The organism is Ignavibacteriales bacterium, assembly GCA_026390815.1.
Taxonomy (GTDB): domain Bacteria; phylum Bacteroidota; class Ignavibacteria; order Ignavibacteriales; family SURF-24; genus JAPLFH01.
The window spans coordinates 57672-115342 of record JAPLFH010000032.1 but is presented as its reverse complement, the minus strand read 5'-3'; the positions used below and the strand labels follow the sequence as shown (position 1 = coordinate 115342).

At 35.9% G+C, this 57671-nt stretch carries 34 protein-coding genes (2 of these 34 cut by a window edge); 13 read left to right on the top strand and 21 right to left on the bottom strand.

What is annotated here, in order from left to right; all coding sequences use genetic code 11:
- Together NTX22_09910 and NTX22_09905 are read left to right on the top strand one after the other, a co-directional pair.
- A protein-coding gene (locus tag NTX22_09910; protein ID MCX6150828.1) for a T9SS type A sorting domain-containing protein crosses the window boundary here: on the top strand, positions 1 to 246 show its end. The gene continues 645 nt to the left of window position 1, outside the view; only the last 246 of its 891 coding nucleotides appear in the window; the start codon falls outside the window, past its left edge; its stop codon occupies positions 244 to 246.
- A 27-nt stretch (positions 247 to 273) separates the two neighbouring features.
- Positions 274 to 2445 (top strand): T9SS type A sorting domain-containing protein, encoded by a 2172-nt coding sequence (locus NTX22_09905; GenBank protein ID MCX6150827.1) that lies wholly within the window; start codon positions 274 to 276, stop codon positions 2443 to 2445.
- 70 nt (positions 2446 to 2515) lie between these two features.
- Here NTX22_09905 and NTX22_09900 read toward each other — a convergent pair whose 3' ends face one another.
- The 4 genes from NTX22_09900 to NTX22_09885 form a co-directional block, all read right to left on the bottom strand.
- Positions 2516 to 4501, bottom strand: a complete 1986-nt coding sequence (locus tag NTX22_09900) for a DUF4954 family protein (GenBank protein MCX6150826.1) — start codon at positions 4499 to 4501, stop codon at positions 2516 to 2518.
- Positions 4502 to 4640: 139 nt separating this feature from the next.
- Positions 4641 to 5450, bottom strand: a complete 810-nt coding sequence (nagB, locus tag NTX22_09895) for a glucosamine-6-phosphate deaminase (GenBank protein MCX6150825.1) — start codon at positions 5448 to 5450, stop codon at positions 4641 to 4643.
- 81 nt (positions 5451 to 5531) lie between these two features.
- Positions 5532 to 7664 carry an acetate--CoA ligase family protein gene (locus tag NTX22_09890; protein MCX6150824.1) on the bottom strand — a complete coding sequence of 711 codons (2133 nt, stop codon included), beginning with the start codon at positions 7662 to 7664 and terminating at the stop codon, positions 5532 to 5534.
- A 2-nt stretch (positions 7665 to 7666) separates the two neighbouring features.
- A complete protein-coding gene (locus NTX22_09885; GenBank protein MCX6150823.1) occupies positions 7667 to 7918 on the bottom strand; it encodes a phosphopantetheine-binding protein in 252 nt (83 codons plus the stop codon).
- Between the two features lie 240 nt (positions 7919 to 8158).
- Here NTX22_09885 and NTX22_09880 point away from each other — a divergent pair, with 240 nt between their 5' ends.
- Positions 8159 to 10648 carry a CotH kinase family protein gene (locus NTX22_09880; GenBank protein ID MCX6150822.1) on the top strand — a complete coding sequence of 830 codons (2490 nt, stop codon included), beginning with the start codon at positions 8159 to 8161 and terminating at the stop codon, positions 10646 to 10648.
- A gap of 72 nt (positions 10649 to 10720) precedes the next feature.
- Here the strand turns inward: NTX22_09880 and NTX22_09875 are convergent, their stop codons facing one another.
- Complete coding sequence (locus NTX22_09875; GenBank protein MCX6150821.1) at positions 10721 to 11050, bottom strand: YbjQ family protein; 330 nt, start codon at positions 11048 to 11050, stop codon at positions 10721 to 10723.
- A 199-nt stretch (positions 11051 to 11249) separates the two neighbouring features.
- Here NTX22_09875 and NTX22_09870 point away from each other — a divergent pair, with 199 nt between their 5' ends.
- Together NTX22_09870 and NTX22_09865 are read left to right on the top strand one after the other, a co-directional pair.
- Positions 11250 to 11930, top strand: a complete 681-nt coding sequence (locus NTX22_09870; protein MCX6150820.1) for a hypothetical protein — start codon at positions 11250 to 11252, stop codon at positions 11928 to 11930.
- Entirely contained in the window at positions 11917 to 13692 is a 1776-nt protein-coding gene (locus tag NTX22_09865) for a hypothetical protein (protein ID MCX6150819.1), read from the top strand. Before NTX22_09870 ends, NTX22_09865 begins: the two co-directional genes overlap by 14 nt.
- Positions 13693 to 13989: 297 nt before the next feature.
- On the opposite strand, the gene pstB (NTX22_09860) is transcribed toward NTX22_09865, so the two are convergent.
- Genes pstB (NTX22_09860) through NTX22_09840 form a run of 5 tightly spaced genes read right to left on the bottom strand, consistent with a single transcriptional unit; the run spans position 13990 to position 18050 of the window.
- A complete protein-coding gene (gene pstB / locus NTX22_09860; GenBank protein ID MCX6150818.1) occupies positions 13990 to 14763 on the bottom strand; it encodes a phosphate ABC transporter ATP-binding protein PstB in 774 nt (257 codons plus the stop codon).
- Between the two features lie 2 nt (positions 14764 to 14765).
- Complete coding sequence (pstB, locus tag NTX22_09855) at positions 14766 to 15521, bottom strand: phosphate ABC transporter ATP-binding protein PstB (protein ID MCX6150817.1); 756 nt, start codon at positions 15519 to 15521, stop codon at positions 14766 to 14768.
- 16 nt (positions 15522 to 15537) lie between these two features.
- Positions 15538 to 16374: a phosphate ABC transporter permease PstA gene (pstA, locus tag NTX22_09850; protein MCX6150816.1), complete on the bottom strand. Its 837-nt coding sequence runs from the start codon at positions 16372 to 16374 to the stop codon at positions 15538 to 15540.
- Positions 16371 to 17228: a phosphate ABC transporter permease subunit PstC gene (gene pstC / locus NTX22_09845; GenBank protein MCX6150815.1), complete on the bottom strand. Its 858-nt coding sequence runs from the start codon at positions 17226 to 17228 to the stop codon at positions 16371 to 16373. Before pstC ends, pstA begins: the two co-directional genes overlap by 4 nt.
- Positions 17229 to 17255: 27 nt before the next feature.
- A complete protein-coding gene (locus tag NTX22_09840) occupies positions 17256 to 18050 on the bottom strand; it encodes a phosphate ABC transporter substrate-binding protein (GenBank protein ID MCX6150814.1) in 795 nt (264 codons plus the stop codon).
- Positions 18051 to 18445: 395 nt separating this feature from the next.
- Here NTX22_09840 and NTX22_09835 point away from each other — a divergent pair, with 395 nt between their 5' ends.
- The 7 genes from NTX22_09835 (at position 18446) to alaS (ending at position 33490) form a co-directional block, all read left to right on the top strand.
- Positions 18446 to 20893, top strand: coding sequence for a family 20 glycosylhydrolase (locus tag NTX22_09835; protein MCX6150813.1), 2448 nt, complete (start codon positions 18446 to 18448; stop codon positions 20891 to 20893).
- 247 nt (positions 20894 to 21140) lie between these two features.
- Entirely contained in the window at positions 21141 to 22067 is a 927-nt protein-coding gene (locus NTX22_09830) for a hypothetical protein (GenBank protein ID MCX6150812.1), read from the top strand.
- Positions 22068 to 22345: 278 nt separating this feature from the next.
- A complete protein-coding gene (locus NTX22_09825) occupies positions 22346 to 23335 on the top strand; it encodes a hypothetical protein (protein MCX6150811.1) in 990 nt (329 codons plus the stop codon).
- Between the two features lie 120 nt (positions 23336 to 23455).
- Complete coding sequence (locus NTX22_09820; protein ID MCX6150810.1) at positions 23456 to 29104, top strand: aminotransferase class I/II-fold pyridoxal phosphate-dependent enzyme; 5649 nt, start codon at positions 23456 to 23458, stop codon at positions 29102 to 29104.
- Positions 29105 to 29210: 106 nt separating this feature from the next.
- Entirely contained in the window at positions 29211 to 29981 is a 771-nt protein-coding gene (locus NTX22_09815) for an SDR family oxidoreductase (GenBank protein ID MCX6150809.1), read from the top strand.
- 103 nt (positions 29982 to 30084) lie between these two features.
- Entirely contained in the window at positions 30085 to 30666 is a 582-nt protein-coding gene (locus NTX22_09810; GenBank protein ID MCX6150808.1) for a GrpB family protein, read from the top strand.
- Positions 30667 to 30904: 238 nt separating this feature from the next.
- Positions 30905 to 33490 carry an alanine--tRNA ligase gene (gene alaS / locus NTX22_09805; protein ID MCX6150807.1) on the top strand — a complete coding sequence of 862 codons (2586 nt, stop codon included), beginning with the start codon at positions 30905 to 30907 and terminating at the stop codon, positions 33488 to 33490.
- A 92-nt stretch (positions 33491 to 33582) separates the two neighbouring features.
- Here the strand turns inward: alaS and NTX22_09800 are convergent, their stop codons facing one another.
- From NTX22_09800 to NTX22_09785, 4 genes are all read right to left on the bottom strand, one after another.
- On the bottom strand, positions 33583 to 38199 hold the full coding sequence (locus NTX22_09800; GenBank protein ID MCX6150806.1) for a hypothetical protein: 4617 nt from the start codon (positions 38197 to 38199) through the stop codon (positions 33583 to 33585).
- An 840-nt stretch (positions 38200 to 39039) separates the two neighbouring features.
- Positions 39040 to 40077 (bottom strand): DUF3089 domain-containing protein, encoded by a 1038-nt coding sequence (locus NTX22_09795; protein MCX6150805.1) that lies wholly within the window; start codon positions 40075 to 40077, stop codon positions 39040 to 39042.
- A gap of 646 nt (positions 40078 to 40723) precedes the next feature.
- Entirely contained in the window at positions 40724 to 43762 is a 3039-nt protein-coding gene (locus NTX22_09790; GenBank protein MCX6150804.1) for an N-6 DNA methylase, read from the bottom strand.
- 127 nt (positions 43763 to 43889) lie between these two features.
- Positions 43890 to 44090, bottom strand: a complete 201-nt coding sequence (locus tag NTX22_09785) for a hypothetical protein (protein ID MCX6150803.1) — start codon at positions 44088 to 44090, stop codon at positions 43890 to 43892.
- A gap of 100 nt (positions 44091 to 44190) precedes the next feature.
- Between NTX22_09785 and NTX22_09780 the strand changes: the two genes are divergently transcribed.
- Positions 44191 to 44715: an outer membrane beta-barrel protein gene (locus NTX22_09780; GenBank protein MCX6150802.1), complete on the top strand. Its 525-nt coding sequence runs from the start codon at positions 44191 to 44193 to the stop codon at positions 44713 to 44715.
- A gap of 144 nt (positions 44716 to 44859) precedes the next feature.
- On the opposite strand, the gene NTX22_09775 is transcribed toward NTX22_09780, so the two are convergent.
- The 7 genes from NTX22_09775 to NTX22_09745 all read right to left on the bottom strand — a co-directional run.
- The gene (locus tag NTX22_09775) at positions 44860 to 45027 is read right to left on the bottom strand and encodes a T9SS type A sorting domain-containing protein (GenBank protein ID MCX6150801.1); all 168 of its coding nucleotides are present in this window, start codon (positions 45025 to 45027) and stop codon (positions 44860 to 44862) included.
- A gap of 106 nt (positions 45028 to 45133) precedes the next feature.
- Positions 45134 to 45673 (bottom strand): hypothetical protein, encoded by a 540-nt coding sequence (locus NTX22_09770; protein ID MCX6150800.1) that lies wholly within the window; start codon positions 45671 to 45673, stop codon positions 45134 to 45136.
- A gap of 137 nt (positions 45674 to 45810) precedes the next feature.
- Positions 45811 to 46398 (bottom strand): hypothetical protein, encoded by a 588-nt coding sequence (locus NTX22_09765; GenBank protein ID MCX6150799.1) that lies wholly within the window; start codon positions 46396 to 46398, stop codon positions 45811 to 45813.
- Between the two features lie 700 nt (positions 46399 to 47098).
- Positions 47099 to 47953 carry a T9SS type A sorting domain-containing protein gene (locus tag NTX22_09760; protein ID MCX6150798.1) on the bottom strand — a complete coding sequence of 285 codons (855 nt, stop codon included), beginning with the start codon at positions 47951 to 47953 and terminating at the stop codon, positions 47099 to 47101.
- Between the two features lie 170 nt (positions 47954 to 48123).
- Positions 48124 to 50628 carry a M4 family metallopeptidase gene (locus tag NTX22_09755; protein MCX6150797.1) on the bottom strand — a complete coding sequence of 835 codons (2505 nt, stop codon included), beginning with the start codon at positions 50626 to 50628 and terminating at the stop codon, positions 48124 to 48126.
- A gap of 12 nt (positions 50629 to 50640) precedes the next feature.
- Positions 50641 to 51105: a hypothetical protein gene (locus NTX22_09750; protein ID MCX6150796.1), complete on the bottom strand. Its 465-nt coding sequence runs from the start codon at positions 51103 to 51105 to the stop codon at positions 50641 to 50643.
- Between the two features lie 268 nt (positions 51106 to 51373).
- A protein-coding gene (locus tag NTX22_09745; GenBank protein MCX6150795.1) for a YCF48-related protein crosses the window boundary here: on the bottom strand, positions 51374 to 57671 show its 3' portion. 2312 nt of this gene lie beyond the right edge of the window; the window shows 6298 of its 8610 coding nt (coding positions 2313-8610); its start codon lies beyond the right edge, outside the window — the gene reads right to left on this strand; the stop codon is at positions 51374 to 51376.

Sequence of the window (57671 nt, the reverse complement as noted above, 5' to 3'; positions counted from 1 at the left end):
CAGAATTTTCCCAATCCTTTTAACCCATCAACAACTATTAAGTATTCAATTAGTAAGCCTGAAAAAATAAACATAAAAATTTATTCTCCAATAGGTGAAGAAATATCAATATTAGTTGATGAATATCAGAATTCAGGTGTTCACGAAATAAAATTTAATGCGAATAATATGCCGAGCGGTATTTATATATACAGAATTACCGCTGGCAGTTATTCTTCAAGTAAAAAAATGATCCTTCTTAAATAACTATAAATAAAACACGGAGATATTTTAATGAAAAAGATTCTTATTCCTATTTTTATTCTTTTCTTGTTAATTAACAGTTTTGCCAGCATTGGCGGTGAAAAAGAAATTCCTAATGCTCCTTATGGTGTAACAACAACCTGGAGCGGACAAATGGGAGGTTATTTATTACCTTCAGAGGGTACAATAAAAGCCTTATTTATTTTTGCACAATTTAAAGATGATATGTATGATACTACAAATGTTGGATGGACTAAAGGACAAGGACCGGCTAATATGAATGGTTGGGTAGATCAAACCTGGAGCAGTACACCAACACAAGGTTCCATGACACATTACTTTAATGAAATGTCTTTTAATAAACTAAAATTTATTGGAAAAACTGTTTCTGTAATAACACCGCAGAACAGGAGCTGGTATTTAGCTAATAACAAAAAAAGATTTGATATTCATAAGGAAATAATTCAGCAATTAGACGCAGATCCAACCTGGGATTTTGCACAATTTGATAATTGGGATTTCGATTCTACATGGAAACATATTAATAGCCCGGATGGAATTGTTGACATGGTGTTTATAATTTGGAGAAATATTGCTCATGAATGGCCTACAGTACCTACAGATTCTGTTAAAATTATTATGGATAAATTAGAATTGAATCGTTATGGTGATTTAGGTTATGGTGGTGACATATCGGTAGATGGTGGAGCTAGAACAATTAAAACAGGTTTTTGGCCAAATGTTCCAGCTAAAACACCAGGGGGATCAGGTGCAACTATGACGGATTGGTTTAATGCAGATATGTTCCGTTTTAGCATCCATGAATTTGCTCATTATTTACTGGGAGGAAATGAATATCATAATGGTCATGCATTCTGGGCAATGCTTTCAGGTTATGAAATAAGATCCTATATGGCAAATTCATATGAAAGATACAGGCTTGGATGGTGTAATCTTACACCAGTTACAAGTTCAACACAAACAATTACAAACGCTACACTACCCGATTTTATTACTACAGGTATAGGTTACAAGATAGAAATAAATGCAGCCACTAACCAATATTTCTACATCGAAAACCATCAAAGAAATTCTTATTGGGATAACTGTTCAAGCGATCAAAATGAAAAAGGTTTATATATAATTAGACAGGATAGAGCATCTTCTTCTAATGGTAATACACCAAATTGGATGTGGCTTGTACCAGCAAATGGAAGATACGATTGGACTGTTAATAAATTGACCTTAGCTAGTTTTTATCCTGACTCTTTACCAGTTTATAAAAAAGGATTAGCTAATAGAGCTAATGGTTATTCTGAAACTGATATGATACCTTTTAGTTTACGCGGATATTATGAGCCAAATGAAATGTTTTTTATAGAAGATCCAAATACTGGGGGGACCATTGATTACCTTGCACGTATTGGGCATGGACAAGATGCATTTAAAATTGGTTACAATGAAGTTTTCTCACCGTGGAGTAGTCCAACTTCAAAAAAAGCAGACGGGACTCAGACCGGAATTGGTTTTAAAATTAATACTTTAATCAGCGGAACGTACTCAATAGATATTTATGTTAATACTGCGGTTAATGCTTCCCCATCAAAACCAATTAATCCTAAGTTAAGCAGTTCGTCTGGCTTGAATGGTCCTGTAAAAATCTCATGGACGCCAAATGAATCTGGTGAAAGTATTTCACTATATGAAGTTTCCAGAAAAGTACCAAGTATAAGTTCAAATTGGGTTGTACTTGGCACAACTACAAATTCATATTATATTGACAATGCATATATTTACGCCCCTGGTGGCGGTGATTTTACACCTAACTATCGTGTAAGAGTAAAAGATACACAGAATCTTTACTCATTATACAGTGATGTAGTAACTGTAAGAGCAGAGGGCGCCAATAAGGAAACAGCTAGCAATGAGGAAAAGCCCTCTTCATTTTCGTTAAATCAAAATTATCCAAATCCTTTCAATCCAACCACGATAATAAGTTACCAGACGCCCAAAGCAGGCAGAGTAACCTTAAAGATTTATGATGTGTTAGGCAAAGTAGTTGCGACTCTTGTTAATGAACATAAAGAAGAAGGAAAATATATTGCTGAGTTTAACGGTAGTAATCTTACAAGTGGCATTTATTTCTACGAGCTTAGAACAAATGAATTTGTAACAATGAAGAAGATGCTTCTCGTAAAATAATATCCTGATGAAGCAGGCTGAAGCACGGTTTCAGCCTGCTATTTTTTCCAAGGTGCCAAAAGACGTAACACTAGTTCAATTCTTCAATCATCTTAATTAAGCTTGCGGCTTTTTCTTCATTAGATTTATTTTCAGAAGCTAATTGTTTTACGAATTTGTTTCCTTCATAAGTACCGCGGACTGCTTCAAAATCTTTGTCTTTTTCTTCATCAGTTCCATCAATACCAAACCCAATTTTTGATAATGCATCAAATTCCCGCTGTGCATCCTTAGCGATCATGTTGTTCAACTTAATTGAATTGTCTTTCCAATCGCTTATGATTTGCACAAAATGTTTTTGTGTCATTTCATTCAACTTAATTCCAAGCCGGGCTTCGATTAACTTCAATCCCCAATTCCATTCAGCTTCATTATAATTGTTGAAAATTAATTTTAGCCGGCTCTGTAACTCATCAACATTTATTACTTTTGCATCTGCAATTTCCGCAAGAAGATTTTGAATAACCGTTGAAGGTGCAAGCAATCCGGAAACATCCACCCAATCAGAAATATTTTCTGTTACATTTTCTGACAGCTTTAATTTCAATTCTTCAATCTTCAAGACCGGGGCAACACCATTCAATTTTGCCATCAGGCACTTGCCCATAAAAATCTTAATTCCCATTTCGTAATATTTAGTGCTGGTTCTAAGCATTAACCGGTTAATGTGCAATCCGCCATAAGAAACATACTCTTGCTCCTTTGAAGCCTTTTCATATAACTCTTGAAGGATCTTATTTGCTTTTACCATCTTTCCAACGGTGAACGGGCTGAATAAATCGAAATGAATCAAGTCGAGTTTTTCAGAATCTTTTCGTCTATCTCTCGCAGGCCATTTTTCGCTGTCGCGTTTCGTCCCAACAGTAAGCAGATTCATTGCAGGAGTTAGAACTGTTTTTCCATTTTCCTCGTTGATGTATGAGAATGGAAAATTTGTGCAATCAAAATTTGTGTAATGCTTTCCGATTACAGCGGAGAAAGCGCCGACCCTGCTTTCCCAAAGCATATAACTGAATGAACCAGTTTTAGAACCGCGTTCAAGTATTCCCTGATGCAATGGTCCAAGTTTGTACATATGGTTACTTTGATTTGTCCCGCTTCCCGCATTAAAGAAAGAAAACAATCCGGCAATCATTAATGTTGATTTGTGATGTGTAACAGTATAAGGACCAGCAAACAATGCCACGGCTTCACCATGGAATCCTTCGCAGTTGGCAAAGAAGGCTGAGTTTTCCGCCGAGTATTGTTTCCCCAAAGTAACGCCCTGTCCAACAAAACATTTATCCAGCATTACAAAGCTGTCTATTTTTGTTCCGGTGTGAATGATGAAATCCTTTGCCAGTACACCAGTTCCAACAGAAGTTGGTGCTTCTGCTTTGCTTACAATCGTACCATTCTCTAATTTGTTTGCGCCGGTTAAAGATGCAAATGCTCCAACATTTACATTCGTAATTGAAACGCAGTTATTAATTTTGCAGCCTTCCTTAAGAATTCCTTTTGTGGAAGTTTTACCAGCAACAAATTCTTCAATCATCCTTTCAAGATTTTCAACAAGTTTCTTATCATGTCTGTAAAGAACCATAAGGTAGGCAATTTGTGATGACAGCGATTCATAGATTTTTAATCCGCGCCCGCCGCCTTCGTTAAGAATTTCTAATTCAACCCCATTGCCAAAACTACTTTTGCCGGTAACAACTAATGTTTGAACATTTTCAACAACGACATTCTTTTCTATTTCATAGTTTGCCAGTGTGCAAATGTTGGAAAGATAAACATCATCTCCGATTGTGCAGTTATGAACAGAACAGTTATAAATTCCGGAAAGTTTTTCTAAACCACTGGCGAATGAAATTGTCTTTTGGAATTCTCCTAAAAAATTTTCTCCGCTAAAGTTTACGTTCCGTATTCTTTCCGGAAGAAATTTTTCTTTAACCTGAATTTTTGTCCATTCTGTTGCAGAGCAACCTTGATTTGTTAGTGTTTTGATTTCTGATTCGGTAAGATTTCTGAAGTTCATAAATTTATCCTGCTATTGGTTCTGAATTAAAAAATAAAATTCGGAATGAACTGCGTTGGAAGTTCAATTGGATCCAACTGATTCTCGCCACAGTTCATTGGAAGTAATATTTTATTTACAATTAATATTAAAGTTTAGCTTACAATTCCGGCAAATTTTCAATTGCTTCTTTTTCAATCTCCTTAAAATATTTTACTGTTCCCACCTTCAATTCGTATGTAGCTTCTTCATCGCAAACAATAATTCCTTTTTTATGAAGCTGAAGTGCCGAGATATTCCACATATGATTAACACCTTCTTCCACAGCTTTCTGAAGCGCCCTGGTTTTTGAATGACCACCAGCAACCACAAGAACTTCTTCCGCATCCATTACTGTTCCTATCCCAACTGTTAAAGCAAGCTTAGGAACTTTAGAAATATCATTCTTAAAAAATTGAGAGTTGGCAAGGATGTTTTCATAAGTAAGTGTTTTAATCCTGGTTCTTGAAGAAAGCGATGAACCAGGTTCGTTAAAGGCAATGTGTCCATCCGGTCCAATGCCACAAAAGAAAAGATTAATTCCGCCTGAAGAAATAATTTTTTCTTCGTATTCAGAACATTCTTTCTCAAGATCGGAAGCATTGCCATTTAGCATATTAATATTCTCGCGCGGAATATCGATATGATTAAACAAATTTGAATACATCATGTAATGGTAACTCCCGGGATTATCTTCAGGGCATTTAACGTACTCATCCATATTAAATGTAATTACATTTTGGAAAGATATTTTTCCTTCTTCATGCAGATTTACAATCTGTTGGAAAGTGCCAAGAGGCGAGGTTCCGGAAGGAAGCCCAAGCACAAATGGTTTTTCAGGAGTAGGATTAAAATCACTGATTCTCTTTGCAATATAATATGCAGTCCATTTGCTAAGTGCCTGGTAGTTATCGTGAATTATAATTCTCATAAAAAATCTCCTTAACTAATTTTAAAATTTAAATAGACTAAGGTGACCAATACATCTAATAACAATTTTATTAGTCTATAATTACAGCATAATCTTTGTGTCTGCTACATAACAACCGCTTCCCTTGTTTAGGACAAGCAAAGGATTTATATCCAGCTCTTTAATCTGCGGGCATTCTGCTGCAAGCTGTGAAAGTCTTTGAATGCAAATTTCGATGGCTTCAATGTCTTTCTCAACCCTTCCTCTGGCGCCTGCTAATAGTGGATACGATTTAATCTGGCGAACCATATCAGCTATAGAATCTTTGAAAACTGGTGCGATTCGAAAACTAACATCTTTAAATACTTCAACAAAAATTCCACCAAGTCCAAACATAATTACAGGACCAAAAGCCGGGTCTCTTTTAAGCCCAAGAATAACTTCCTCGCCGTTCCTTATCATCTTCTGAACGAAAATACCTTTAATAATTGCATTTGGTTTAACATTCGAAACATTTTCCTTTATGAAGCGGAAAGCATTCTCGGCATCTTCATTGCCAATTATATTTAATCTGACTCCACCTATATCAAACTTGTGGACAACATCATCAGAAATAATTTTCATTACTACGGGGTAGCCAATTTTTTCTGCAATTGCAACTGCTTCTTCCGCACTTTGCGCTAATCCACCGGGAATTAAAGGAAAGTTATATGCCTTAAGCACTTCCTCTGCTTCCGCTTCCGGAAGATAGTTTCTGCCGGCTTTAATGGCTTCATCCAAAATTGAATGAGCTTTTACTTTATCAACATCGCTAAAATTTACAATCTCCATATGCTCTTTTTTTAGTTCTGTTTTAAAACGATAGGTGCGGGCAAAAGCTCTGCACATATTTTCAGGAAGCTGGTAATGCGGAATATTTCTTCTTTGAAGTATATCGATTCCAACCGCTACATCAACTTCGCCCATAAAGGAAGTTAGTATTGGTTTATTGGATTGTCCGGCAATGTTTGCAATTTCTTCCGCAATTGTCTTGATATCAGTCATAGATTGTGGAGTTAGAATAACCATAACTCCATCCACATTTGGATCTTTTAAAGATGCTGTTAAAGCAACATTGTACCGATCTGCACGAGCATCACCGATGACATCAACTGGATTTTTAATGTTTGCAGTTTTAGGAAGACTTAACTTAAAAGTTCTTGTTGTTTCATCTGAAAATTTTGAAAGTTTCAATCCTTCCTTAATTGCCATATCTGTAGTTAGAACTCCGGGTCCGCCAGCGTTAGTAATAATTGCTATTCGGTTTCCTTGCGGTAATGGTTGATATGCAAATGCAATTGCTGTGTTAAACATTTCCTCAATATCAGTACAGCGGATTATGCCAGCCTGGGAAAAAGCGGCATCGCAGGCTTCATCACTTCCTGCAAGTGAACCGGTATGTGAAGCTGCCGCAGAAGCACCTTCAGTGGTTCTTCCTGATTTTAGGGCAAGAACCGGTTTGCCGGTTTCCGTAATAATTTCCCTCGCAACATCCATTAAAGCTGCTGCATCACTTACTTCTTCAAGGTAAAGAAGAATAACTTTTGTTTGCGGATCATCTTTTAAGTAATAAAGTAAATCGATCTCGTTTATATCTGCTTTGTTGCCAAAGCTAACAAATTTGGAAAAACCAATATGCTTTGCTCTTGCGTAATCGAGTACAGCAGTACATAACGCACCACTTTGAGAAATGAAGGCAATATTACCTTCTTCCGGCATTTGCCGTGCAAAGGAGGCGTTCATCTTACATTTTGGATCGGTGTTTATTACTCCAAGACAGTTAGGACCGATAAATGAAATTCCATATTTATCGGCAATTGCTTGTATTTGCTTTTCGCGTACTAATCCTGCGCTGCCTACCTCCTTAAATCCAGCAGAAATAATTATCATCGATTTGATACCTTTCTGCCCGCACTGCTCCATTGCCATGTGGCAAACCGAGCTTGGAAATACAAGCACTCCAAGATCGACCGGATCCTCAATATCAACCACGTATTTGTATGCTTTTATTCCGGCAACAAAACGTTCGCCTGGTGCAACAGGATAAATTATTCCCTGGAAATCATCTTTAACGATGTTCATAAATATATCAGCCGGAACGGTTCCTTTAACTTTATTTGTTCCAACAACAGCAATTGATTGTGGATAAAAAATTCTATCTACCTGCTCGCGTGTTTTAATAGTTCTTTGAGGCATATTTACCCCTTCGCTTCAACTAAAGATTTAAGAAAATCCACTGCGTCCGCAACAGATTGAACTTCAAGAGCTTTATCTTCATCCATTTGAACATCAAACTCCTCTTCAAAACCGGCAATAAGCTGAAGGCTTTGCATCGAGTCAGCACCAAGATCGAATACAAAGTTTGCTGTTGATGAAATAGTATCCGGATTAATTTTTAACACATTGCCAATTACTTTTTTAACTCTCGCTTCTACTTCTGATCTTTCCATTAGATTGAAACCTCCTTGTGTTTTTTAAATGAGGAAATTTTTGAAACGTTAATATCGAAAATAAATGTTAAAGTCAAGATGGAATTTTTATTTATTTTTTTTCCAAAGCCAGCAGCGTCTTTATTACACCAAATTTAATATGAAAGAGAGGTAATTTTTATTTAGTTTGAGCCTGTGAATGCAAATATTTTTTGAACAAACAACTATTTTTGCACAAAAGCGGGCAAAATCCGGAGTGTAATGAAAAAGTATATTTTGATAGTACCTATTTTGTTGCTGATTCTACATAATAATTTTAATGGGCAAGGGAATTTATATAAAATTTACATAAATGAATTTATGGCTTCAAACTCCAGAACAATTCTTGATGAAGACTTTAATGAATATTCTGATTGGATTGAACTTTATAACGGAGGAGAATCAGCAATAAACTTAAATGGTTTTTATCTGACAGATAATACTTTAAATCCATCTATGTGGAAAATTAAGTTTGATCTTATAGTTGCTCCAAAGGCTTTTGTTTTGTTCTGGGCGGACGGTAAAGATACACTCAACCATACTAATTTTAATTTATCTAAAGAGAAAGAGGAGATTGCACTTTTTGATTATGAATTGAAAGCAGTGGATGAAGTAAAATATGATTCGATGAGTGCAGATATTTCTTATGGTCGGTTTCCGGATGGGGATTTGAATTTGTTTTATTTCGATCATCCCACACCAAGATCTAAGAATTTAAGCGGCTCACTTGATGTAATTCCAAAACCACATTTTTCTATTCAGAGAGGATTTTATCCAATGCAGCAAACGCTTTTGCTTACCTGCGAAGATCCAACTGCTGAAATTAAATATACTCTTGATGGTGCATTACCTACAGATTCTTCTACTAACTTTTCTTTACCAATTGATCTTACCAAAACAACAGTTGTGCGTGCATTTGCAACAAAACAGGATTGTATTCCAAGTGAAGTGGTTACTAAAACATATTTTATAAATGAGCAGACAACATTGCCGGTTGTTTCGATTGCAACTGATCCTAAAAATTTTTGGGATGATAAAATTGGAATTTATGTTGTAGGCACTAATGGTGTTTCCGGTTATTGTGTAAACTCCCCGCGTAATTGGAACCGCGATTGGGAGAGACCGATTAGTCTGGAATTTTTTGAAGACGGCGGAACGCCTGGTTTTAATCTTGATGCGGGAATGAAAATAGGTGGCGGCTGCACAAGAAAATATCCTGAGAAATCTTTAGCTATTTATGCCAGGAGTGATTATGGAACCAGCAAGATTAAGTACAATATTTTCAAAGATAAACCGATGCAAAGTGTAAATAATATTTTGCTTAGGAATACCGGGCAGGATTGGTGGCGTACGCTAATCCGCGATGGACTTATGCACACAATCTTAATAGGTCAGATGGATATTGAAAGACAAGCGTATCGTCCAGCAATTGTTTTTTTAAACGGAGAGTATTGGGGAATCCACGATATAAGAGAAAAACATAACGAGCATTATCTGGAATCGAATTTTGGAATTAATCCGGATAGCGTTGATATTCTGGTTGATAATGCCGACGTGAAAAACGGTAAAGCCGATCACTATAAAAACCTCATCAGTTTTATAAAGTCTAACGATATTAAACAATCCGCCAATTATGAATATGTTAAAACTCAGATGGATGTTGATAATTATATCAATTACCAGATTGCGGAAATTTATTATGCTAATATTGATTGGCCCGGTGGAAATATAAAATACTGGCGTCCACAAAAACCGGGTGCAAAATGGCGGTGGATTTTGTTCGATACTGATTTGGGATTTGGCGCCCACCAGCAGGGGCAGTACAACAGCAACTCATTGGAAAACGCAACCTCTCCGGTGGAAACTTATTATGCAAATCCACCCTGGTCTACATATTTGCTGCGAACACTTTTATCAAACACAGATTTCAAAAATGATTTTGTACAGCGGTTTGCAATGTACATGAATACAACTTTCAAAGCAGAAAGACTGAAACCTATTATCGATAGCATAATTGCAGTTGTTGCCAAAGAAGTTCCCAGACATAAAGCTATGTGGCCAGAATCGATGTCTTTCGGACCTACCTGGGAAAGCCAGTTAAACATTGTATATGAATTTGCTGAGAAGCGATCAGGCTTTGTGATTGATCATTTAAAAAATAAATTTGGTATCTCGGGAACAGCTAACCTTGCAATAAAAAATCCTGAATTGAACAAAGGAAAAATCTTTGTTAACACAGTTGAAGTTAAAGATGGAAATTTTACTGGTATCTTCTTCAAAGAAATTCCAATTCACCTTAAGGTCGTTCCAAATGCGGGATATAAGTTTACTGGCTGGAGCGGAGTTACAAACTCAACTTCAGATTCAATTGCTGTTGTTATTTCAGGGGATTCCGAAATAACCGCATCTTTTGAAGTTGAAACATCAGTCCAAAATGAAATTGAAAAATATGATTTCAAACTTGAACAGAATTATCCTAACCCGTTTAATCCAGTTACAATTATAAATTACGAATTAGGAATTACGAGTAATGTAACGTTGAAAGTATTTGACATACTAGGAAACGAAATAGCTACTCTTGTTAATGAAGAAAAACCTGCAGGAAGTTATCGGGTGGATTTTGATGCAAGTAAACTTTCGAATGGTATATATTTTTATCAAATAAAAACCGCTTCATTTGTTCAGACAAGAAAGATGATACTGTTGAAATGATTTTATAATGAAGAATGTAAAATGTATAATGAGGAAAAATTTATCCTCATTATACATTATGAATTATACATTCTACATTTTTTCCAAAACCACCGCTGTTCCATAGGCAAGAACTTCTGTAACTCCGGACATTACTTCATTTGCATCATACCGGAAACCTATAACGCTGTTCGCCCCGATTTCTTCGGCATGTTTAAGCATCATCTCAAAAGAATCCCGGCGTGTTTTTTCGCAAAGTTCTGTAAGAAGAGTGATGTTTCCACCAAAAAGCGTTTGAAGCCCGGCGCCTATTGTTCCGAATATTGATCTTGAACGAACAACTATACCTTTAACAACCCCAAGGTTTTGTTTTACACGGTAACCATCAATGGCAAATGCTGTGGTGATTAAATTGTGGTCCATGAGTATACTCCAAATTATTTGAAAATTGCATTACAAGATTTTCTAAATGCAATATTAAACACGGCTTTAATCAATTGCAATTACAAGTTTGCAATTAATGCCGACTTAGAATAATGTTAGATGCACAATTAATAGAAACATTTTTTACTAAATAATTGTATTTTAATACACGAATAATCTATAGAATATTGAGGAAAAGATGAAAGAAAAATTGACAATAGAAAAACTTATTGAAGAAGCGAAATTATTTTGCAATCAAGAGTCAAATTATGATAACGCAGACCTGTATGGTGTAACGGATGGTAAAGCTGTAGGAACTTTTATTGAGCATAAGTTTGGTAATTATTTAGATGAGAAGTACATCTACACAAAAGGTTCTTCCGCTAATGGAATTGATTTTCCTTCTGAAGAAATTTACACTGATATAAAAGTAACTTCGATTAAACAACCTCAATCATCTTGCCCATTTAAATTTGCAAAACAAAAAATTTACGGTCTTGGATATAATATTTTGGTGTTCATATATGATAAGAAAGATGATCCGATTAACAAAGTTGCAAAACTAGATTTCGTAAGTTGTACGTTTATTAAAAAAGAAAGAACGGCAGATTATCAAACAACATTATCATTACGGCAGATGATTGAAAATAAAGCAAACTCAGATGACATAATTGGTTATCTTATGGATAGAAACATACCGGCTGATGAAATAACGTTAAATCAATTAGCTGAAGAAATACTTAAAAACACTCCGGTCCAAGGATATCTTACCATAAGCAATGCCTTGCAATGGCGATTGCAATATGGTAGAATTGTTATGCTAAAAGACAAAGTTGACGGAATTATAAGGATAGTAGATAAAGTTAATGGAAATGAATAAGATATCAATAAGTTCCAAAATTTATAGTTTTTTTGAGGAGAACATATATTTAGAACAAAATTATCAAAATGCGAATGAGAAAATATATTCAGTTTGTGGTATAAAGGATTTTTTCCCTTCCGATGAAGATTTTTTGAAAGTTAAAAACAGACTCAAATCCCATCAAAATTTAGTAAAAGATGATAGTCGAATTGAGTATGGTGATTTTCAAACACCTAAATCATTGGCTGACCTAGTAATACGTAGAATTTTAGAAAATAAATTTATCCCTACTGTTATTCTTGAACCAACTTGCGGAAAGGGAAATTTCATACTAGCAGTTTTAAAACAAACAACTACTTTTATAAAATTCTACTGCATAGAAATCTACAAACCATATATTTGGATTTCTAAGTTTAACATTTTAGATCATTTTCTGAACTCAACAGACAGAACCGTTCCTCACATTGAATATTTACATCAAAATATTTTCGATCTGCAATTAAACGAGATAGTTAAATTAGACAACAATGATTTGCTACTCATTGTAGGAAATCCTCCCTGGGTTACAAATACTCAATTAGGAATACTTAATTCTGATAATTTACCGAAGAAATCAAATTTTAAAGGGCATAATGGATTTGAGGCAATAACCGGGAAAGGCAATTTTGATATTGCTGAATATATTAGCTTAATGTTGTTGAAAGCCTTTTCAAATGTCAATGGTGAATTTGCATTTTTACTCAAGAACATTGTTGTAAAAAACCTTATTAATGATCAGAACTATAATAGATTTAGAATTAGCAACATCTCACAACTAAGTATAGACGCCAAAAAAGAATTTAATGTTTCTGCCGATGCTTCTTTATTTTACTGTAGATTAAATTCTGAACCTGAATATCAATGTCTTCGTTCTTCAATTTATGATACTAACGGTAAATCAAAAGATTATTTTGGCTATGTGGATGGTAAATTTGTATCTAGCATCAACACATATCACAGATATAAAAAATATGATGGTAAATCTACTTTGGTTTGGCGACAAGGAGTAAAACACGATTGCTCCAAAATAATGGAATTAGAAAAAATTAATAATCATTTCCTTAACCAAAATAATGAAGAAGTTTTTCTTGAAGAAGATTTAGTTTATGGATTGCTGAAAAGTTCTGACCTTAATAAAGATGTAATTGATACAACACGAAAGTATACTATTATAACTCAGAAAAAAATAGGAGAAGACACATCTTATATTGCTGAAAAATATCCTCAAACGTTTACATACTTAGAAAGTAATAAAGAATACTTTGATGCGAGAAAATCAAAAATTTATAAAGATAAAACTTCCTTCTCGATTTTCGGAATAGGCGAGTATTCATTTTATAAATATAAAGTTGCAATTTCTGGTTTATACAAACAGACCAAATTTTCACTTATACTTCCTTTAAATAATAGAACTATTATGTTAGATGATACTTGCTATTTCATTGGTTTTGATAATATCATTGACGCAATTATAATCCTTCTAGCATTGAATCACGAAACCACACAAGAATTTTTTAACTCTCTAATATTTTTTGATTCTAAAAGAGTTATTACAAAAGATATTTTGATGAGAATTGATCTTGTCGCAATCTTGAATAATATCCCCTTCACCTATTTTGAGCAATTAACTAGAACAAACTATAATAACCTTTGTGAACAAATTACTATACAAATGTTTGAAAATATTCTAGAAAAGATATCAAATAAGAATTTAGTCCCAATACAAGCAGAACTCTTTTAACAATAATAAATGCACCTAACAAGTTCTTCCGTTTCGGCTTTGTTGTGTAGCATAGTTTGTGGAAGAAAGTTTGTTCTAATTAAAAATTTAATTAACAAGTCTGCATTGTAGTTCTGGGCTGCGCCTTAGCCACAACTTCGTTATCTTAAAGAACATCATGGAATTGTTGGTTAAATAATTAACTTTACCAAGTATTTATTTAAGGAATCTGGACCAAAATCTTAATCCTGCTCTTTTAATAAAAATTTGTAACTTAGTAAGGTCAAGATTAGGATTGAGATAAAAGTGAAATTCGCTTTATCCGTATTTACCGGAAATATAATCTTCGGTTAGCTTTTGGGCTGGTCTGGTAAAAATATTTTTTGTGTTGTTGAATTCAATCATCTTACCTAATAACATATATCCCGTATAATCGGAAACCCGCGATGCCTGCTGCATATTATGCGTTACAATTACGATTGTATAATTCTTCTTTAATTCAATCATCAGTTCTTCAATTTTCATTGTTGCAATTGGATCCAACGCCGAGCATGGTTCATCCATCAAAATAACTTCCGGCTGCACAGCTAATAATCTTGCAACACACAAGCGCTGCTGTTGATCTAATGGCAATTCCAAAGCAGATTGATCAAGTTTATCTTTAACCTGATCCCAAAGCCAGGCACCGTTTAAACTTTTTTCTGCAATTTCATTTAATTTATTTTTGTTTCGGACTCCAGCCACTTTTAAACCATAAACTACATTATTATATATCGAGAGAGGAAAAGGATTCGGTCGCTGGAAAACCATACCAACTCTTGTTCTTAGTTCAGTTACTTCCAATGATGAATTATAAATATCAGTATCATCCAGAAGAACACTACCGGTTATTTTAACTCCGTTGATCAAATCGTTCATTCTGTTCAGACAGCGCAGCAATGTTGATTTACCACAACCGGAAGGACCGATCAGAGCTGTAATTATATTTTTCTGAACTGAGAGATCAACGGATATTAAAGCCTGGAATTTACCGTAGTATAAATCCAGGTTGCTTACTTCAATTTTATTTGTAGGTGCTAATAAACTATCCATACTTATCCAAATCTTCCGGTGATGTAATCATTTGTTTCTGTTTTCTTTGGTGCAGTAAAAATTTGCCTGGTTATTCCAATTTCAATTAATTCTCCCATTAGAAAAAAAGCTGTATTATCAGATACTCTTGCGGCTTGCTTTGTATTGTTTGTAACTAAAATTATTGTGTATTCATGTTTTAATACAGTTAAAGCATCTTCAATCTTAGCTGTAGAAATTGGATCTAAACCAGAGCAAGGTTCATCAAGAAGAATTACATCGGGTTCCATTGCAAGTACACGTGCAAGACAAAGCCGTTGCTGTTGCCCGCCGGAAAGCCGCATTCCCGATGTCTTCAATCTGTCTTTAACTTCATCCCAAAGGTAAGCCGCTGTTAAACTTTTTTCCACCAGTTCTTCTAACAGTTTTTTATCGTTAATGCCGGATAACCTTGGACCATAAACAACGTTTTCAAAAATACTCATCGGCAGAGGAACCGGCATTGCAAAGACCATCCCAACCTTTTTCCGTAATGCAACCACATCGTAATCCGGTTGATAAATATCTATTCCATCTAATTGAATTTTGCCTTCTATTCGTGAGCCAGTTTCCAGATCATTCATGCGGTTTAACGCGCGCAAAAAAGTAGTTTTGCCGGAACCGGCTGGACCTATGATTCCCAAAATATTATTCGAGGGAATCTCAAAGGTAATTTGTTTTAAAACTTTCTCTTTGTTAAAATAAAAATTAAGATCTTGTATGTTGAATTTTGTACTCATCAAATAACCAATAAATTTAACTTCTCTTTGCAATGAACCGGTTCATTAACCAGTAAGCAGTAAGATTAACTAAAAGCACAGCAATTATAAGTGCGGCGGCAGTACCGTATGCGTTTTCTGAAGAAATACCTTCCCGCGCCAAAATGTAAAAGTGAACCGCCATCGTTCGGGTTGAATCGAGAAGTGAAGTGGGAATTCGTAACGATGAGCCTGCTGTAAATATCACCGCAGCAGTTTCACCAATAGAGCGACCAATGCTTAACATAATTCCAGTTACAATGCCGGGTAAGGCATTTGGTAAAATAACTTTTTTAACTGTCTGCCAGCTTGTAGCGCCCAAAGAAAAACTTACTTCGCGGTAAGATTTTGGTACTGCTCTTATCGCTTCTTCCGAAGTACGAATAATTGTTGGCAAAATCATTACAGCTAATGTTAATCCGCCGGAAAGAATAGACCATCCGAATCCAAGCGTAATTACAAAAAAGATATATCCAAATAAACCAAAAATGATTGATGGAATGCCGGCAAGGCAATCTGTTCCGAAGCGAATAATTTTAGTTGCTCTTGTTTCTCTGGTATATTCAGAAAGATATACCGAGGTGAAAATTCCAAGTGGAGTAGCAATAATAATTGCCAGTAACGGCAATAAAATAGTACCCAGTAAGGTTGGAAAAATTCCACCGGCTCTGCCCATCTCCTCTGGATTACTAGTTAGAAACTTTAGGCTGATGACGGGTAAACCTTTCTCCAAAATAAAGAAGATGATGAAAATTAAAATCATCAGCGTTAAGACAGTTGCTCCGCCCAAAATAGCAACAGCACCTCTTTGTGTATATCGCGGGTGAATTCTCATTTCTTTACCAGCCTCTTTCTTAATGCAACACTGGCTATCGAGTTAAGTATTATTATTCCAACAAATAAAACAACTCCGGTTGCAAACAGGGCTTCGCGATGGACACCAGTGGCAAAGCTCATCTCTAAAGCAATATTTGCCGTTAATGTTCTTACAGAATCTAAAGCTGAATGCGGAAAGTTTACAGAATTTCCTGCGACCATAATTACAGCCATCGTTTCGCCAATGGCACGACCCATTCCAAGAATAATACTTGCGATAATTCCAGACTTAGACGCTCTGATTGTAACCATATGAATGGTTTGCCATGTTGTAGCGCCAAGTGCTAATGAACCTTCCCGGTAGGATTGCGGAACAGCTAAAATTGAATCGATTGAAATGCTGATAACAGTTGGAAGAATCATAATCCCCAGGATGATGGAACCTGCTAAAAGCGAGAGACCTGGTCCTCCAAAATAGTTTCGGATAAGCGGAGCAAGTACCATCACTCCAATAAATCCATAAACGACCGATGGAATAGCTGCCAGGAGTTCAATTATTGGTTTAACAATTCGCATTACTGAACGCGGAACATATTCACTAAGGAATAATGCTCCGGCAACTCCTAATGGTGCACCAACTATCATTGCACCAAAAGTAACCCATAATGAAGCCGCAATCATGGGATAGATACCGAATTTACCTAACTGTGGCTGCCATTCAGATGAAAATAGAAAATCCTTTATACCATACCGGAAGATAAATGGTAAACCTTCATTGATGATAAACAGAGCAATCAACAGCAGTGCGGAAATTGCTGAAAAAGCAGTTGCCATCAGAATTCGTTTTACTCCTTTTTCACCAATCAACTTCATCAAATACCCGGGTAGATAAAAATCATATTATTTGATTGGTAAAAGACCACTTGATTTAATGGTTTGCTGTCCTTCAGCAGAAAGAATGTAATCGATGAAATTCTTTATTTCACCTTGAAGGCTTCCTTTAACAAGAAGATATATTGGTCTTACTAATTTATAATTTCCGGAAAGAATTGATTCTGATGTACATTCCTGTCCGTCAACTCTAAGAGCTTTGATTTTTTCGTTAATCAAACCATGAGAAAGATACCCAATTGAGTTTGCGTCATTTGCTACGGTCTCACGAATAGTACCGTTGGAATCCTGAATCAACGCTTCTTTTTTTAGAATTACATCTTTAACAATCTGCTCAAACGATGATCTTGTTCCTGAGCCAGCTTCTCGCGACACAACTGTAATTGGAATATCATCACCACCAACTTCTTTCCAATTGGAAATTTTACCATTAAAAATATCGCGCACCTGATCGGTAGTTAGATCGGTAATTTTATTTTTTGGATTAACCACCATGGCAATTCCATCCTGTGCAACAGCAGTTGCGGTTAAGGCTTTCGCTTCAGCGGGTAACACAACCAAATCCGCCATTCCAATTTCTGCCGCACCGGAATTTGCGGATTGAATACCCACTGCCGAGCCGCCGCCTTGAACAGTTATATTAATGTTATTGTTGATTTTCATGTATTCGTCTGCAAGTTTTTCTGCAAATGGCTGAAAAGCCGTAGAACCCGCTAATGTAATTGATGTTTTTCCTTTTCCGCATCCCCACATTATAGCAATTGATAGAAGGAGTAAAAACGGGATGTAAATTTTCTTTGTCATCGGACTCACCTTTTACATTTTTAAAATGGTTAAAAACTTAGTTTATGGTATTATTAGTTAGCTTTCATTTTGTAGTCATAAATTTACATTAATTTTGGTTCTTAAAAAAAACATCATTTAAATATTTCCCCGTAAAAATTGGCGGGAAATTTTAGAAATACTTAACCTAATGCCACAACTTGATAAAGCCAAAGATAATTGCAAATAACAATTTAGCAATTGAACAATTATTGCCGTCTTGAATTGAATTCCCTTTCACCCAACTATTTTAGTTGTTGCCAATTTAGGTAAGTATTTTCTTGAATATAGCAACATCAATTGTTTATTTTACCTTCATTAAATAAAAAGTTACAGAAAAATATAAACTCTTATCATTTTTTGCTGGAGTAATTAGCATGAAAAATTCTTGGATACTAATTTTGTTTTTAATTGTTACTTCCCAATTTGTAAAAGGTGAAGAAATGAGTTTACCGATAGTTCCAACCCCGCAAATTGTTAATAACGCGGCAGGTTACTTTAATCTTACTTCAAACATCAAAATTATTTTGAAGGGAGAAAAACAGGACGTGAATAATTTTTCCGCAGTAAAGATCCGGAAGACATTAATGGAATCTGCAGGTATTAATGCGCAAATAGAACAGAGCCGCAATGAAGAAAAAAATATTATTCTAAATCAATCTGATTTCCCGGACCAGGTTAAAAATATAATTCCTGCCGGAAAATTAGATGAAAGTTATTTATTAGTGATTGATGAAAAGGGTATAACTGTTCAAGCGCCCACACCGAAAGGAATATTTTACGGAACAATGAGTTTAATCCAGTTGCTGGAGAAAGCCGGTAAAAATCCACTTAGCGCAATACAAATAATTGATTGGTCCGATATGAAGGTGAGAGGAATTTCCGACGACATAAGCCGCGGACAGGTTTCTACACTGGATAATTTTAAAAAGATAATTTCTTTTCTTGCCCGTTATAAGATGAACGTTTATATGCCGTACATCGAAGATATGATTCAATTCGAATCTTATCCATCAATTGGAAAAGGAAGAGGTGCGTTAACAAAAGATGAAATTAAGGAATTGGTTAACTTTGCCTCTGAAAATTTTGTTGAGATCATTCCAATTTTCCAAACACTTGGGCATTATGAAAATATTCTTTCGCAAAAGGAATATTTGAAATACGCCGAGTTCCCCGGTGCGGCTTGCTTGAATGTTTCGAATGATTCGACTTACATTTTTCTTGAAAATATGTTGAAGGAAGTTTTTGAGCTATTTCCTTCAGAATATTTTAATATGGGAGCAGATGAAAGTCACGATGTTGGATTAGGATATAGTAAATATCTTGTAGATCAATCCAGTTTGGGTAAGGTTCACCTGGAACATTATAAAAAAGTGTATGCAATTGTTAAGAAGTATGGCAAAAAAGTTATAATGTATGGCGACGAACTCCTGAATCATAAAGACAATCTTAAAGAACTACCGAAAGATATAATTGTTATTGACTGGCATTACCGTCCTGATGGTGATTATCCTTCTACAAAAATTTTTCAGGAAGCGGGATTTGAATATTATGTTTCTCCCTCGGTCTGGAATTTTCAAACAACTTTTCCAGTTCAGGCAAACGCTATTCCGAATATTAAAAATATTATTATGGCAGGACTTGAAAATAGTTCTACCGGAATAATAAACTCCAACTGGGGAGATTATGGCGCAGAAACATTTAAAGAATTGAACTACTTTGGTTATGCCTGGTCTGCTCAATGTGCATGGAATTATAAAGCCAGCGATGAAGATAAATTTTACCATGACTTTCTTTATGATTTCTTCGGTACTGATGATCCACGATTAACCAGCATTTATAAAACGTTTACTAATCCCGCAAGTTATATTGTATGGCACGAAGCATGGCGGCATCCGCTGCTTCCATTACGGACTCAAAATTGGTGGGAAGCTAAAATGCAACCTGATGAAAAAATTGCATCAATCAAAACCATTCTACCTAAGTGCGAAAAGGAACTGACTGATTTACATTCCGTAGTTAAAAATAATTTAGATCAATTAATCATCCTGGAGTTTCTGGTTCAATTCGATTACTGGTATAAAGATAAATTGCAAACTCAAATAAAATTAAATGAGTTTATGCTTAACAAACAGAAGAATTCGGAAGAATTAAAAGAAATGATTGACCAGAATGTTTCTTCGCTTAAAAAATTAAAAGATGAATATAAATTTATCTGGTTGAAGTATTACAAGCCGGAAAATCTTTGGATGATTGAAGATAAATTCAACCGGCTTATTAGTTACTTTGAAGAAACAAAAAACCAAGTAACAGATGGTGAATTAAAGAATCCGCAGTTAGCCAGCAAATGGATTTATGTTAAAACTGGCGATACAACCTTTTCCAGGTCGGCACGATTCAAAAAGAATTTTACAATATCAGAAATTCCGCAAACAGCACATCTTCAGCTTTTGGGGGATACGTATGCTAAACTTTACATCAACGGAAATTTTGTTGACGAAGTTTATGCAAGACGCTCTCTTTCGCTTTGGAGTGAGTATAAAAGAATTAAATTTCTTGATATTGCAAAATATCTGAAGAAAGGTGAAAACGAAATTGTTGTTGAAGTTAAGAATTACAACCGCACCGGTTCTGCAGGATTTAATTTAATCTCGCAAATTGAAACAGGTAATTCCACTCTTGAAATATTAAGTGATGAAAGCTGGCAGGGACAGGATCTTTCCGATAATACAGATAGCTGGAACAGCACGGTAATTAAAGATTATCCTTTCATTATTACTGCGCCAAACTTTAAGACCGGAAGATCAAGCTGGATCGAGAGATAGACGAGTTTTTATAATTGTGGATGCGAAATTCAATCCAATAGTTTTGTGAACATAATCCCGCTAGCGGGATGAACAATTCTGTCAAGGAATGGGAGTCTGTCCGAGAACTTAGATTTGTTAAATTAATTTTCACAATATTGCATTTAAATAATTTATAACCCCCTCTTATTGGATTTTTATTCTTGCAATACTAGTTCTCGGACAGACTCATGGTTCTTGACAGCCAAGGAAATTTTAGGAGAAAATGATGAAAAATATAATTATTTGTTTTTTTATTCTCTTCTTCCTTTATGTGAAAACATATAGCCAAGAAATGGAATTAAGAACCATACTTGATAAAGAGGAATATCTGGAAGGGGAAGTAATAGTAGTTTTATTGGAAATAAAAAACATAGGTGTTTCGGCAATCTATATTGAAGAACCAGTATTTTCACAGGAGGCAACAAGAGTAGATATTCAAGTATTAGATGAACTTAATAAAAGATTAAAAAAAGTTGAAAATTACAATGTTGTAATGAAAGATTTTTTATCAAAGGGAAGTAAATTACTACCTGGAGAAACAAAATATCTTACAATGTGGCTATCTGATTGGTATGGTAACGATCCAAGAATTGGAACAGGATATACATATTTCAAAAAATCATTTTTACCAGGTAAATATCAAATGCGCGTTAAATACAATTATGTTGATTATGATAGCCCAGGGGAATTTATAGAAAATAAAATGAAAAAAGATTTTTTTTCTGAATGGGTACAGTTCAAAGTAAAACATCCTACTGAAGAAACAGACATTTTAGCCTTAAAAGAAATGAAAATTCTAGAATACAAATACAACGATAAAAAACCATATGAAAAAACTAAAAAAGAATTATTAAAAAAGGAGATTTTAAATCTTTTTGAAAAATATTATACTAGTAATTATTTACCGTCCTTTTATCAGCTACTCAATAAAATATATCGGTTTGAAAAAGACAAAAGTACACTTGAAAAAATATTTTTAAAATTATTAAAAAAATTTCCAGATTCATATATAACATTAAATGCACTAAGTTTTTATAATAAATACAATAAAGAGTTATTTAATTCGAAAGAGATACAAGAACAACTAACTCCAATAATCAAAAAGAATGTAGAAAGACTGAATAAAAAGTTTGAACAAGGCAAAATTAAATAGAAGGGGTTATTAAATGAAAAAATATTTATTCATATACTTAATTACTTGTTTTTCTCGGCTGTCAAAGTCCACACCTTGACAGGAGCAAATAACTTAACTCAGAACAAATTTTTTTGTTACTACAATCATATAATTTTTTTTGCATTTTCTCACCTTTAACTTGTATTTTATTTCGGGAATAGTATATTTGCCCTTAGCTTCTTAGTCTGTAAATTCGAAATCCATCTCCTTTTTTAGTATAATTATAAAGTCAATTTGAGTATAGGAGTAATAAAAAAATGTTTGTAACCATAGCAATAATTGTAATTGTAATCTTAATTGCCGCAGTATTATTTGAATACAGAATCAAGAGACCGGACCAGATTGTTTTACACGAGGTTGAAGGCAAAATACTTCAAAGAAAATCGCGGTTTTATTCGCGCCATTTTAGCCTGGCAATTCCGGCAACCATTCAATCCTTTACCTTAACTGTAGAAGCTGAGGCAAAAGGTAAGTTGAAGCTGCTGGTTAAATTATCTGTAACTGCCGCAGCGGCATTGGATAATTTATTTGCTCTAATCCGTGTTGGCGGATGGAATAAAGATGCAATCTTAAAAGCCTGCAAGGAATTGGAAGGAACTGTTCAGGGTTATGTTAGGGAGTTTACTGAGAAATATGAAATTGAGGAATTATCTTCTGAGAAGATTTATAATTTTCTTCTGGGTAAAGTAACTAGTACATCAGAAGCGCTTGGATTAAAAGTTATTTCTCTTTCAATTCATTCAATCGATCCGGTTGATAAAGATATTGCCGAAGCTATGCGCCAGCAGGAAGCGGCAAGAATTTTGGAAACTACTGAAACTGCAAATCAGAATGCGCGCATGGCAGCAGCCCAGCTTAAATACAAATCCGATGAGCAGATTACCATTTTAGAGCATAACCTTGAAATAAAAAAGTACGATTTAAAACAAGCACGCGAAGAAAAGGAAGCAATCCTTGCACAGCAGCGACTGGATGAGGAATTGAAACGTAGAGAAAAGCAGTTGGAGCTTGATAAAAAGGAAATGGATTTGCTGAAGAACAGTCCTGAACTTTTAATGCTTTCTCCGCAGATGGCACGCCTTGCAGAGGCAAGCCAGAGCTTGAAGAATGCGCGTACAGTTGTTTCACTTTCGCCGGATCAGGTTGATCAAAGCACACAGTTTGTTGGCATCTTACAATCATTTTTACAGCGCCTGGTTCAATCAACTTCTAAGAAAGCTGAATTGAAGATTGAGGAGCAGAAGTAATTTGATTCATGCTCTTACTCTTCTTTCATAAAGTTTAAAAGAAGAGTAAGATTAAGATTAAGAGTATTTCTATTTAAAAAACCGCGTGAATTAGTTTGTTGCTTTCAATTTGTTTTGGGAATGATTACGAATAATAAAACAAAAAATATAGAACAGGATTATTTAAGTTACTTCAGACTTAAGCCGCTTAAAGCCGCCAAGATTTCTGAAATAAGCGAAGCTACGGCTATTTCTCCGGTACCAGTTAAGGAACGTGTTAATTTTCATATCGGTAATCCGATTGAAGATGCGCAGCTCACCCAACTTTTTTTTCGCACTGTACTTGGATTAGGAAATAGTCAGTCTGATATTACGGAAAATACGCTCGATTCGATCTTGGATGAACTTGGCTGGAATGAAGACAAAAAGAAACTATTGGAGTTTGTTCAGACAACAATCCAGAAAAGTGTTCCTTATATGCCGGGTGGTGGATATAATGTAAAAAATCCAAGCGAACTAATTTTATATTTTCATAACTGGCTTACAAAAGAACAACAGGAGCCGCTTGAATATGATTTAGGAAGGGAATCCGGCAAGCGTGAGTGCAGCATCAACAGCGGTGGTATCTGGGAATGTTTTAGAATACTGTTTCATGCATTAAATAAAAATTTGATTAAGCTTCCGGCAAGAATTTTAACTTTCGGAATTGAATTGCCAGTTTATTTGAAAAATTTTTCGCATTTGGAATTCAATACACTTTCTAGTAACGAAGAACTTTTAACAGAAGAAATAAAAGCACAATTCATTCAGAACAATGCAGCCCCAACCTACTTTTTAATAGGAAAAAATTTACGGGAAGAGACACGGAGAAATCTCCGTCTTCTAAGCTTAGAGAACCCACTATTTTTTATTGAAGCCAACGAAGCACCTAATCATCTTTCCCTTGCACGCGAAGCAAAGATGATGAATAGAGTTGTGCGTTACATTTCGCCGGCGGTTCTATCACCTCTTTTTTCTGAACTATCTTTAGTTTTTGTTGCGGGGAATTCCGAATATTTAAAAACTCTCGACGCAATTCATTTTCAGTTGAAAGGAACGCCTGCTTCTGCCGAAGCTGAGCTTCTTACATTTCTTTTAAAAAATAATTTTCATAAAAAGAATGGCAGCGCGGCATTAAAAATTAGTTCCGAACCATCACAGGAAAATGTTTTACCTACAACACAGCTCGGGAGCAACTTCTATACTCATACAAAAATAATATCGAATAAAATTTCTGATCTGATCGAATCCAAAACAAAAGTAATTGATGGCAGAATAAATTCTATTCTGGAAAAGGGAGAATCCTTAACAAATAAATATTTTAACGGAATGTCTTTCCCATTCTTCAACGAAGATTCATTTTCTAACTTATCATCTAAAGAAGTTTTGGATTCTTTATTCAGCAATATAAATTCTAAAAAGTGGTTTGATGAACTGATAAATAATTTTTTGGTCTCGTTTATTAATCATCATCCTGAATATAAATTAAAAGATTCTTTCGTTATAAGCGGTTCAGCACGAACTGGATTAAGTCTGCTTGGGTTTCATTGCGGAATTAAAGAAGCGGTTACATGCGACTATAGCTGGACGTACGAACACTGCTTTCCGTCAGTCTCTGTAGTGCCGTTAACCGATGAGCTTGATCTTGATGTTGACGGAATTATCAGCATAGTAACTAAAAAGCTGGATGAAAATCCAAACTGGAATAAAAACGGAGCGGTGGTTTTCAACAATCCGCATAATGCAAGCGGACAGGTTTTTGCCGAAGAGAAACTTGCGCACCTGATTAAATGGCTGCTTGAAAGAGACATCTTTATTATTGATGATCTTTCATATCAGAATGTGGCTCCGGCAAAAAAACTATCCGGCGTTAAAACAATTCAGCAGATTACACTCGATCTTGTAAAGAACGGATATGTTAATGCTGAAAAAAGGAAATTCGTTTTTACCATGCATTCGCTTTCTAAAACAGATTGCTTTGCAGGTGCAAGACTGGCAGTTGCCCACATTCCACATCCTGAAGTAAAAGAAAAATTTGCTGCGCAGATTGAAAAGATAAAACCGAATATAATGGCAACGTTAATTGCTTATTTGTTTTACAGGAACAGATCGGAATACGTTAGTTCTTTTTGGCTTTTACGTAATCAAATTTTCTTTGAGCGGATGAAGGCGCTGAATGACGCGCAGGAAAATCTTCCTGCAGAAAGGAATCCTTTCGGCATTGAAATCAAAGGTCCAAAAGGAAGTATGTATCCGCAAATGATAATCCAGAATCTTCCATCCGGTTTATCGCTGGATTGGCTTGCATCAGGTTTGGCAACGCAGGGGATTGGTTTGGTACCGCTTTCTACTTTTGCGCGTACAGCAAAAGGATTTGAGCTGGCAAGAAAAACTTTTCGTTTAACCCTTGGTGGAAAAGATGGACCCGAAGAACTCTTTAGAAAAACGAGGCGAGTTTTAATTGATTTGAACAGAATGATTGCTGAGGAAGCTGCCAACTACAACGCAAGAAAATTTATTCGAACATCAAAATCATCTGAAGCGAGAAATCAATTTCCGGATGTTAATGAAAAGTGGCATTCTTTTTCAAAACGAATTGATGAAAGCGCAAGAAAAAATATCGGGAATCGATTAAAATTATTTTCGGCAGGAATTAATCACGAAACATTTTCGAGAAATTTTATAAATGATTTTCTTCCCGATAGAATCAGAACCTTCGAACAACGTTTCAAAGACAATCTTGAAATTGCCAATGCAGTTTTGTCTTTTGCTGGAGCAGATCAGGGAAGAGCTCTTACTGAACTTTTAGAGAAAGAATTATTTAAAGAAAGTCTTGAAAAAAGAGAATTGCTTTTTAAGCACCGGCTTTATGACCGCACTGTGCATCCAACTCAAATGTACTCCCTTCAGGTTGATATTTTAATTGATAAGATAATCGGCAGCCTGATCAGAGGAAGTTCATTACCAAATGATCTGATCGAACAAACATCTGATGCTTTGATTAAAGAATTTCTTGGATTGAATGTTACAATAAAATCGAAAGAGGAAGCGGATGAGCTTGTTTGCGATTTGCGATATATGATTGCTGCAGAAGAATACCTGCAGATGAATTCGAATGAATCTTTCCAATCAGTTTTATCTTTCTGGGGCGATTGGGATGGAAGCACAAGACCTTCTGGACAAGGGCACCGCCTGGTGGCTTCGGCACTTATTGAAAATGTAAACCAGCTTTCCATCTTGTTGAATACTTTGTTGAAGTATGATAATTCAATTAAAATTGAGGATACTCTTTCCAGCGAATTATTAAAACTTCCCAATAAGAATATTAATTTCTGGAAGCTATTAAACGAAATTACAATCCTAACGAACCAACTTGAAAAAAGATACCGAAGCGTTCTGCCGTTTAACATAGAAACCGGGCGTGCGCGCCGCCTGGGAATGAAGCTACATGTTGCAAAAGATCCGCTTTATGCTTTATGGCAGCACAATGATAGAACTGAAAAGAAAATGCTCGACTTGCGATTGCAGCGAAGAAACAATCTTGAATATTATTTTTCGTTAAATAAACATTTACGAAAAACACTCCACTCGCTGTTGCCTCAGATTAAAAATAATTTGCAGCATAAAGAACTTGCGTTGGTTGCCGGTTTGTATAAAAATTTATTAAACCGGTTTTTGCTCACTCCGCGTATCCATCAAAAGATGATTACGGCACGCGATCAGTTTTCCATCGATACAACTGTTCACAATATAATGGAGATAAACGAAATCTCCGGTGAATGTGGCAATCCCGGGATGATCCTGGCTCTGCAAGTTAGTATGTCTACTGAACCGGAAGCTCTGATTGCATTGGATCGAAAACTTGTTGCGCGCAGGGAACATTCTCTTCGCGAAAAACCGAACAGCAATCTTCCGCCAGTTTGGATCATTCCTCTTTTTGAAGATATTAAAACTGTCCGTAACATAGAAAATTATCTTAACCGTGTTTGGGAATATTCAATCCAAAGCAGAAGGTTAAATCAGGAAACAAAAAAACGATTTACAGAAATGATTTGCGAATTGTTTATTGCTGGGTCAGATTTAAGTCAGGCTGTAGGGCAGCCCGCAGGTACGGCTTTGTTTAAAGAAGCGAAACAAACTGCAATTAAATGGCTGGCAGAAAAAGGAATTGTTGCTGATGTAAGAATAAAACTTGGCAGCGGCGAACCAATGCAGCGCCAGGGTGGATATTATTCTTCGGTTGCAGGTGAACCGGCATTCATATCATCCAAGGAAAACCAGCAGCGCTTAATTAAAAATCTTAACGACTCAACAAGAAAAAGTACTGAGTATGCTACAAGTCCTTTGCTTGGAGTTTTTTCCGGAGGCGATTTAAGAACCTTCCAGAGCAACCTTGCGGAAAAACTCCGGTTCATTTCAGTTAAAGAAAGAGCACAGCTTTTCTATCATATTAAGCAGGCGCAGCATTTTTACGAAAAAGAAATTTACCGAGCGGCAGAACCTTTGCTGGATACTCGTTTGCAGTTCGGCACCAGGGGTTACCAGGAATTAGAACGCTTAACCATCGGAAAGAAAAGCGAACTGTATGAAAAGTTTTGTGAAATTGTTACTAAAAATTTCCGCACAATTCTTTATGGAACTGAGGAAGATGTGGTTGGTATTCATGCAATTTCATATTTCATTTCACGTACTACACCAAATTTGCGGGACCGTCCGGTAGTAAGACCGAGCAGAAATCTTGGAGAAAATGCCGGGCAAAGAGTCCTTGAAAGAATTTCCGGAACCATACCGCTTTCTCATCACGGAAGTTTGTTGAGAGCGATTGGGCATAACCAGGCGCAGACGATGATACTTGGAATCAACCAGCTAACCACCGGTTTATTCCGCAGCCTGCGCGAATTTGAAAGGATGAAATTCACCGAAGGTGAGAGTTCTTCCCTGGTAAGTGACGTTATATTGCCACGCTTACCAGTTTATGAAATTCTGCATTCGCTAAGGATTTATCATGATCCCGGATTAAAATATTTGTCATTAACTGAGAAAGCATTTCCAGCCGGAAACTCGGCTTTATTAATCTTACGAGAAGATATTGATTCAATGTTTTCATTCCTTGGATTGCTTCAGAAGGAACTGCTTAGACGGCATGGAATAAACGTAGCAGAATTTTTTGAAGGAGAAAAATTTGTTGCTGATTTACTGCCAGCTTTGCGTCCCGATCTTGCAGTTCTTCTTCAACCGGATTTATTTAATACCAACTTTAATTTGCTGAAATCAGAAATATCTGGTGAGATTGATAAAAGCTGGATAAATCAAGTGAAAGAATTGCTAGAGATTCCTGAGAAAGTAAAATTCTGGCGTGCGCAAATCTGGGAGATGCTTGAGAAGCCTATCCTGCAGCAGGTGGAAAGTTTTGTGGAATTATCCCGTGCACTCTATTCCGTTTCCAAAGATGTTGAAGGAACTGAAAATATTTTTTCGGTTGGTGCAAACCAGATAAATGTTGGTGCAAATTTAGCTGACCTGCTTAAAGGATCAATTGATGATTCGATGAGGCAGTTTTTAATTGCTTCTGTTCAATATCTTTCCCGCCTGCCTGGCAATATGGTAGAAGTACCAATTGATGTTATCCGCGCGTTGAAAGATGTTGAAAGAATTTTGGTTATCGAGAAGCAGGCACTTACGCAGAAAGAACAAGACTTGCTCCGTTTTTACATATTACAGATGGCAAGAATTTGCGGAGAGAATGGGTAGGGATGGAAGACCTGCCTGCCGGCAAAGGCAGGTAGTTGATGGGAAAAGCAGACCACTTATTCATTCGTGGGTTTAAATATATTATCAAATCAATTTTATGGGAATTATGGAATCACTTAAAAACAAAATTGTATTTATAACGGGTGCAACATCTGGAATCGGAAAAGCGTGCGCTATTGAGTTTGCCAAAGCTGGCGCTAATTTAATCCTTTGTGCAAGAAGATTAAATCTTCTAACTGAGTTTGCTGAAGAATTAAAGAAAGAATATGGCATCAAAATCCATTTTGATAAAGTAGATGTTCGAAATAAAAATGAAGTTGACAGCTTCGTTGATTCATTGCCGGAAGAGTTTAAGCAAATTGATATTCTGATTAACAATGCCGGTTTAGCCCGCGGATTGGCAAAACTTTTTGAGGATGATTTTAATAACTGGGAAGAAATGATAGATACCAACGTAAAAGGCTTGCTTTATGTAACGCGCGCTGTTACACCCGGCATGGTTGAAAGAATGAACGGACATATAATAAACATCGGCTCAATTGCAGGACACGAAGCTTATCCCAAAGGAGGAGTTTACTGCGGAACCAAACATGCTGTGGATGCAATCACAAAATCTTTAAGAATGGATCTGGTAGATAAAAACATAAGAGTAAGTACAATCGATCCTGGATTAGTTGAAACAAACTTCAGCAATATCCGCTTCCACGGAGATGAAGAAAAAGCAAAGAACGTTTACAAAGGATTACAGCCACTAACCGGAAAAGATATTGCTGAAACGATAATTTTCATTGTAACAAGACCGGCACATATCAATCTTGCAGAAATAATTATTCTTCCGGCAAGGCAGGCTTCTGCAACAGTTGTACATAGAGATTGAGTGTTTGAGAATAATAAATCCTGATTCCGGAATAAACAACAAAGATCAAATTCCAATTTCGCAAACCAAAATTTATGTGAAATGTTAATTTTGCTTAATTAATATGGATGAAAAAAAGCTAAAACGTATCCAGGAATTAGTGAAAGAGGAAATATTTATCGTTCCTTATAATTTGTCGTGGTCAAAAATGTTTGAAGATGAAGCCGCTTTTTTACGCAGGAAATTGCCCAAGAATATCGTTAAAAGAATTGAGCATTTTGGTAGTACGGCGGTCCCTGGTCTTTCTGCAAAACCAATTATTGATATTCTGGTGGAAGTTACAAGTTTAGAAGATACAAAAAAGCAAATTGTACCTATTTTGGAAGCTGAAGGTTATGAATACTTTTGGCGCCCAGCTTTTGGTGATGATGGTCCACCGTACTACGCTTGGTTCATCAAGCGAAATTTAGAAGGCAAACGTACACATCACATTCATATGGCAGAGGCAGATTCTGAATTATGGGATAGGCTTTATTTCAGAGATTATCTTCGGCAATTTCCTGCGGAAGCGAAACGCTATGATGAATTAAAGAGAAAGTTGTCAGTAGAATATGCAAACAACAGAGTAAAATACACAGAAGAAAAAAGCAACTTCATCTTGTCTGTTACTAAGAAAGCAAAGGAATATTATGAATCGCAAAATTAGCATTTAACATAACAGTGTGTATGCGGTTCCACTTTGTTTCACCCATATTGCTATCGCAACATCGCATACACGCAAACGATGTACGATTGATTTTTGTAATTTGAAATTTTGTATTTGTTTGTTCTTTGGTGTTTGTTATTTAGTATTTGTTCTTTGGTGCTTAATTCCACGTCTTCGCCTTTACTCCTGTTTTTATTATATTTGAGACCAGTTAATCAATAATTAATACTAAGGAATTATGACATCATCAGAGATCAGGCAGCAGTTTTTAGATTTTTTTAAGAATAAAGAACATCGTATTGTACCGTCCTCGCCGGTTGTTCCATTCGATGATCCGACTTTACTTTTTACAAATGCAGGAATGAACCAGTTTAAGGATGTATTCCTTGGTGCGGGAACAAGAAAATATAAACGTGCGGCGGATACACAAAAATGTATCCGGGTAAGCGGCAAGCATAACGATCTGGAAGAAGTAGGCTACGATACTTACCATCATACTTTTTTTGAGATGCTTGGCAACTGGTCCTTCGGTGATTACTACAAGGAAGAAGCGATTACCTGGGCGTGGGAATTACTTACAGCTGTCTGGAAACTTCCAAAGGAAAGATTGTGGGCTACTGTATACAGGACTGATAATGAAGCATATGAAATATGGAAAAACAAAACCGATATAAATCCAAATCATATTCTTCATTTTGATGAGAAGGATAATTTTTGGGAGATGGGGGAAACCGGTCCCTGCGGACCATGTTCAGAAATTCATTTTAATCTAAGCGATGATTATGATAATCCGAAATTTGTGAATGCCGGTGTACCGGAATGTATTGAGATCTGGAATTTGGTTTTCATTCAATATAACCGGGATAAAGAAGGTACACTCCACGAACTTACTTTAAAACATATTGATACCGGAATGGGCTTTGAAAGAATTTGCGCTGTTCTGCAGAATAAATCTTCCAACTACGATACAGATGTTTTCTCACCAATCATTGAAGCGATCTCGGCTATGGCTGGAATTAATTATGACAGCGAGGAACATAAAATCCCGATGCGCGTAATTGCCGATCATTTAAGAATGCTTTCATTTGCAATTGCGGACGGCGCCAATCCCGGGAATGATGGCAGAGGTTATGTGTTAAGAAGAATTTTAAGAAGAGCTGCCCGCTACGGAAGAAAACTTAATCTGGATAAACCATTCATTTACCAACTTGTTAAAGTTCTGGTTGAATATATGTCCGGTGTTTTCCCGGAACTTAAACACAAACAAAGCTACATAGAAAAAATTATTAAAGGTGAAGAAGAAAGTTTTAATGTTACTCTCGATAGAGGAATTGATCTTTTTGAAAAGATCGCCTTGAAGGTTGAAGCTAATAAACAAAAAATAATAAGCGGAGAAGATGTGTTCCTGCTTTATGATACTTATGGATTTCCTATTGATCTTACAAATGTTATGGCAAGGGAAATAAATCTTTTGATTGATGAAGCTCGCTTTAATGAATTAATGGCAGATCAAAAAACAAGAGCAAGAGAATCTTCTAAAGACAAATTTGCTGCAGCCAATGTTATTATAAGCAATCTTGATTCATTTGATCTGATTGAAAACTCTTCAACAGAATTTGTTGGTTTTGATGAGTTTGAAGTGCAGGCAAAAATTATTGGTTATAAAAAAGAAGAAGATAAAGCGTTGATCATTTTAGATAAAACTCCTTACTATGTTGAATCAGGTGGTCAAATTGATGATCTCGGAACGATAACAATCGGTGGAAGTAAACTAAAGGTAATTGATTTAATAAAGTTGAATGATTATGTGATTCATGTTGCGGAGAATGCAGAAGAAATTCCTCTTTCCGTTGGAATGGAAGTAATGGTTGAAGTTGATGAAAAACGAAGATGGGACATCATGCGAAATCATTCTGCCACTCATCTGCTCCACGCTGCATTACGAAAAGTTCTTGGTACGCACGTTCATCAATCCGGTTCGTATGTTGGACCGGACAGGCTTCGTTTCGATTTCTCACATTACTCAAAACTAAGTGAAGCTGAATTGAACCAGATTGAATCGATGGTTAACGAAGAGATAAGAAGCAATGTGGATTTAACACATCACCGGGCAATCCCGTTTGATAATGCAAAGAAGATGGGAGCGCTGATGTTCTTTGGCGATAAGTATGGTGATAAGGTTAATGTTGTTCAGTTCGGCGAGTACAGTATGGAATTTTGCGGAGGTACACACGTTAAGAATACTTCTCAAATTGGATTGCTGAAAATTGTAAGCGAATCTTCCATCGCGAGCGGAGTTAGAAGAATTGAAGCCGTGACCGGAAGAGGAGTTGAGTTATATATCAATCAATTAACTGAAGAAATTAAGAAAGAAGAAGCTAAAGCCATTCATCTTTTAGAAGAAAAGAAAAAACTTGAAAAAGAATTAGCTGAATTAAGTCTTGAAAGTAAATTGGAAATTATAAGCGAGATACTTGGTGAACCAAATAATATCAGGGGATTGAAAATATATACCGGTAAAGTTGATGCATTAAATATGGATGAACTAAAATCCTTTGGTGATGAACTTCGTTCCAAGATGAAGGAAGGTGTTGGTGTTTTGATTAGTGAGATAGAAGGAAAAGTTGGAATTGTATGCGTGGTTTCTGATGGACTGATTAAAGAAAAGAAATTAACCGCGGGTAAAATTGTTGGTGAAATAGCAAAGATAGTTGGCGGCGCCGGCGGCGGACGACCTCATCTTGCTACTGCTGGCGGAAAAGATGTTACAAAGATTGATGAAGCATTGCACAAGGTGGAAGAGATAGTCCTGAATTTTATTTAATCGATTTTACGGTGAATGTATAATTTATAATTAGCAATGTATAATGAGGAAAAACTCATCCTCATTATACATTATCCATTCTTCATTATAAATTACTTTACAAGCTGCATCTTTATAATCTTATTATAATTTTCTTCTTTACCAATTGCTTTCGCATTTATTCTAACAAGGTAAATTCCGCTTGATAAATTTTCTGCTGACCACTTTTTATTGTAATAACCAGCTGGTTGAATTTCATTTACAAGCTCCGCAACCTGTTCGCCAAAAATATTGTAAATGTATAACACAACTTTGCTTTCGTTTGGTAATGCATATTTTATAGTTGTAGATGGATTAAATGGATTTGGATAGTTCTGCATCAACGCAAATGAGATGGGTTGTTCTCCTTTTTCTATTCCTGTAGGTTGTACGACGGAGATTGTACCAGACGTAATAATAGTTAAAGCCCCAGATGTTGCCTTTATGTTAGCGCTGCCTGAAGAATGGCTATTGAATTCTGCGCTCCTTCCATTAATTGCAGCAACCAGATCGGAAGCAACAATACCACCATTGATATTCTCGAGGCTCCATGCATCAGCGGCAACATTTTCAATAAAATTGTCAAAGCTATCTCTTGCAATTGAGTAAACAGTTATTGAAGATCCTGAGATCAATGTATCTGCGGGAACCACCACCCCAGAGCCATCTGCAGCAGTCTCAACTCTTATTTTAGCCACTGTACCTTGCGTAACTGTTACTGTCCCCGATGGAATTGTAACCAATGGACCGGAAGTGGATTTTATAGTGGCAGCACCAATCAAATGCCCCGATAACACAGCATTTTTTTTATCAGGAGATGGTACCAGATCAGATAATACAACACCACCCGAAATGTTTTCCAGAGCCCATTCATCGGCTGCTACATTTGCAACAAAGTGGTTTAAAGCGTCTCTTGAAATAGCATAAACTGTGATTGATGACCCTGATGGCAGTGCCTGTGGAGGAACAATTATTCCTGATCCATCTGCAAGTGTTTCCACACTAATCTTTGTAGGTGGCAGAGAAGCTACTGTGAATGGTTGCAAATTAGATAATCCACCACCATCAATATTAAAGACCGTTACTGGAAATGTTCCTGCGATTTGAAGATCACTTGTAGGAATTGATGCAACTAATTGTGTGCTGCTTATAAACGTTGTTGTCTTATTATTACTATTAAACCGAATGACGGATTTGCCATTGACGAAATTTACACCATTAACCGTTATACTAAAACCTGGATCGCCAATGGTTGCTGCTGCCGGGTTGATGGAGAACGTTGCAGGAGTAGGAGTATTGCCAATTCGATTAGTCGTATCCGAGGCAGTCCAGTGAGAAAAATCATTAACTCCTGTTATGCTAATAGCGTTTAACAATAAATCTACGGTTCCTCCATTATTATTCCATGTAGTCCCATTGTCTCTAGACATATAAAGTTCAAGTGCACTGGAATTTTGCCCATTCAATTCAGTTGAATCGAAATGAAATATTAAACCTGCATTTAATCCGGTGTTGGTAGCTGGAACAATTTCGAAAGACCGCTTGATTGAGTTGTGTCCATTTCCAGTAGATGTTATGCCGGTTTTCCTTAAGACTGTCGTATTACCAAGTGCAATACCGTTCAACACTATGTCAGCTCCAATATTCCCAAAAGATTCTATGCCGGATGTTGCAGTGATATTCCGAGTCGTGCTGATATTGCCAATAACCGGTTGTCCGGCAACTTCAGAAAGAATTCCACTTTGTGCAAGAGTGATGATATGGTCATTCGTTGTTAAAGTGCCGTTGGCGATTGTTAGATTTCCATTAATTGTAATATCTCCGGTTAATGAACTACCGCTGCTTCGATTAAGTGAGAGATTGTTCAAAGTAATGGTTGGCAGAATTGTACTGGTGCCAGAACCGCCAATTGCTATATTTGAAGATGAACCACCAACCAGTGAGCCCGTTCCGAATGAAAGAGATCCATTGAGGTTGAGCGTGTGAGCCCCAATAGATATGGAACCATTAACAAGTGAGAGTGTATTGTTTACGGTTTCATCACTTGTGATTGTTACACCTGAAGAGTTAGCAATTGACAGATTATAAAATGTAGATCCACTAATAGTCTGGGCACTCGTACCACTCAAAGTAAATGTGCTGGTACCTGCGATGAATGTTCCTGAGCTGTTAAAGTTGCCTGCAAGTGAGTGAGAGAAACTACCTGCATCGAACGACGTCCCGGAGTTAATTGAAAAATTTCCACCCATGGTTATTCCCGTTGCAGCTACGGGAGTTACACTACCCAAGAGAGTGAAATTTCCAATTATTGTGTTTAATCCAGTAAGAATAGGTGTTCCCGATCCAGAAAGTGTTAGGTTGTAGTAAACTACAGGAACAATTGTCTGTCCATTACCAGTGTAATTTATGGAGCTACCAGAGGATGAAGCATTAAGAGTGTTAATTCCAACTGTACCACCAATGTTAAGTATTCCGGCAGATCCTTGTGTAAGTGTGCCGGCTCCATTTAGCGCTAAGCTGACTGAAGTAGTTCCATTGTTTGTAAATACAGCACCAGGTCCAACTGAGAGCGTTGAAGTAATTAGTGTACCATCATTTGTGTGAACTGAACCATTGAGATTAAGTGTAGATGTACCGGAGAAAGTGACCCCAGAGTTGATAGTCAGGTTTCCACCAACTGTAATAGTTCCGGAGCCTGTATTTATACCACTACCACTAATAATAAGATTGTTGTAAATGAAAGCCGGGATATCTTGAGAACTTCCATTAAAGTTCAGCGTACTGCCCGTAACCGTGTGCCCACTTAAAGATCCTGGTGTAAACGTTCCTGAAATACTAATTATACCCGATGGTGCAAGTGTCTTAATGAAGTTGCTGAATACAAGGTTACCATAGTTGGCTGCAAGAATGTTTTGCCCTGGACTGCCCTGATTATAGTTGACAATACCAATGCCTGCACTTATCAGTGTTCCAGCTCCATTTACAGTATTGTTAAGTGTTAAAGTATGGTTGCCTACTTCAATTGTACCTTGGGCAAGGTTAAATGTATTATTGACTGTTATGGAATTTTTCAGTGTTAGGGTGTCTGCTGTTTTATTGATTGTGAGGTTGTTGAGTTGCTCTCCACTGGGGTTAGTTAGTGTTTGAGCTACAGATCCATTGAACGTTACGGTATTGCCACCGGCTATGAATGTACCGATGTTAAACCAATCTCCGCCCAACGATATATTGAATCCATTTGCATTGAGTGTTCTTCCTGTTTGTACAGTAACATTGTTAACAACGCTAATACTTGAACTAACAAGTTGTGCTGTTGCATTGAAGACAAGAAGATTGCCAATTGGACGAGGGCTCTGAATGCGTATAACCTGGGCATTTAAACTACCTGCATCACCTATCTGAAGTGTACCTCCGGTAACAATCGCGACTGATGAATTATTAAGGTAATCTGTTGGGGCACTTGTTGCATTTCTCAAGATTATATTACCACCAGCCATTGTAAATGAAGAGCCTACAACACTAAGATCAAAACCAGCAAATACTGGATCAGTGGAACCCTGTTCTACGACAGATACCACCCCATCGCTTTGATTATAGGTAGTGGTAGCGGTTGAATTATTTCCATTTAACCGACCTGCAATGTGAAGTGATCCACCTTCGATAATGATAGATGAACCTGTAACATATGTAAGAGAGTTGTCTATACCTGTTCCGATGTTATATGTTCCTGCAGAAATTCTTAACAATCCTCTTAAAGAGATTCCACCAGCCTGAGCAACTACAGTTACATTCGGATTGTTGATCCATAACCCGGATGTTGGTTGAATATTATAGCTTGGTCCAACAAGAAATGTGTTTGTAAATGTGAATGTTCCGGACATTTTGAACGTCCCATTAGTAAGAGTTAGAAACCCATCAGGAGCATTAAAGTGTGACGACAATACCTCCAGCGTATTATTAATACTTGTACCGAGGTTTACCCTTATGAGGTTGAAATTGTTTATTCCGGTACCTGAGATAGTTGGATTACCAGTTTTTTTAAATGTAACAGTACCAGTGTTTCCAGCGTATGAACCATCGTTCGTCCAGTCACCTCCCACCGTTAATGTATTAGCTCCACCATTAAGCGTTGCGCTTGTATTGATTAACAGGTTACCATTTACATCTACGTTATGGGAGAGCGTGGTTATACCGCTACTTATTGTAAGATTGTTAAATATAATATTGTTATTATTAGGAATTGTATTGGTAGCCGTCAACTCAATGGTTCCCGTTCCAGGCGTCCAAGTTCCTAACCTACCTACAATAAATCCCTCGCAAATAAGTGTACCACCATTAGACATAATTACACTGCCTGCGGTGTTGTTGTTGTTAAATGGTCCAATTGAAACAGCGCCTGATACTGTTACCTGAGATCCACCAGTAAATAAAAGTGTTCCGGTTCCAAGACCAAGTGCAGAACCGCCGAGTTGAATGCTTAAACAAACTGCATCGGGAATATCCACTGTTACAGTGAATCCGCCATCTATAATTATATCATCACCAGCTACAGGAGAAGGGTTGCCACCCCACGTGGATGATGCACTCCAATTGCCTGATTGTGAAGTTGTTTTAGATATTGCAAAAACTTTTGTTCCTAATAACAGAATCAGAACAAAAGTGGACAGAGTAATGGAAATATACTTTTTCATGGTTGCCCTTTTTTTATGTTAGTTTGAAGTAATTATTTTAATATTCAAATTATAGCCCTTTGTACTATTACCCGTTGATTCAATCAAATTCAGATTTGAAATCTGTAATTAATGCATTTAATAATGTTGATAATGTTTTTGTCAAACCATCATGCTCTTAAGGTTACTCCAATTTGACTAAATATTTATTTTTCTTTATTGCTAAGAATTTGCTCTCTTCTTTATTTTCCATTGTACAGTAATCGTGTCTATCATTGAACTACGTATTTACAATTTTATTGCAACTTAAATCTCAAGTGCTTAGAGGTTCTTGTTTAATTATATTATAAACATTAAAAAATATAAATCCAATAATTCCCAAAATTGAATCAGGAAAGTTACCTGGAATGAAAAGTGAACAATATCTTTTGCTTAAAATAGCACCCGTGATTGTTTTAATAATCCAACTAAATGAACCGGAAAATTAATTTTTTCCAACGTAGTCTATCATTAAGAATGAATTCTGAAAAGTAGTGTTAGAACCTTAGAATGGTGACAGAATTGTTTAAGATTAATTGAGTTGTTGAAATGTAATAACCAGGCTTTAATAAAAAAGTCCAGCTACCTGGACCATAAATATGCATTCCGACTTCTGTCTACTGCATCTTGACTATGCCTTGTCTTCAAAACTATATCGGCAGGACTAATTCCTTTTTCCTACAAACTGATAATTATTCCTTTACGTGTCGGTAAACTTCCTTGAGCAAGTACATCCTTTTAACAGCAATATTTCTCCTGTCTTCTCTTTTATATGTATCTAAATAATGCTGCATTTATGTATGAATTGAAAAATTTCTATAATCATTTGTTTAAGAATTTTTTTGTTCTGTTGGCTGCATTTTCTCTGATATTGTAATAGTAAAATGGGAAATCAAAACTATGATAAACACCTCTAACATATCCGGCGGTACCGGGGGATAATTTTGATACATCAGCAGTACTGCAAATAACTACTCCTTTATTCTTATCAATACGGGCGTCCGCATAGTTCATTACTGGTATAGGTATTCCAGCTGCTACAGAACCATCTTTATTTAATATTATGGATCCTAAATTTTTATCGGCAGTTGCTAATGTTTCTTCCCTTGTCCAGGTAATTGGATTTATGGCAATACCGCCTGGCAATGTAACGGGGTTGGTTCCTTTAACAACTTCAGGAGCTTCAGTGTTATATGAAATTATCACTCCTATATCATCAGGACCTTCAGCAAATTTTAAATGCGGATTTTTGTTAAGATATTCACCTGTAATTGAATATCCAATAACATAAGCAGCAATCATTCTTGAGTAAACCTGTTGATTATCTTTCAAGTATCCTGATAATATATTTGCAAGGATATTTGCACCCTGTGAATGTCCGGCTAAAATAAACGGGCGTCCATTGTTGTAATGTTTAATATAATAATCAAAAGCTGCTATAGCATCTAACGTTGGTATTCCAGCCACAAACTTTTCTTGTTCTTCTGTGGTCATAAAGGCGCGGGAAGCAACATCCATTTGTCTGTAATATGGTGCGTAAATATTCCCAACGGTTTCAAAAGCAGTAGCTTGTCTTTCAAATGCATATCTTGAATATTTTAGCATTAAAGGATTATTGATTGCACAAATGTTTGACTCCGTTGAATCAATTTTTTGCCACGAAGTTGGATAAAGGTAAAAAATATCTACTTCTTTTACAGCCGAATAATGTAAAGATAACCAATGCTCAGGTGTTGAATAATCGGTTAACGCTTGTTCTTGATTTGAATAATCGGTTACTCCTTGTTTATTTGTGCATGCTGTAAAAGCTAAACTGAATAAAAGTGCCATAAATACAATTGCATTTTTTTTTACTTTCATTATTCTATCTCCTTTCATTTTATACATATTTATATTCCAAATTAATCGGTAAGCTCAGAAAGGTTATTGTCAACAGTATCTAACTTTTACAACTTCTTTTCCATTTGAATTTGCAGAAGCAGAACATGTAGAAACTGTTTTGTTTGCATTATAAAGGATTACTCTTTAAACCCGCTTTGCAAACTAATATAATATTTCCAGTTTATTATCGGAAGGAAAGTGAATAAGTGAAGAGATTATAATCCTGATTGGTTGTGTTCTTATCCCCATAGCTGAAGCTATGGGTTGTTTTCTCCTTCTACAATTTTTATTTCTTCTTCGGTTAAGCCGTAAAGCCCGTAAACGAGCTGATCTATTTGCCGGTCTATGGTTTCGTGTTTTATTTTATACAGCCCACGGTTTTAACCGTGGGAAAATAAAATAATTTTTATAACCGTTTTAACGCCCGCCAGCCGGTAGGCGGGGTTTATAATTTCAACCCGTATTTTTTAATAAACAAATCTGATTCCTCCTTCAAACCGATGAATCGGTTTTTTGTTTTGTCTTTTATCTAAGTTCCCACGAATAAATTCGTGGGCTGCCAAAATTTTCTATTTCCACAAAGATTCTCTGGTTATGTGTTGTATTCTTATCCCCATAGCTGAAGCTATGGGTTGCTTGCTCCTTCTACAATTTTTATTTCTTCTTCGGTTAAGCCGTAAAGCCCGTAAACGAGCTGATCTATTTGCCGGTCTATGGTTTCGCATTTACGTTGAAGATAATTTATATCGCTTTCTGTTTTGGCTTGCTGGAGTTGCTTTTTTGTGGTGAGCATTTGATCGGCAAGAGAGTGAAGTTTATTATCAATTATTTTTGTCGGGAATGTAGATAATTGTTTAATTGTAAACCAAGGATAAAGAGTATCAAAGATTGAGTATTTATTTTTCAGATACCAAGCGGCTAAACGTGAAGACAATAAACCGAGAAAAGTTTTTAATACGGCCTCTTCATTTTTCTCTACTATTAAAATATAAAGAGACTGATCAATTGCTAACGGTTCGCTTATAAATGTACCAATTATTTTATCTCCTAAAATCTTTCTTAGAACAACTTTTGGATTCATAAAATACTCAGGAGTTCTTGGTTCTGCTAACCAATCACCATATGAAAGATACTTACCTGAATAATTAAAAGAATATTTAAATACATCTTTCCCTTTTATCTCTGGTAAATATGTTTTATCGATAGGTTTGTCAGAATGATATGATTGTAATTCTTTATCTTTCTTTGTTTGGTGCCCACCACCAAATTTCGATTTTCCATAACCGTCCGTCCTATATGCATGAATTCCTCTGTTTATTTTACAAAAATGAGACAAAGGTTTAGAATCATTTTCAATTTTATTAATTAAATAATCTGTAATAGTTGACTTATTGGGTTTAATTATTCCTTCAGCATAAGCATCATTAGGTGCTAAGTTATTGGCAATGATATATTTCTGTGGGGAGTTAAATCTTATAATATCAAATGATGAAGGTTTCTCATTGACTGAAATTATTATAATTGAATTTTCTAGAGTAACATTTTGAAATACAGGATAATCAAAGACTATTAATTTCTCAATCTTATGTTTTAATAATAATTCATCTCTCATTTTTTTAAAGTAATCTGAATTAAGCCATGAATCTGATATTATATATGAAAATTTTCCTTTGTTTTTAATTAATGATAGTGCCCTTTCTATGAAGTAAACATAATAATCAGTTTGATATTGATTGAACTTAAAATGCGTTTTGAAATATTCACTAAATCTTTTTCCAGCTGAGTACAGATATGGTGGATTTCCTACAACCGCATCAAAGCCACCAGCCCCCTCAACTCCCCCCAAAGGGGAGCTTTTAAAGATATGCGGAAATACATTCTCAAAATCCATAGGCTTAAGCTTCAGTTCATTAACCCTGCCTACCGGACAGGCAGGCCCTCCTGTTTCCTCCCCTTTACTAAAGGGGAGGATTAAGGTGGGGTTCAAAATATCTGTTCCAATAAGCGAGTTGCCGCAAATAATGTTTTTATTCAGATCCGGTAAAATCTGTTCTTTAAACATCACCCAGGTATCGTTTGCTGTCGCTGTGGTTTCATCTTCAAGTAATTTTAAATAAAGGGAAAGCTGTGTTACTTCAACTGCCTGCTGGTCTAAATCAACTCCGTAAATATTGTTGGTAAGTATTTTCTGCTTCTGCTGCAGGGATAAACGGTAAGCACCTTCAAATAAAATGCAGCCGTCTTTCTTTGCCTGCTCAGGATTCTCTAAGTACCAGCGTTTGTGGTAATCAAGTATTCTTTCATAAACAGTAATTAAAAAGGAACCGCTTCCACAGGCAATATCTGCAAAACGCATTTTTGCAATTTCCTTTGGAGTTTTGCCTTTCCCAAAGGGACGGTCTCCCGCAATCAGTTTTACAATTGTGTTATCAACTATATAATTAACAATGTACTGCGGCGTGTAATAAACTCCGCCGGCTTTTCTTACTTCCGGTTTTTCATCAATCGTTACACGTTTATCGGTTGCATTAACAACCTTGCCAAGAAATCTTTCATAAATGGAACCGAGAATATGTATCGGAATTGCATCAAAGTTATAAGGCGTGTTATCGTAGGATAATCCTTCACAGATAGAGGAGAATGTTTTATCTTCCGGCTCAACAATATTACGGGAATCAATTAAGCTCTTCTTAAAAACAACGCCATTATACTTTGCATCAAGAGTACGGCTTGCGCGTAAAAACTTTTCCCATGCACTTAACTCTTGTTTATTGCTTTCAACTTTATCAACAAGTCCGACCTCTCCCTTAGTCCCTCTCCTTTGTAAGGAGAGGGAAACAGGGTGAGGTTTTACAAACTCGCTTACATAGTGGTGCGGTTCAATCATTTTATCTTCAAGAAATTTAATAAACACAAGCCGGTCAATAGTCCGCTGTGTTGCCTCGGTTAGCTCTTCACTTGTAAGATGGGCATTATTTTTTTTAAATGATTTTGCAAGCGTTGTTCTTATCGCATCAAGCTCAGTTAAAAATGCTTCATCAATTTTCTGGTAGGATTCTTTTACTAATGCTTTTTTCTTTCCCTTTGGTTTTGGTAATGCTTCGGTAAACTTTTCAATAGAATTGTCTGCAACAGCTTCACGCGAAAAGAGGAAATAAATTTCTTTGAACTTTTCTTCATTTGCATAATCATCAAAGGTAAAGCTTTTTATTTTGTAGTTAAGTATTTCATTTATGTCTGGTCTAAAGCGGCAATCAAGGATTATAAACTCTTCAAAATCGGTAAGCAATGCAACAGGAGTGTTTGCATTCCATCCATAACGTACGGTTTGAAAAAAGTAATCTTTATTCTCAAGATCGTGATAAGGTTTTTTAGCTTCAACAAAAAATTTAACATCGCGGTAATTTGGGGAAAGGTAAAAAGTATAATCGGCGCGCTTTTGTGCTTTAGCAACCTGCACAGGTTTTTCAACTCTTACTTCCTGCTCATAAGGATTTTTTTGCTCATCGTGTCTTACATCCCAGCCAAGCGCAATAAAAAACTTATTGATAAAATCATTTCGTACATCAGCTTCGGAATAGCTTGTGCTTAAATAAACTTTTTTGTTTTCCTTAAAATCATTAACAAGATTGGATACTGTTATAAAAGCATTTTCGAATGACATCCGCAAAACTCCTGATCGGTTGCCTAAAAATAGATAAAAAGGAAAGGAAAGGGAATAAAGAAGAAAATAAAGATTCTTACAGATATACATCTTGAAAGAGATAGTGAAATTCTAAGTGATAGTAAGATTATAATGAAAGGACTAATGCAAGCCATTTGGTTGTCATAAATAATTTTCTACATCTTCCACCTGCCTTTGCCGGCAGGCAGGTCAACAGCCAACCATCAACCATTTTTTTTGCAGGTTGTCGTTTTTGTTCCTCAGAGGTTCGATTACTCTTTGCTTGGAATACCTTGGTGGAAGTTAAAAGAACCAATCCCTTTTTCATCCCTTTGGATGATTGTTTTTATGTTTGTAATGCATTAGTTTTTTTTATAAAATACATCGTTCATTCATTTAAAGGAGATTAATATATGTGGAAGAAAACTTTGCTGATAATAGGGCTTACCGCATTGATGGTTGCTCAGGTGAATGCACAGAGCGTAAGTCTGGGTCCCCAGGTCGGCTATTTTAAAACTATGGATTCCGATAGAAGTAATTATACTGGGGGAGTAGCCTTGCGCGCGAAATTGATACCAATTCTTGGTGTAGAAGCATCCATTAATTATCGACAGGAAAAATATGGGGACGGTCTCTTAACGGTTCGTAGTTGGCCCGTGATGATAACCGGTTTAATTTATCCGCTCCCAATTGTATATGGTGCTATGGGAATGGGCTGGTACAACACTACTTTGGATTATGATCAAAGCAAGTTACCGCTTCTTAAAGACGAAACAACACAAAAAGTTGGCTGGCATTTTGGTGGTGGTCTGGAATTGCCAGTCGGTTCAATCAAACTGACGGCAGACATTCGTTACGTCTTTCTGAATTATGATTTTAATCAACTCCCGGGCAGCAATGACATTAGCAGCAATTTTTATGTCATCACCGTAGGCTTCCTCTTTGCTTTATAATTTCTTTCTAACCTGAGTAAAAGAGGAAAGTCAATCGGTTGTATAAAGCGCCAAAGGACAAATTGTTGTTACAATTTCATTTCAATTTTATAAAGGAGGCAGCCATATTAAACCTCCTTTTTAAAATAATTAAAGGTGATGATTTTACTTTAACAATATCATCTTTCTTGACTGAACGAATGAGCCAGCTTTAATTTGATAATAATATATTCCGCTTGGTAAACAACTGCCATTAAAATCAAATTGATAATTCCCGGCAGGTTTTTCTTCATTAACAAGTGTTCCTACTTTTCTTCCAAGAATGTAATACACTTTACACTATAAGAGTAACATTGCTAAAAGTCTCATCCATTGGGGAGTTCGCCGAGTGAATGATGGTAAAATAGAAATCGGAGAAGTTCACTATGAAGACGACACTTCAATCTTCAATCAAATAGGCATCCTTAATCGGTTCCGATTGCATAATTTCTTTCATCATAGATTTTATCTTTTCACTCGGCTCGAAGAAATCAACAATCTTCTCTGTAATATCGACTAACTCCACATCCGTTCCGCTATAAACTAACTCCCACTTCGAGACAATGGCGGTCAGATTTTCGTTCTTAACCAGTATTGCCATTTTATCTTTCATAGTCTCCGTAATATTATTGATTGATCCTTTTCCGAATCCCTGCTCGTGCATCATTGCTTGCCGCAATGTTCCCTCCCGTTCAATTTTGGCTATCGTTTTTTTGTCGTCTTTTTCTTTTGCATTTTTCATTTGCAAACCTAAGGAATCAAAAATCTGTTTCTCTTTGAAGTATTTTGAATTATAGTATGCTACTACAACTGCTCTCGAATCGAAAACTCCAATCCTTTGAGTTGTCTGTGCGTTTGTACCTTTTTCGGGAGTAAAGAATAGTCCGATAAGAATTAAACCCAGAATAGAAATTGAAAAAAAATACTTTTGTGAAAACATAACTACTCCGTTTAATGTTATGAAATTAAATGAATTAATGAACTATCAGAATAAATTAAAAATTCGGATTGCACTATTCATACATATTTTTAGAGTCATATATAGTTCTCCATTCACTTTAATGAATAAGCAATAGATCAAGCTAGAACATCACCATCAGAATCTTCTTCTCTTCTATCACCAACAATAAGACTTACTCCTGCCGTTACCAACGGTATGGATACAACTACTGCTGTGATAATTTGTCCAACAATAAATCCTTTTTTAAGAATGAAGAATAGAAGAACCACAGTTATCATAAGAATTATTCCGCCAATCGTTCTTGGAATTTTTTTTGACAACCAACCAACTCCTACGATTCCCCACCAAGGAAGGGATTCAACTAGGCCTCCCACTGTGAACCCATTTTCTAATGAAACAAATAGCACTAACATCAATCCAACCGCCATAATTATTTTTGTCCCCGACTCACGGTAATTGCCAACCAAAAAAACATTAGACAATGCTTTGGCCGTCAATCCGATGATAACAATAGCATTAAAAAACTCCCAGCTATGATCCCCTTTGTTACTTTGATAGACCGACATAACTATGCACGCAATTATCATTACCGTAAATGCAATATTTCCAGATCGGTACTGAATGCTCATTTGGCGTTCATCAACCAGGGACTTCGCAATGTTGAGCGAAGCTAACGTTGGTCGAAGTAGATACGATCCTGCCAACAAGAACAACCATGATTGATTCTGTGTTAAAGCAAAAATGACGACTCCTGAAATGAAAATACAAGTTGCCAGCCAAAAGATCGGATCTTTTTTAAACATAGTCTTTCTCCTCAAGTTGGAATAGGTTTTCTACGGTTGTATTTAATTTGTGTGCCAATAGTAAAGCAAGTTTGACTGAAAGATTATAGTCACCTCGCTCTATGGCAACAATTGTTTGTCGAGAAACTTTTACTATATCAGCAAGCTGTTGCTGACTTAGCTCTCCATTTTCAAATCGGTATTTCCGTAGTTTAGTTTTCACAATATTCAATAAATGTGTGTAAATATTTAATTCAAGCAAAATATATAGTATGTTTTACATAATGTCAAGTTTAATGTACATATTGAATTATAAACTGTACATCTATTGAGTTATAATTATAAACCCTAAGAGCTTATTTTAACCAACAAGGGAAAACAAGTAGTTTTTGAAGCCGAATAAACAATGGATTAATGAAAAAAATTTTAAGATTGTGGCAAGTAATTGATTAAGTTGTTGTTCTTTCAAAATTAACATTTCTGCTTCGGGAGAGTACTATCCGCGTGATGTAACAGGAATACTCTGGAACTAATGCTCTCACGGAGTAGAACTTATATGTAACTTTAGAATAATTTTATTAAAATCAAAAACTACTCTAACACTTAATTATAGAAGTAAAAATTATTTCAACAACAACATCTTTCTTGTCTGAACGAATGAACCGGTCTTAATTTGATAAAAATATATCCCACCCGAAAGTCTACTTCCATCAAAATCAACTTGATAATTCCCGGCAGGTTTTTCTTCATTAACTAAAGTTGCCACCTCCTTACCAAGCATGTCATTAACTTTTAATGAAACGTTTCCTGCAGTTGGAATCTGATAATTAATTGTCGTTGTTGGATTGAATGGATTTGGGTAGTTTTGATCAAGCCGGAATTTATCCAATTGAATTGAAGTGTAATCCTCCGGAACCGATACCGTTGAACTAATAGTTATATCGTCAAGGTATAAATAGGACCAAACTGAGCTTGCCGCATCTGCCCGGAATCCAATTTCAACAGTCTGCCCTGCGGCAGCGCTTAAATCGAAATACACGTAAGTCCAATTGTTTACAGTATTGTAATAGCATTGGTATTGATCTAAAATAGCCGTGCCAGCTACAAACACTCTAATTTGAGCGCCAACCCAAAGACCGCCACATTCTGAAGTAGTGGAAGCACGATCTTGATAAAACATCCCCATATATACTTTTGGTGTATTCGGTAAAGTAACAGTCTGCTTAATAGAATTTTGTTCGTAAGAAAATCCACCTATCCTTGCCATGTATTGACCGGAGCGTGGAAAGACTTGAGGAGTAATTGATGTGGAATTAAAAAAAGCAGCCGTACCGATAAGTCCATATCCTCCTGAAGAATACTGAATCCATCCAGAAGCAGGTCCTTGTTCAAAATTTCCATTTGCTACACTTTGCGCTGTTACAAATTGGATTTGCAAGATAAACATTAAGAACACACACATAAAAATATATTTCATAATAACCACCTTATTCCTTTGTAATTGAATTTAGCCTCATCTTAGTAGTGGACTAAGCTGAGGATTTACTTTTTCTAAATAAAAGAGATTTCAGAAAAACTTATTTAGATTTCTTTAACAGATTTTGTTTCAGGATATTCGAATTAAGTTTTTCAGTAATCAACCGAGAATTATTTTAAGAACATCATCTTATTAGTCTGAATAAAATTTTCCATTTTTATTTTATAGAAATACACTCCGCTTGCTGCCGGATTACCGGAATCATCAGTTCCATTCCATGTAACTTCATAAACACCGGCGTTCTGAAAGTTATTTACAAGTTCAGCAACTTTTTTACCGCTGATGTCATAAACAAAAAGTTCAACATTTTTTCCCTGCGGTAATGAATAACGAATTGATGTAGTGGGATTAAAAGGATTTGGATAATTCTGATAGACTTCAAATTTTTCTGGTATCCTGGAATCAATTTCAACCACGCCGGTTGCAGTTGCTACACTTGCCCTTATAAACAAGGTGTAATCATTTGGCGAATTAAGCTTATACCAGCTATTACTTGTTGGATCAAATTCATAAGCTTTTCCATTTCCCGGAGGTAAGTCAGCTCCGAGTGCAGGAGCATTTATTCCATCATACTGTAATCCTACCAAAAAATCATTTGCTGCAATTACGTTTGATAAATCAAAATTCTGCCATCCAACCGCAGCAGGAGTATGCGAGTAAGGATTTATTAATATGGAAGTTGGTAAACCTGTGGATGGATTTGCCTTATACATAACTAAGTTAAAATGACCGTTTCCACTTTGGTAATAATCCCCGGAAATATAAATGCTAACTTTTTTTACTTCGGAATTATGCGAAGGTGGAGAAAACCGAACAGCTAATTCCCAATTAGCGGCACTTTCATAAACCCAGGAATCCGGATTATTATCATCATAAATTAAATCAACAGTATTACCGGAGCTGCCACCGGTTATACCTACGGCATCAAATGCATCAACAACTGTGTTATATTCTACTGATCCTCTTCCATAAAGATCTTTTGCAGAATTTGTGCAGGCAGTTCGCAAATCAGAAAACCGAGAATTTTTTGTTAGATAAACAGTTAAACCTCTGTACCAAATCTTACCGGTTTTCCAATGTCCAATAACAGATGCAACATTATAAAAAGCTTTATTCGGAATTCCGGAGTTAATATGCACACCACCCCAATCATTTTGTTCATCATTTGGCAGGTTAACAAACTCATTCATATGCGCAGGCAACCATCCATCATTATAATCACCCTGAGCTTTTCCATTATGCGGATCCTGCATACTTCTTAAACCATCACCAGGAATACCGGGTGTATAGACGTCTTCACCCATCAACCAATTTGTACTATCGGCTAAACAACCAAATGCATCGGACATTGCTTCATTCATTGCACCGGGTTGGTTCTCGTAAACCAAATCAGCGGTGCTGCTAGTTACAGCATGAGTCATTTCATGGGTAATTACATCAAAAGCTCCAGCCAAATTAGAATATTGAACGCCATCGCCATCGCCATATGTTAAACATACACCATTCCAGAAGGCATTATTATAATTTTCTTTAAAATGAAGAATATTTAATATTGATTTTCCTTTGTTATCAAAACTGTTTCTGTTGAAATGCGATTTGTAAAATTCATAAACCTTTCTGGAATAAATATGCGCATCAATTGCTGCTTTTAGTCTTTCATTGTCGCTAAAGTTATTATCATTATTCGGATCCACAATTACTACCGCTTTTATATAACCATTTCCTGCCGTATCATTTTTAGCATCGAAAGAAACTATACAGCCAATAGATTGAAAGCTATCAATCGGCGGTTTATACATTGGAAGCGAAGCATCAATCATTGCATAATCACCACCCCAAAGGTAAGTATTAATTGATTTCGTCTGCCCATTTAAACCTTTTCCTGTCCCAATTTGTGGTCCATCGTATCTTAACCCGTCATCAATTTTTATTATTTCGCCAGTATTTGCATCAATAAATATTTGCATGTTAGGGTTGTAATAGGACGGGAGTGAAACTTCATAAACCAAAACCAAGGTGTTGTTTTTATCGTAAATGTTTAGTTCGGCAAATTCTTTTTCTGATTTATAGTTACCAAGTTTATTCTTTGCAATATTTATTGCACTCAAAGTGTTCAGCAAAGGAGTGGTGTTGATATCTGGTGTTGGATAATACCTTCCGTTAACTGATTCCACAGATCCGTCCGGATTGATATGAACAATTAATTGTCCGTGAAAAATCTTTACTCCATTTATTTCCTGCTGATATTTTATATGAGTAATTGACAGATTATCTGTAAAAGAAGAAATAGCTTTTAATTCATGTGCGGGGTTTTTCAAACCAAACAATTCATTATTTTCTGATAAAAATTTTATTCCATCAATTGATTTATCTGAATTAACCACATAGCCGGAAGAAGTAAGTCTGCCACCAACAAATACGGGAGTAGAGTATTGGTTGTTCCATTCAACTTCCAGTTTATGATTTATTTTAGTTTGCAGTACATTCAATCCTTGCTTTGCATCATGTGAATAAAATTTAACAATTCGGTTTTTAGATTTTATTCCCGCACTAATTGGAATGGAACCGCAGAACACAAAAATTACTAATAAAATTATTTTGTAAATATTTTTCATGATCAGCACCCTCTAATTGTTTATTGATTGTTTTATTATTTGCTTTATCTCCGCATCAAATTTTCTAAGATTTGGGGGAACATTATCATCCGGTGAGACACCCACCCACGAGTATTTATATTCTTTAGAATCATTTTTTATAGTTATAAATGAAATGATATTACCACTATGCCGGTAATCTAAATTTAGTATATCACTGGAATCGATTAATTTATTTACAAGTTCAATCTGTTCATCATTTAGTTTTCCAAATAATATTTTATTTGAGTCAGTAATAGCAATTCCTTTCCATGAATATATAATTCCAAGGCTATCAATAAAGTGCCCTTCGTATCCGCCTGTAAATCCACCTCCGGAACCAATCGTTAGTTCATAATTTATTTTGGATTTAGAAATAGAATTAATTCCTTGTCCCGTAGAACAGAAAGCAAAAACACAGCATAGAATTCCTGCAAGAACGATTATATGTTTTTTCATATTACTCCCGGGTTATTTTAGGATGAATATATATAAAGGAACAATAAAGTTACGTGCTCAAGCCATCCTTTCATAAAAAAAATGTCTAAAGTTCATCCAAGAACATTCCGTTACAAAACCGCCATAGTATTGGCATGTAAGTTTTTGTTTTTTGTGCCTGCTTGCTTCGGGCAAGTCAAGATATTTTAAATAATTTTTATATCATCCATCAATCCCGCTAGCGGGATCAACCATTGCGGCATGCCGCGCTATGTTATATTCCAGTTTATCATTTCAGGAAAATCATTTTCATAGTTTTCACAAATCTTTCTTCGGAAGCAATAGCTTTTGCATCAATTCTTAATAAATAAATCCCGCTTGATAAATTTTCCGCAATCCATTGCTTTCTGTAATAACCCGCAGGCTGAACTTCATTTACAAGTTCAGCCACCTGTTCTCCAATAACATTAAAAATACGTAACTCAACTCTGCTATCATTTGGTAATGCATAATTTATTGTTGTAGAGGGATTGAAAGGATTGGGATAGTTTTGAGAAAGATTAAAAGAGCCGGGCAATAGGCTGTCTATTACAGTTGCTTTACTATCAACTCTAAATTCACCGCCGCTAGTTGTTTTAAGTATGGTCCCGAAGTCTCCAACAACATAAATAGTATTTTCATTAATTATTGAAATATCATTTAAGCATCTCATTATATTTCCAACTTGCACAGTCCACTTTTCACCCGCAGTATTGGTTGTTAAAATAATACCTTTTTCATTTTCACCCACATTTTCATAATTGCTATAGCCACCCACAATATATCCCTTTCTGCTATTAACAAATTTTACCTTAAGAAGCGGAAGATCAGTTCCACTATTTTGAAACACCCAATTTTTTCCTCCATCAATTGTTTTTAGAATTTTACCATTATCCCCTACTACCCAGCCAACGTTTTGATTTATAAACCATATGGAGTTTAACCGTTTATCATATCTAAAGATCGGATTATCTGGCCAACCAGGCCAAGTATTTCCATAATCAGAAGTTTTAACAATCTCCCAAAAACCTTTATCCAATTCAAAATCCCACCTATATCTTATTGCATATGCAGTAGAAGGTTCCGGGCTATGAACAGCATAGTATTCGTCATAAACATAAATATAATTTTGCCAATTGTTACCACCATCTGTTGTATGTTTTAATATTCCATCCCCAACTTGCCAACCATTAAGAGCATCATTAAAAAACACATCTTCTATATAGCCTTCATTATATCCTCCACATATATAAGTTGCTGTGTAATCTGCATCCCAACTGTTTCCACCGTTTGTTGTTTTACCATAAAATCCTCTACCACAACTTCTATTATTATCTATACTTCCTCCTCCCCCTACAAAGCCATTATTCTCATCTACAAACCAGACCGTTTTTGACCACCATACCCCAAGTGGATAATCTTCGGGAACAAGTCTATTAAAAGTCCAATTAAAACCACCATTAGTTGTTTTAAAAACTTTAGTAAAATAAGTCGTTACCCATCCCAAATTTTCATTTATAAAATAACTGTCTGTAAAATGATCGAATTTATCAAAACCAAACAATTGCTCCCATGTTGTTGAGGAAGGTAGTATACTAACTGTGAACGGATCACTAAACAGCTCAAAAGCTAAGTGTAAAACTGGTTGATGTGTACGAATTTGTATCCTGATATTATTGCCTAAAATATTGGTACTGGTACCAGGGGATATATTCCAATTAAAATAACCATTTTGCATATTTTCATTTGATCCAATTGTTGTTAGGAACTGTTCGCCTTTATAAGCCGTTAATCCTTGAACCACAAAATCAGGACTACTTTCCCACGTAATTGTGCATACATTTCCATATTGATATTTATTTCCTGCTACAGGTGCCGTAAATTTAAAATAAAAGTAATTATATTTGCATAGCTTTCCTCCATCACCAACTACCCAAATAAGACCAGGATTTAACATCATAAATGAGTTAAATGTCGGATTGAAATAACTCTGCTCAAATGTTGAACCACCATCTGTAGTTTTTAATAATCTATCGTCAGTTAGAATCCAACCGGTAGTTGTATTTGTAAAATACATCGATCTAAGTTGGTTGAAGTTGTAAACAGTTGGATTGTTATAAGCTGACCAGACATTGCCGCCATCAGTTGTCTTAAGAAGAAAATTCACTCTCTGGTTAACTCCGGCAAATCCATTTCTCTCATCAACAAAGAAAACTGATTTTATATTTTCTGTTACTCCAGAATTTTCCTGCACCCAGGTATTGCCTCCATCAGTGGTTTTTAAAATTTTACCATTATCACACGCTGCCCAGCCTATATCTGCGGCAAAAAAATGAATTGAATTAATATTATTAGTAATCCCTGTAGTTTGTTGAATCCAGTTATTTCCACCGTTTGTTGTTCTTAGAATTGTTCCACCTATCCCACATACATAACCCACCTGTTCGTTAATAAAACTGTTACTTAATAAAGTTGATGTTACTCCTGATACTTGTGTTATCCAGTTCAGTCCGCTGTTGGACGTTTTAAGAATTTTCCCGCCGGCACCAATTATCCATCCCACAGAAGAATTAATAAATTGAATTGAATTCAGATTATTTGTAACACCTGAAGAAACAACATTCCAGTTACGACCGCCAGTTGCTGTTGATAAGATTAATCCGTTATTACCAACGATAAAACCATTTTGATCATTTACAAAGTAAACACCATTAAGGTTTTTATTTGTTCCGGTCTCTAACCAATACCAATCCATTATTCTATAATCACTGATTGCAAAAATTCCATCGCTAATATCATAAATGTTTCTTTGGTTCTTGGCTACTATTTTAACCTTACAGTTATTAGAAAGGTTATCTGGTACTCTCCAGCTAAATATGTAATCTTTTACATCTGCAGTTCCAATTAAACTCCAAGTTGAACCATTATCTAAGGAATAATGTAAATCTACTTTTCCAAGATCTTTCAAACCAACCCATTTAATGTTACATTCAGTACCTATTTGAAAATTTTCTCCGCCATTTGGATATGTCAATTTCAAAGGAGGAACATAAATAGAAAAGCTGTTGCTACTCATATCCTTAAAATCAGCATCATAAAGATCGGTTAAGATTATTTTGCAATTTGTTGAATTTTCAATTGGTACTGTCCATACATAAGAACCTAACTCTGCCGGGTATGAATTCTCAATTGTTTCAGTATAATTATTTATTCTGGATTGAATTTTAATTCTGGATATATTTCTCGAAGTCCACTTAATTGTAAAGTCATTACCTGCTTCAAGGTGTTCACCCCCGTTAGGAGTACTAAGTACTATTTCAGGAACAAATATTATACGGAATTTTGGACTAACGGTAACAACAGAAGTATCACTGTAGTCCCTTACTCTTATCCTATATTCACCTTCCACGGTAACTTCAATTTTCCAATTAAATAATTGATCAGAAGCATTAATATTATCAACTATTTTTTCCCACTTAACACCGTTATCGGATGTAAATTCAATATTTACCTTGGGGATATTAATGCTGTACCATTTAATCTGGTATGTATTTCCTATATACCATCTTTCAGTTCCTGTTGGAACAACCGTAGAGATAAATTTGCTGAGTGTTATATTAAATACCGCATCACTCTCATCTGTTATATTATCATCCTCTTTATCCGTAACTTTTATTTTACAATTACCACTTACAGTTGAAGGTACCTGCCAAACAAAGCCGCCTCCATCTGCGCCAGAATTGGTCTTATCAACTATAAGTTGCCAATGCGCACCGTTGTCTGAAGTATATTCAAGTTTAACATCCCGGATATTTTTACTTTGCCATGTAATAGCAAAGTCAGCCCCCGGTTTTATATTCTCTCCACCATTGGGTGCGCTTACCTGTAATGAAGTTATAGTGAAAACTCTATCGCTGGAATCAGTTATAGACCCAGCCGGATTTTTAATTTTTACTCTGCACTTTACAGATGGTGTATTTGGTATGTTCCAGGTGAAACTACCTGAACTGGATGGTTTATTAAACGCTACTGAATTCCAGTTCAAGGCATCGTCTATTGAATAGTAGATATTTAACCAACCAATATTTGTGCTCAACCAGGAAATATTTTTGGTTTTGCCGGCTTGTAATTTTTCACCACCGTTTGGAAAAGTAACAAGAAGTGCTGAAATCGAAAAGACATTATTGCTAGTATCAGAAATTAAAGAATTCCCAGCATCGCTTATTCTAACAAGACACATATTTGAATTTATGTTTGGTAAAGTCCACTGGTAATTTGAAGGTGAAGCGGGCACGCTACTAATGATGTTAGTCCATGTTATACCATTATCTTTAGAGTAATCCAATATAACATTGCTGATATAGCTGCTTGTCCAGGTGATGTTTTTTGTTGTACCAACAAGCCAAAGTTCACCTCCATTTGGAGAGGTTAAAGCAATTGATGGCTGGTAGATTGTAAAGGTATTATCACTTAGATCATTATAAGAAGAATTGGAAACATCACTAATTCTTACTTTGCAATTAGTTGATGGCGTAATGGGTACCGTCCAGGAATAACTTCCAAGTACTGAAGGGTTACTTGCAATTATTATAATCCAGGTTGAACCGCTGTTAGTAGAATATTCTAATTTTACATTCGCTATGTTAGAACTATTCCAGGTAATGTTTTGTGATGTTCCAACTTTCCATGATTCACTTCCATTTGGGGAAGTAAGAGTAAGCGAAGATATGGTAAAGACATTATTGCTTGAATCTTTTTGTGATGGATTTGCGGGATTACTTATTCTTACCCTGCATTGAGTAGAAGGATTGTTCGGGACAGTCCAGTTATAAGAGTTTACAGATATAGGTGTACTGCCAATTATTACATTCCAATTGCTACCGTTGTTTGTTGTGTATTCAAGCTTTACATTATTAAAATCCGTATATGCATAAAGCCAGTGAATACTTTGTGAAGTTCCAGCAGCCCAATTTTCACCACCATTCGGAATAGTCTGCTCCAGTTTGCTTATTGTAAAATCTGAATTACTAATGTCAAAGGTACTCAGGTTAGCGTCATCAGCTGCTTTTATTCTGCAATTAGCCGAAGGACTTAATGAGCTTGAAGCGGATTGAATCGTCCAGCTAAAACTTCCGGTATTTGCCGGAGTGTTTCCTATATATGTCCAGTTTCCACCGCCGTTAGTTGAACAATATAACCTAATATTGTTCACGTTGCTGCTTGTCCATGTTATATTATGAACTGTTCCTGCCAGCCAGTTTTCTCCACCATTTGGTGAGATAACAGTAATTGATGTTGATGCCGGAATACTAAATAGATTATCGCTAACATCATTTACCGTCGCATCCGCAGCATCACTTACTCTAACCTTACAGGTTGTAGATGGAGTGTTGGGGATTGTCCACGTATAAGTACCTGAAGCAGCCGGAACTGAATTTATTATCGAGATCCAGGTTGATCCATTGTTGGTTGTGTATTCAATCTTCACATTATTCACATTAGAACTCGTCCATAAAATATTCTGCTGAGAACCAATCTGCCAGCTCCCACCCCCATTTGGACTTGTTACTATTAATTCTTTAAATATTTGCGAAACAGAACCATTATAGTATTCAACTAAAAAAGTTTGGGCATGTACATTTGCAATTTCACATTCAGTGGTAATGAAATTTAGATTACTAATACCTCCATTATAATGGAATTTCAGATCTAGGAGTTTTGAATTTCCCAGATTGAGAGGAGTAGTATTAAACCACCCGATTGTAATAAACCCATTGGAAGCATTAACTGCAAAGTTTCCGGTTGTTGGCTGGTTTTCCACACCACTAAATGTAAGTACTGTTGAATTATATTGTATCTTTAAAGAAATCGCTCCAATATTATTAAAATTTGATACAGTAATTGGAACCAGGATTGTGTCACCAACTACCGCAGTTACGTTTCCAATTGTCATAGTAATTGTCGGTTGTGCAGTTATCGTAAACACATTATTACTGAGATCGTTTATAGTTGAATTGCCGGCATCGCTTATTCTTACTTTGCAGTTTGTTGATGGAGAATTCGGGATTACCCAATTGTAGCTTGCAGGAGTTGCTACCACACTTGCAATGATTGTATTCCAGCTTGTTCCATTGTTTGTTGTGTACTCAATCTTAATATTATTCACATTAGAACTCGTCCAGGTGATGTTCTGGTTAGTTCCAACCAGCCAGTTCTCACCGCCATTCGGTGAAGTTAATGCAATTACGGGCACTGGTAAAGTACTGATTGTAAATAATCCATCGCTTACATCATTTACCGTTGCATCACCGGCATCGCTTATTCTTACTTTGCAATTTGCTGAAGGTGTATTGGGAACCGTCCAGGACATTCCAAGAGTTGCATCAACGCTTGGGTCAATAACTATCCAGCTTGTTCCATTATCTGTTGTGTATTCTACTTTTACGTAAATGAATCCGGACTTCGTCCAGGTAATATTATGTTGAGTTCCTACACGCCAGTTTTCTCCTCCGTTAGGTGAAGTAAGTGTAATCGACTTTTGAGAAATT

Excerpts from the sequence above, each read along its gene's own strand:
- NTX22_09905 (MCX6150827.1), top strand. The coding sequence starts at position 274 with ATGAAAAAGATTCTTATTCCTATTTTTATTCTTTTCTTGTTAATTAAC.
- NTX22_09900 (MCX6150826.1), bottom strand. The coding sequence starts at position 4,501 with ATGAACTTCAGAAATCTTACCGAATCAGAAATCAAAACACTAACAAAT.
- nagB (MCX6150825.1), bottom strand. The coding sequence starts at position 5,450 with ATGAGAATTATAATTCACGATAACTACCAGGCACTTAGCAAATGGACT.
- NTX22_09890 (MCX6150824.1), bottom strand. The coding sequence starts at position 7,664 with ATGCCTCAAAGAACTATTAAAACACGCGAGCAGGTAGATAGAATTTTT.
- NTX22_09885 (MCX6150823.1), bottom strand. The coding sequence starts at position 7,918 with ATGGAAAGATCAGAAGTAGAAGCGAGAGTTAAAAAAGTAATTGGCAAT.
- NTX22_09880 (MCX6150822.1), top strand. The coding sequence starts at position 8,159 with ATGAAAAAGTATATTTTGATAGTACCTATTTTGTTGCTGATTCTACAT.
- NTX22_09875 (MCX6150821.1), bottom strand. The coding sequence starts at position 11,050 with ATGGACCACAATTTAATCACCACAGCATTTGCCATTGATGGTTACCGT.
- NTX22_09870 (MCX6150820.1), top strand. The coding sequence starts at position 11,250 with ATGAAAGAAAAATTGACAATAGAAAAACTTATTGAAGAAGCGAAATTA.
- NTX22_09865 (MCX6150819.1), top strand. The coding sequence starts at position 11,917 with ATGGAAATGAATAAGATATCAATAAGTTCCAAAATTTATAGTTTTTTT.
- pstB (MCX6150818.1), bottom strand. The coding sequence starts at position 14,763 with ATGGATAGTTTATTAGCACCTACAAATAAAATTGAAGTAAGCAACCTG.
- pstB (MCX6150817.1), bottom strand. The coding sequence starts at position 15,521 with ATGAGTACAAAATTCAACATACAAGATCTTAATTTTTATTTTAACAAA.
- pstA (MCX6150816.1), bottom strand. The coding sequence starts at position 16,374 with ATGAGAATTCACCCGCGATATACACAAAGAGGTGCTGTTGCTATTTTG.
- pstC (MCX6150815.1), bottom strand. The coding sequence starts at position 17,228 with ATGAAGTTGATTGGTGAAAAAGGAGTAAAACGAATTCTGATGGCAACT.
- NTX22_09840 (MCX6150814.1), bottom strand. The coding sequence starts at position 18,050 with ATGACAAAGAAAATTTACATCCCGTTTTTACTCCTTCTATCAATTGCT.
- NTX22_09835 (MCX6150813.1), top strand. The coding sequence starts at position 18,446 with ATGAAAAATTCTTGGATACTAATTTTGTTTTTAATTGTTACTTCCCAA.
- NTX22_09830 (MCX6150812.1), top strand. The coding sequence starts at position 21,141 with ATGAAAAATATAATTATTTGTTTTTTTATTCTCTTCTTCCTTTATGTG.
- NTX22_09825 (MCX6150811.1), top strand. The coding sequence starts at position 22,346 with ATGTTTGTAACCATAGCAATAATTGTAATTGTAATCTTAATTGCCGCA.
- NTX22_09820 (MCX6150810.1), top strand. The coding sequence starts at position 23,456 with ATGATTACGAATAATAAAACAAAAAATATAGAACAGGATTATTTAAGT.
- NTX22_09815 (MCX6150809.1), top strand. The coding sequence starts at position 29,211 with ATGGAATCACTTAAAAACAAAATTGTATTTATAACGGGTGCAACATCT.
- NTX22_09810 (MCX6150808.1), top strand. The coding sequence starts at position 30,085 with ATGGATGAAAAAAAGCTAAAACGTATCCAGGAATTAGTGAAAGAGGAA.
- alaS (MCX6150807.1), top strand. The coding sequence starts at position 30,905 with ATGACATCATCAGAGATCAGGCAGCAGTTTTTAGATTTTTTTAAGAAT.
- NTX22_09800 (MCX6150806.1), bottom strand. The coding sequence starts at position 38,199 with ATGAAAAAGTATATTTCCATTACTCTGTCCACTTTTGTTCTGATTCTG.
- NTX22_09795 (MCX6150805.1), bottom strand. The coding sequence starts at position 40,077 with ATGAAAGTAAAAAAAAATGCAATTGTATTTATGGCACTTTTATTCAGT.
- NTX22_09790 (MCX6150804.1), bottom strand. The coding sequence starts at position 43,762 with ATGTCATTCGAAAATGCTTTTATAACAGTATCCAATCTTGTTAATGAT.
- NTX22_09785 (MCX6150803.1), bottom strand. The coding sequence starts at position 44,090 with ATGAAAAAGGGATTGGTTCTTTTAACTTCCACCAAGGTATTCCAAGCA.
- NTX22_09770 (MCX6150800.1), bottom strand. The coding sequence starts at position 45,673 with ATGTTTTCACAAAAGTATTTTTTTTCAATTTCTATTCTGGGTTTAATT.
- NTX22_09760 (MCX6150798.1), bottom strand. The coding sequence starts at position 47,953 with ATGAAATATATTTTTATGTGTGTGTTCTTAATGTTTATCTTGCAAATC.
- NTX22_09755 (MCX6150797.1), bottom strand. The coding sequence starts at position 50,628 with ATGAAAAATATTTACAAAATAATTTTATTAGTAATTTTTGTGTTCTGC.
- NTX22_09750 (MCX6150796.1), bottom strand. The coding sequence starts at position 51,105 with ATGAAAAAACATATAATCGTTCTTGCAGGAATTCTATGCTGTGTTTTT.